At 54.4% G+C, this 55,521-nt stretch carries 60 protein-coding genes and 1 riboswitch (1 of these 61 only partly in view); of the genes, 33 read left to right on the top strand and 27 right to left on the bottom strand.

Annotation, left to right across the window (positions count from 1 at the left end):
- The 7 genes from B5G37_RS08240 to raiA form a co-directional block, all read left to right on the top strand.
- Window positions 1-774, top strand: partial view of an AI-2E family transporter gene (locus tag B5G37_RS08240; protein WP_242962827.1) — the 3' portion only. It extends 408 nt beyond the left edge of the window; 774 of the gene's 1,182 nt are visible here — the last part of the coding sequence; its start codon lies off the left edge, out of view; its stop codon occupies window positions 772-774.
- A gap of 4 nt (window positions 775-778) precedes the next feature.
- Complete coding sequence (locus B5G37_RS08235; protein WP_087256337.1) at window positions 779-1,060, top strand: YabP/YqfC family sporulation protein; 282 nt, start codon at window positions 779-781, stop codon at window positions 1,058-1,060.
- Window positions 1,061-1,535: 475 nt separating this feature from the next.
- Entirely contained in the window at window positions 1,536-1,814 is a 279-nt protein-coding gene (locus B5G37_RS15745; RefSeq protein WP_242962826.1) for a septum formation initiator family protein, read from the top strand.
- Between the two features lie 51 nt (window positions 1,815-1,865).
- Window positions 1,866-2,339, top strand: coding sequence for a S1 RNA-binding domain-containing protein (locus tag B5G37_RS08220; protein ID WP_087256333.1), 474 nt, complete (start codon window positions 1,866-1,868; stop codon window positions 2,337-2,339).
- Between the two features lie 198 nt (window positions 2,340-2,537).
- Window positions 2,538-3,671 carry an amidohydrolase gene (locus tag B5G37_RS08215; RefSeq protein WP_087256331.1) on the top strand — a complete coding sequence of 378 codons (1,134 nt, stop codon included), beginning with the start codon at window positions 2,538-2,540 and terminating at the stop codon, window positions 3,669-3,671.
- A gap of 4 nt (window positions 3,672-3,675) precedes the next feature.
- Entirely contained in the window at window positions 3,676-4,518 is an 843-nt protein-coding gene (locus tag B5G37_RS08210) for a fumarate hydratase (RefSeq protein ID WP_087256374.1), read from the top strand.
- 129 nt (window positions 4,519-4,647) lie between these two features.
- On the top strand, window positions 4,648-5,193 hold the full coding sequence (gene raiA, locus B5G37_RS08205; RefSeq protein ID WP_087256329.1) for a ribosome-associated translation inhibitor RaiA: 546 nt from the start codon (window positions 4,648-4,650) through the stop codon (window positions 5,191-5,193).
- A gap of 57 nt (window positions 5,194-5,250) precedes the next feature.
- On the opposite strand, the gene B5G37_RS08200 is transcribed toward raiA, so the two are convergent.
- Window positions 5,251-5,703: a low molecular weight protein-tyrosine-phosphatase gene (locus B5G37_RS08200; protein WP_087256327.1), complete on the bottom strand. Its 453-nt coding sequence runs from the start codon at window positions 5,701-5,703 to the stop codon at window positions 5,251-5,253.
- A gap of 57 nt (window positions 5,704-5,760) precedes the next feature.
- Window positions 5,761-7,194: a hypothetical protein gene (locus B5G37_RS08195; protein WP_087256325.1), complete on the bottom strand. Its 1,434-nt coding sequence runs from the start codon at window positions 7,192-7,194 to the stop codon at window positions 5,761-5,763.
- Window positions 7,195-7,447: 253 nt separating this feature from the next.
- On the opposite strand from B5G37_RS08195, the gene srtB reads away from it, so the two are divergent.
- A complete protein-coding gene (srtB, locus tag B5G37_RS08190; RefSeq protein ID WP_087256324.1) occupies window positions 7,448-8,209 on the top strand; it encodes a class B sortase in 762 nt (253 codons plus the stop codon).
- Between the two features lie 54 nt (window positions 8,210-8,263).
- Here the strand turns inward: srtB and B5G37_RS08185 are convergent, their stop codons facing one another.
- From B5G37_RS08185 to B5G37_RS08145, 9 genes are all read right to left on the bottom strand, one after another.
- On the bottom strand, window positions 8,264-9,892 hold the full coding sequence (locus tag B5G37_RS08185) for an amidohydrolase (RefSeq protein ID WP_087256322.1): 1,629 nt from the start codon (window positions 9,890-9,892) through the stop codon (window positions 8,264-8,266).
- Between the two features lie 68 nt (window positions 9,893-9,960).
- Complete coding sequence (locus B5G37_RS08180) at window positions 9,961-11,439, bottom strand: amino acid carrier protein (RefSeq protein ID WP_087256320.1); 1,479 nt, start codon at window positions 11,437-11,439, stop codon at window positions 9,961-9,963.
- Window positions 11,440-11,531: 92 nt separating this feature from the next.
- Window positions 11,532-11,711: riboswitch (Lysine riboswitch) on the bottom strand.
- Window positions 11,712-11,780: 69 nt separating this feature from the next.
- A complete protein-coding gene (locus B5G37_RS08175; protein ID WP_087256318.1) occupies window positions 11,781-12,953 on the bottom strand; it encodes an asparagine synthase C-terminal domain-containing protein in 1,173 nt (390 codons plus the stop codon).
- Entirely contained in the window at window positions 12,892-13,680 is a 789-nt protein-coding gene (locus B5G37_RS08170) for a transglutaminase domain-containing protein (RefSeq protein WP_087256316.1), read from the bottom strand. Before B5G37_RS08170 ends, B5G37_RS08175 begins: the two co-directional genes overlap by 62 nt.
- Before the next feature lie 188 nt (window positions 13,681-13,868).
- Window positions 13,869-15,215 (bottom strand): DUF1576 domain-containing protein, encoded by a 1,347-nt coding sequence (locus B5G37_RS08165; RefSeq protein ID WP_087256314.1) that lies wholly within the window; start codon window positions 15,213-15,215, stop codon window positions 13,869-13,871.
- A 35-nt stretch (window positions 15,216-15,250) separates the two neighbouring features.
- Entirely contained in the window at window positions 15,251-16,852 is a 1,602-nt protein-coding gene (locus tag B5G37_RS08160; protein WP_087256312.1) for an MBL fold metallo-hydrolase, read from the bottom strand.
- A 141-nt stretch (window positions 16,853-16,993) separates the two neighbouring features.
- Window positions 16,994-17,908: a translation elongation factor Ts gene (gene tsf, locus B5G37_RS08155; RefSeq protein WP_087256310.1), complete on the bottom strand. Its 915-nt coding sequence runs from the start codon at window positions 17,906-17,908 to the stop codon at window positions 16,994-16,996.
- Between the two features lie 74 nt (window positions 17,909-17,982).
- Window positions 17,983-18,711: a 30S ribosomal protein S2 gene (gene rpsB / locus B5G37_RS08150; RefSeq protein ID WP_087256308.1), complete on the bottom strand. Its 729-nt coding sequence runs from the start codon at window positions 18,709-18,711 to the stop codon at window positions 17,983-17,985.
- A 170-nt stretch (window positions 18,712-18,881) separates the two neighbouring features.
- Window positions 18,882-19,163 (bottom strand): YlmC/YmxH family sporulation protein, encoded by a 282-nt coding sequence (locus B5G37_RS08145; RefSeq protein WP_087256306.1) that lies wholly within the window; start codon window positions 19,161-19,163, stop codon window positions 18,882-18,884.
- Between the two features lie 163 nt (window positions 19,164-19,326).
- Between B5G37_RS08145 and pyrH the strand changes: the two genes are divergently transcribed.
- The 8 genes from pyrH (at window position 19,327) to B5G37_RS08105 (ending at window position 29,773) form a co-directional block, all read left to right on the top strand.
- Window positions 19,327-20,043, top strand: a complete 717-nt coding sequence (gene pyrH, locus B5G37_RS08140) for a UMP kinase (protein WP_087256304.1) — start codon at window positions 19,327-19,329, stop codon at window positions 20,041-20,043.
- Window positions 20,044-20,057: 14 nt separating this feature from the next.
- Window positions 20,058-20,612, top strand: coding sequence for a ribosome recycling factor (frr, locus tag B5G37_RS08135; RefSeq protein WP_087256302.1), 555 nt, complete (start codon window positions 20,058-20,060; stop codon window positions 20,610-20,612).
- Between the two features lie 106 nt (window positions 20,613-20,718).
- Window positions 20,719-21,462: an isoprenyl transferase gene (locus B5G37_RS08130; protein ID WP_087256300.1), complete on the top strand. Its 744-nt coding sequence runs from the start codon at window positions 20,719-20,721 to the stop codon at window positions 21,460-21,462.
- Between the two features lie 3 nt (window positions 21,463-21,465).
- On the top strand, window positions 21,466-22,290 hold the full coding sequence (locus B5G37_RS08125; protein ID WP_087256298.1) for a phosphatidate cytidylyltransferase: 825 nt from the start codon (window positions 21,466-21,468) through the stop codon (window positions 22,288-22,290).
- A 35-nt stretch (window positions 22,291-22,325) separates the two neighbouring features.
- On the top strand, window positions 22,326-23,474 hold the full coding sequence (locus tag B5G37_RS08120; protein ID WP_087256296.1) for a 1-deoxy-D-xylulose-5-phosphate reductoisomerase: 1,149 nt from the start codon (window positions 22,326-22,328) through the stop codon (window positions 23,472-23,474).
- Between the two features lie 11 nt (window positions 23,475-23,485).
- Entirely contained in the window at window positions 23,486-24,556 is a 1,071-nt protein-coding gene (locus B5G37_RS08115) for a M50 family metallopeptidase (protein WP_242962824.1), read from the top strand.
- A 24-nt stretch (window positions 24,557-24,580) separates the two neighbouring features.
- Window positions 24,581-25,618 carry a flavodoxin-dependent (E)-4-hydroxy-3-methylbut-2-enyl-diphosphate synthase gene (ispG, locus tag B5G37_RS08110; protein ID WP_087256295.1) on the top strand — a complete coding sequence of 346 codons (1,038 nt, stop codon included), beginning with the start codon at window positions 24,581-24,583 and terminating at the stop codon, window positions 25,616-25,618.
- Window positions 25,619-25,633: 15 nt separating this feature from the next.
- Entirely contained in the window at window positions 25,634-29,773 is a 4,140-nt protein-coding gene (locus tag B5G37_RS08105) for a PolC-type DNA polymerase III (protein ID WP_087256293.1), read from the top strand.
- Between the two features lie 73 nt (window positions 29,774-29,846).
- On the opposite strand, the gene B5G37_RS08100 is transcribed toward B5G37_RS08105, so the two are convergent.
- On the bottom strand, window positions 29,847-31,202 hold the full coding sequence (locus B5G37_RS08100; RefSeq protein ID WP_087256291.1) for an MATE family efflux transporter: 1,356 nt from the start codon (window positions 31,200-31,202) through the stop codon (window positions 29,847-29,849).
- Window positions 31,203-31,358: 156 nt separating this feature from the next.
- On the opposite strand from B5G37_RS08100, the gene hisZ reads away from it, so the two are divergent.
- Genes hisZ through B5G37_RS08050 form a run of 10 tightly spaced genes read left to right on the top strand, consistent with a single transcriptional unit; the run spans window position 31,359 to window position 38,573 of the window.
- Window positions 31,359-32,525, top strand: coding sequence for an ATP phosphoribosyltransferase regulatory subunit (hisZ, locus tag B5G37_RS08095; protein ID WP_087256289.1), 1,167 nt, complete (start codon window positions 31,359-31,361; stop codon window positions 32,523-32,525).
- Window positions 32,522-33,160 (top strand): ATP phosphoribosyltransferase, encoded by a 639-nt coding sequence (gene hisG, locus B5G37_RS08090; protein ID WP_087256287.1) that lies wholly within the window; start codon window positions 32,522-32,524, stop codon window positions 33,158-33,160. The genes hisZ and hisG overlap by 4 nt, the downstream gene beginning before the upstream one ends.
- A gap of 20 nt (window positions 33,161-33,180) precedes the next feature.
- Window positions 33,181-34,476, top strand: coding sequence for a histidinol dehydrogenase (hisD, locus tag B5G37_RS08085; RefSeq protein ID WP_087256285.1), 1,296 nt, complete (start codon window positions 33,181-33,183; stop codon window positions 34,474-34,476).
- Between the two features lie 2 nt (window positions 34,477-34,478).
- Entirely contained in the window at window positions 34,479-35,054 is a 576-nt protein-coding gene (gene hisB, locus B5G37_RS08080; RefSeq protein WP_087256283.1) for an imidazoleglycerol-phosphate dehydratase HisB, read from the top strand.
- Window positions 35,055-35,071: 17 nt separating this feature from the next.
- Window positions 35,072-35,680 carry an imidazole glycerol phosphate synthase subunit HisH gene (gene hisH / locus B5G37_RS08075; RefSeq protein ID WP_087256281.1) on the top strand — a complete coding sequence of 203 codons (609 nt, stop codon included), beginning with the start codon at window positions 35,072-35,074 and terminating at the stop codon, window positions 35,678-35,680.
- Complete coding sequence (hisA, locus tag B5G37_RS08070) at window positions 35,677-36,399, top strand: 1-(5-phosphoribosyl)-5-[(5-phosphoribosylamino)methylideneamino]imidazole-4-carboxamide isomerase (protein WP_087256279.1); 723 nt, start codon at window positions 35,677-35,679, stop codon at window positions 36,397-36,399. The genes hisH and hisA overlap by 4 nt, the downstream gene beginning before the upstream one ends.
- Window positions 36,393-37,169: an imidazole glycerol phosphate synthase subunit HisF gene (gene hisF, locus B5G37_RS08065; protein ID WP_087256277.1), complete on the top strand. Its 777-nt coding sequence runs from the start codon at window positions 36,393-36,395 to the stop codon at window positions 37,167-37,169. The genes hisA and hisF overlap by 7 nt, the downstream gene beginning before the upstream one ends.
- Window positions 37,162-37,482 (top strand): phosphoribosyl-AMP cyclohydrolase, encoded by a 321-nt coding sequence (gene hisI, locus B5G37_RS08060; RefSeq protein ID WP_087256275.1) that lies wholly within the window; start codon window positions 37,162-37,164, stop codon window positions 37,480-37,482. The genes hisF and hisI overlap by 8 nt, the downstream gene beginning before the upstream one ends.
- Before the next feature lie 40 nt (window positions 37,483-37,522).
- Window positions 37,523-37,849 (top strand): phosphoribosyl-ATP diphosphatase, encoded by a 327-nt coding sequence (gene hisE, locus B5G37_RS08055; RefSeq protein WP_087256273.1) that lies wholly within the window; start codon window positions 37,523-37,525, stop codon window positions 37,847-37,849.
- A 1-nt stretch (window position 37,850) separates the two neighbouring features.
- The gene (locus B5G37_RS08050) at window positions 37,851-38,573 is read left to right on the top strand and encodes a Bax inhibitor-1/YccA family protein (RefSeq protein WP_087256271.1); all 723 of its coding nucleotides are present in this window, start codon (window positions 37,851-37,853) and stop codon (window positions 38,571-38,573) included.
- A 36-nt stretch (window positions 38,574-38,609) separates the two neighbouring features.
- Here the strand turns inward: B5G37_RS08050 and B5G37_RS08045 are convergent, their stop codons facing one another.
- Genes B5G37_RS08045 through B5G37_RS08025 form a run of 5 tightly spaced genes read right to left on the bottom strand, consistent with a single transcriptional unit; the run spans window position 38,610 to window position 44,126 of the window.
- Window positions 38,610-39,578, bottom strand: a complete 969-nt coding sequence (locus tag B5G37_RS08045; protein ID WP_087256269.1) for a hypothetical protein — start codon at window positions 39,576-39,578, stop codon at window positions 38,610-38,612.
- An 18-nt stretch (window positions 39,579-39,596) separates the two neighbouring features.
- Entirely contained in the window at window positions 39,597-41,189 is a 1,593-nt protein-coding gene (locus tag B5G37_RS08040) for an MBOAT family O-acyltransferase (protein WP_087256267.1), read from the bottom strand.
- Between the two features lies 1 nt (window position 41,190).
- Window positions 41,191-41,421, bottom strand: a complete 231-nt coding sequence (locus B5G37_RS08035) for a phosphopantetheine-binding protein (protein ID WP_087256264.1) — start codon at window positions 41,419-41,421, stop codon at window positions 41,191-41,193.
- A 19-nt stretch (window positions 41,422-41,440) separates the two neighbouring features.
- Window positions 41,441-42,619, bottom strand: a complete 1,179-nt coding sequence (locus B5G37_RS08030) for an alanine racemase (RefSeq protein WP_158099374.1) — start codon at window positions 42,617-42,619, stop codon at window positions 41,441-41,443.
- Window positions 42,612-44,126, bottom strand: coding sequence for an amino acid adenylation domain-containing protein (locus tag B5G37_RS08025; protein ID WP_343229700.1), 1,515 nt, complete (start codon window positions 44,124-44,126; stop codon window positions 42,612-42,614). The genes B5G37_RS08030 and B5G37_RS08025 overlap by 8 nt, the downstream gene beginning before the upstream one ends.
- A 246-nt stretch (window positions 44,127-44,372) precedes the next feature.
- Between B5G37_RS08025 and trpS the strand changes: the two genes are divergently transcribed.
- On the top strand, window positions 44,373-45,386 hold the full coding sequence (trpS, locus tag B5G37_RS08020) for a tryptophan--tRNA ligase (protein ID WP_087256258.1): 1,014 nt from the start codon (window positions 44,373-44,375) through the stop codon (window positions 45,384-45,386).
- On the opposite strand, the gene B5G37_RS15740 is transcribed toward trpS, so the two are convergent.
- From B5G37_RS15740 to B5G37_RS08005, 3 genes are read right to left on the bottom strand one after another with little or no spacing between them, the layout of a single operon-like run.
- Window positions 45,383-45,706: a hypothetical protein gene (locus tag B5G37_RS15740; RefSeq protein WP_242962822.1), complete on the bottom strand. Its 324-nt coding sequence runs from the start codon at window positions 45,704-45,706 to the stop codon at window positions 45,383-45,385. The genes trpS and B5G37_RS15740 overlap by 4 nt on opposite strands.
- Window positions 45,699-46,103, bottom strand: a complete 405-nt coding sequence (locus B5G37_RS08010) for a hypothetical protein (RefSeq protein ID WP_087256256.1) — start codon at window positions 46,101-46,103, stop codon at window positions 45,699-45,701. Before B5G37_RS08010 ends, B5G37_RS15740 begins: the two co-directional genes overlap by 8 nt.
- A 24-nt stretch (window positions 46,104-46,127) precedes the next feature.
- Entirely contained in the window at window positions 46,128-46,391 is a 264-nt protein-coding gene (locus tag B5G37_RS08005; RefSeq protein WP_087256254.1) for a hypothetical protein, read from the bottom strand.
- 80 nt (window positions 46,392-46,471) lie between these two features.
- Here B5G37_RS08005 and B5G37_RS08000 point away from each other — a divergent pair, with 80 nt between their 5' ends.
- On the top strand, window positions 46,472-46,930 hold the full coding sequence (locus B5G37_RS08000; protein WP_087256253.1) for a YfcE family phosphodiesterase: 459 nt from the start codon (window positions 46,472-46,474) through the stop codon (window positions 46,928-46,930).
- A 38-nt stretch (window positions 46,931-46,968) separates the two neighbouring features.
- Here B5G37_RS08000 and B5G37_RS07995 read toward each other — a convergent pair whose 3' ends face one another.
- The 4 genes from B5G37_RS07995 to B5G37_RS07980 are packed head-to-tail and all read right to left on the bottom strand — an operon-like array spanning window position 46,969 to window position 49,424.
- Window positions 46,969-47,193: a DUF378 domain-containing protein gene (locus B5G37_RS07995; RefSeq protein ID WP_087256251.1), complete on the bottom strand. Its 225-nt coding sequence runs from the start codon at window positions 47,191-47,193 to the stop codon at window positions 46,969-46,971.
- 57 nt (window positions 47,194-47,250) lie between these two features.
- Window positions 47,251-47,655, bottom strand: a complete 405-nt coding sequence (cdd, locus tag B5G37_RS07990; protein ID WP_087256249.1) for a cytidine deaminase — start codon at window positions 47,653-47,655, stop codon at window positions 47,251-47,253.
- 18 nt (window positions 47,656-47,673) lie between these two features.
- Window positions 47,674-48,471: a ZIP family metal transporter gene (locus B5G37_RS07985; RefSeq protein WP_087256247.1), complete on the bottom strand. Its 798-nt coding sequence runs from the start codon at window positions 48,469-48,471 to the stop codon at window positions 47,674-47,676.
- A 44-nt stretch (window positions 48,472-48,515) separates the two neighbouring features.
- Window positions 48,516-49,424, bottom strand: coding sequence for a LysR family transcriptional regulator (locus B5G37_RS07980; RefSeq protein WP_087256244.1), 909 nt, complete (start codon window positions 49,422-49,424; stop codon window positions 48,516-48,518).
- Between the two features lie 152 nt (window positions 49,425-49,576).
- Between B5G37_RS07980 and B5G37_RS07975 the strand changes: the two genes are divergently transcribed.
- Window positions 49,577-50,608, top strand: a complete 1,032-nt coding sequence (locus tag B5G37_RS07975; RefSeq protein WP_087256240.1) for a YeiH family protein — start codon at window positions 49,577-49,579, stop codon at window positions 50,606-50,608.
- Window positions 50,609-50,626: 18 nt separating this feature from the next.
- Complete coding sequence (locus B5G37_RS07970) at window positions 50,627-51,526, top strand: NAD(P)/FAD-dependent oxidoreductase (protein WP_087256237.1); 900 nt, start codon at window positions 50,627-50,629, stop codon at window positions 51,524-51,526.
- A 47-nt stretch (window positions 51,527-51,573) separates the two neighbouring features.
- Here B5G37_RS07970 and B5G37_RS07965 read toward each other — a convergent pair whose 3' ends face one another.
- The 3 genes from B5G37_RS07965 to B5G37_RS07955 form a co-directional block, all read right to left on the bottom strand.
- Window positions 51,574-51,756 (bottom strand): DUF6440 family protein, encoded by a 183-nt coding sequence (locus tag B5G37_RS07965; protein ID WP_087256235.1) that lies wholly within the window; start codon window positions 51,754-51,756, stop codon window positions 51,574-51,576.
- Between the two features lie 23 nt (window positions 51,757-51,779).
- Window positions 51,780-53,027: a GHKL domain-containing protein gene (locus B5G37_RS07960; protein WP_158099373.1), complete on the bottom strand. Its 1,248-nt coding sequence runs from the start codon at window positions 53,025-53,027 to the stop codon at window positions 51,780-51,782.
- A 215-nt stretch (window positions 53,028-53,242) separates the two neighbouring features.
- A complete protein-coding gene (locus tag B5G37_RS07955; protein ID WP_158099372.1) occupies window positions 53,243-54,028 on the bottom strand; it encodes a sporulation initiation factor Spo0A C-terminal domain-containing protein in 786 nt (261 codons plus the stop codon).
- 206 nt (window positions 54,029-54,234) lie between these two features.
- Here B5G37_RS07955 and B5G37_RS15200 point away from each other — a divergent pair, with 206 nt between their 5' ends.
- The 3 genes from B5G37_RS15200 to B5G37_RS07940 all read left to right on the top strand — a co-directional run bounded on the left by B5G37_RS15200 (window position 54,235) and on the right by B5G37_RS07940 (window position 55,375).
- Complete coding sequence (locus B5G37_RS15200; RefSeq protein ID WP_158099371.1) at window positions 54,235-54,408, top strand: hypothetical protein; 174 nt, start codon at window positions 54,235-54,237, stop codon at window positions 54,406-54,408.
- A gap of 243 nt (window positions 54,409-54,651) precedes the next feature.
- Window positions 54,652-54,852 carry a hypothetical protein gene (locus B5G37_RS07945; protein WP_087256226.1) on the top strand — a complete coding sequence of 67 codons (201 nt, stop codon included), beginning with the start codon at window positions 54,652-54,654 and terminating at the stop codon, window positions 54,850-54,852.
- Between the two features lie 43 nt (window positions 54,853-54,895).
- Window positions 54,896-55,375: a hypothetical protein gene (locus tag B5G37_RS07940; protein ID WP_087256224.1), complete on the top strand. Its 480-nt coding sequence runs from the start codon at window positions 54,896-54,898 to the stop codon at window positions 55,373-55,375.
- Window positions 55,376-55,521 lie beyond the last annotated feature (146 nt).

Here is a 55,521-nt window from a genome sequence, read left to right as displayed (position 1 = left end):
CTGGAATCTCTGGCCACCTTGAATTTGTCCAATAAAATCAGCGAGATTTTGAGCAACGCTTTTGACCAAGTGTTGGCAACCCTTACCGGAACGATCCCGCACCTGATTTCTGCCACCAGCACCTTGGTGTCTGCGGTGGTCACAGGTGTAATTTCCTTTGTGTTTTCCGTGTATATGCTCTCTGGTGGGCCCAAGCTGGTGGCGCAGTGCCGTCGGTTGGTGATTGTCTACCTGCCGGAGAACATTGCTCGCCATGTGTTGGACGTGACAAGGCTGACGGCGGACACCTTCACCAAATATGTCTCTGGCCAGCTCACCGAGGCGTGCATTCTGGGGAGCTTGTGCTTTTTAGGTATGGTGGTGTTCCGCTTTGACTATGCGCCCTTGATTTCCGTTATCATCGGCGTTTCCGCCCTCATTCCTGTGGCGGGCGCCTACATTGGTGCGGTGCTGGCCGCTTTGCTGCTGGCTATGATCAGTCCCATCAAGGCATTCTGGTTCCTGGTATTCTTGGCCATCTTGCAACAGCTGGAGGGCAACCTGATCTACCCTCGTGTGGTGGGTACCTCTCTGGGCCTCCCCGGCATCTGGGTGCTGGCAGCAGTCACCGTGGGCAGCAGCCTGCTTGGTTTTGTGGGTCTGGTCATCAGCGTACCCATCACTGCTGTGGTGTACACCATTTTGAAGTATGATCTTCGCCGTCGTCTACCCCAAAAGGGGGAATATACCACGGACAAACCCCATATAGATGAATCATCTGACGAAGAGGGGTGATTCTATGGGATACGAGGTAACGGCCTCGACCATACATCATGTGTCCATGGAGGACCGGCGAAGTTTGATGGTATCCGGGGTAGAGGGTGTGGACGTGTTTGACGATACCCACATTGTGCTCACCACCATCCAGGGTGTCCTGACCATCACCGGGGAGGGACTGCGCATTGAAAAGCTGGCCTTGGACGGCGGAGACCTGAAGGTGGAGGGAAAGATTGATACCTTGTGCTACGAAGACAGTGTGGATCGCAGTGCACGGGGATTTCTCTCCCGACTGTTTGGCTAAAACATGGGAGTCAACGTGATGACTCAGGCTCAGGTTCTCGGGCAAGGTTTCTTGCTGGGCCTGGGCCTGGGTGTGTTTTACGACCTGATGCGGGGAGTACGCCGATGTTATACCATGCGTTGGGTGTGGTTTATCCTGGATGTAGTGTTCTGGTTCAGTGCAGCGGTGATGGTGTTTGCCCATGCGCTGGTGCTCAGCAGCGGCGTGGTGCGCGTGTATCACGCGGTGGCATTTTTGTTGGGCGGTGTGGCATATTTGACCACCATCAGTCGGATTCTGCTCCCTGTTTTTGTGAAATGTTTTGCTCTGGTGCGCCGAATTTTGCATATTTGCACGGCTCCAGCCCGGGGAGCAGCGGGGAAAACAAAAAAAGTTTTGAAAAATTCAAAAAAAGACTTTCAAAAATGGCTCAAATGGTATAGAATAAACGTCGTATATGATGTTGATGCACATGTGGAAAAGGAGGCTAGCCATAGTGAAGGTCAAACGCGCAGGCATTGGCACAAAGCTTTTGGTCCTGGTACTCCTGGTGGCCGGCGTCATCGCGTTGCTGTCCATGAGGACTCAGTTGACCGCAGCAGAGGCAAAGCGAGACGAGCTGGCCCAGCAGGTTCAGGAGCAGCAAGACGAAAACGACGCTCTGACCAGCGACATGCAGCACAGCAGTGACCCCAATTATCTGGCAGATATTGCCAGAGCGATGTTGGGGCTCATGGAACCGGACGAGATTCGCTTTGTGGATACGTCCAAATAAAACGGAGCGAAAAATGCTCTGAAAAAATTGGGAGAGGGAAAAGAGAAGTCTATGGGGTTTGAAGTTGGATCCATCCTGGAAGGAAAGGTGACTGGGATCACCAAGTTTGGCGCGTTTGTGTCTTTGCCGGAGAATCGTTCCGGTCTTGTCCACATTTCTGAGATTGCTTATACCTATGTCAACGACATTCATGAGCACATCAATGAGGGACAGACGGTGACGGTGAAGGTGATCGGCATTGATGACAACAACCGGATCAATTTGTCCATGAAGCAGGCGCTTCCGCCTCCGGCCCGTCCGGAGCGTCGGCCGGGTCCTCGTCCTGCTGGACATCGAGGGGAGAACGGCGGAGAGCGTCGTCCCAACCGCAGACCGGGCGTGAACAGCTTCCAGGCAGCACCGCCCCAGCCCAAGGGGCCTGTGAGCTTTGAGGATCAGCTCAAACAGTTTATGGCCAGTTCGGACAGCAAGCTCTCCGAGCTGCATATGAATGAGAAGCGCAGCAGCCGTCGCGGCCGCCGCTGATTCGGTGCTCTTAGGGGGCGGGCGAAAGCCCGCCCTATTTTTTTCGCATAAAAAGTGGCTTCCTCTGCGCAGAGGAAGCCCAGTGGTTTGTTGCGCGGGAGAATGGAATGACTGCACGGGGCTTCCCGTGCTGCGGATTCACCGCAGAAATCAGTATAGCAAGTCCAAGAGAAAAATACGGTCGAAAGGAGGGGGAACATGATTCTTCTCAACGGCGTGGTCCACACCATGGATGGAAAGACTATCGACAGTGGCTTTGTGCGGGTAGAGCAGGGAAAAATTCAGCAGGTGGGACATATGGCCGACTTGCCCTCTGGTGTGGAGCCAGAGGAGGCTATGGATGCCAGAGGGGGGCACATTTTGCCTGGCCTCATTGATGTGCACTGCCATTTGGGCCTGTGCGGATGTGATGGGGAGGACCTCAACGAGACCTCCCAGGTGTGTACTCCGTACATCCGTGTGCTAGATGGCATCAATCCCATGGACCCCTATGTGAAGGAGGCCCGGGAGGCGGGGGTGACCTGTGTAATGGTGCACCCCGGGTCCACCAATCCCATTGCGGGACAAGCCCTCTTGATGAAAACGGCGGGGAGCATTGTGGACCAGATGGTGGTGCGTGCTCCCGCAGCCATGAAATTCTCTCTGGGAGAGAACCCTAAGGGGCGCAGCGGATGGCCAGCCACCCGGATGGGAACAGCGGCGCTGATTCGGGAAATGCTCACCCGTGCCTCGGAGTATCAGGTGAAGTGGGAGACAGCCCGGGCGGATGCCCAGCTGGAGATGCCATCTTTTGATCCGGATATGGAAGCACTGCGTGGAGTGGTGGCAGGGGAGATTCCCGCCCATTTCCATGTGCACCGGGCCGATGATATTGCCACGGCCATTCGCATTGCCAAGGAGTTTGGCCTGGACTATGCCATTGTCCACGGCACCGAAGGGTATTTGGTGGGGGACTATTTGGCCCAAGAGGGGGTTCCGGTGATTACCGGGCCCATTCTCACGGACCGCTCCAAGGGAGAACTGCGGCAGATGTCTATGGGCAACACCGCAGCGCTGGCCAAGGCAGGGGTACAGGTGGCTATTTGCACCGATCACCCGGAGACCACGGCACCGCAGCTGTTGTTGTGCGCGGCCATGGCGGCCCGATGCGGCATGGATGAGGAAGAGGCCTTGGCGGCCATCACCATCAACGCCGCCTGCATCGCCGGGGTGGACCACCGCATGGGGTCCATCACCCAGGGTAAGGATGCGGATTTGGTGGTGCTGGATGGCCATCCCCTGGACTGGCGCAGCAGAGTGACCCATGTGTTTATTGACGGACAAGAGGTGTGAGATGATGAAAGAGATTAGAAGCGAGCAAGTGTCCAAGCTGGTTCGGGAACTGTGCATCCAGGCCAATACCGTGTTGCCTCAGGATTTGCGCCACGCCATTTGCCAGGCATGCCAGGTGGAGGCATCTCCAGTGGGACAGGCCATTTTGGGTGACCTGCAGGAGAATTTTGAGTTTGCCCAAGAGAAGGGGCTGCCCATCTGCCAGGACACCGGCATGGCGGTGGTATTTGTGGACTGGGGCCAGGACTGTCATCTGGTGGATGGCAGCCTGGAAGAGGCTATCAACCAAGGCGTGGCGGAGGGCTATGTTCAGGGGCATCTGCGTCTGTCTGTGGTGGGTGACCCCTTGCGCCGGGTGAACACCCAGAACAACACCCCCGCCATTGTCCATCTGCAAATGGTGCCTGGTGACACGGTTACTGTCACTGTGGCTCCCAAGGGCTTTGGCAGCGAGAATATGACTCGCATGAAGATGTTCAATCCTTCTGTGACCCAACAGCAGGTGGAGGACTTCATTGTGGAGGCGGTTTCTCTGGCTGGCTCCAATCCCTGTCCTCCCGTGGTGGTGGGGGTTGGCCTGGGCGGTACCTCAGAGAAGGCCGCCATTTTGGCCAAGCGGGCACTGCTGCGCCCCGCAGATGCATGGAATCAGGACCCCTTCTACCGGGAGATGGAGCAGCGGCTGCTGGAGCGCATCAACGCTCTGGGCATCGGCCCCCAGGGCATGGGGGGAACCACCACCGCCCTGACTGTGGCCATCGAGCCCTTCGGTACTCACATTGCAGGAATGCCTTGCGTGGTGAACTTGGGCTGCCACGTCACCCGCCATGCCTGTGGCACACTGTAACGAGAAAAAGAAATTGTGAATTTTTCATAAAGGTATAGCGTGTACAAAGGAAATGTGTTATACTCTTTAACAAGGAGAGAACCTCCCAATGATACGCCCTCCTGGTGGGGGGCGAAAGGAGCTGAGCACATGAAGTTTACCTTTACGGAAAAGAAGGTCCATCTGCCCAAGGCTCTGCACAACTACGCAGAGAAAAAGGTGGGAAAGCTGGAGCGTTACTTCAAGACGGACAGTGAGGCCAATCTGGTCTTCTCTGTGGAGAAGGACCGGAATAAGGTAGAGCTGACCATCCGCTCCGGGGCCACGATTTTGCGTGTGGCGGAGAGTACCTCTGATATGTTTGCATCGGTGGATGCCGCCGTCACGTCCATGGAGCGTCAGCTGCGCAAGCACAAGACTCGCTTGGAGAAGCGTCTGCGCCAGGATGCCTTTACCCGGGTAGTACCTCAGGAAGAGCAGTCCTCCTTTGTCCCTGAGGTGGTGGAGGAGAGCAAGTTTGAGGTGGTTCGCACCAAGAAATTCCCCATCAAGCCCATGACGGTGGACGAGGCCATCTTGCAGATGGATTTGTTGGGCCATACATTCTTTGCCTTTAAGAACGAAGACACTGGGGCATTTGCGGTGGTATATCAGCGCAACGACGGTGGATATGGCCTGATCGAGGATGAGGGCTAAACACCATAAGATGAAACAACCGGCTGCGGAGATTTCTCCGCAGCCGGTTTTAGGTTCTCACGGGTGAAGTTGTGCCAGAAGGCCATGGCAGCCGTCCCATACGTCCCGCCAAGTGGCCTCAAAGTTTCCTGTGTACCAGGGGTCTGCTACCTCTCCGGGACGGTCTGTGTAGTCCAGAAGCATATGGATTTTATCCTGGGGGTCTCCGCCACACATCCGGTGCATATTGCGGATGTTGGCCTCATCCATGCCGATGAGCAGGTCATAGGCGGCGTAATCGTCCTTGCGCAACTGGCGAGCGGCGTGTCCAGCGCAGGAAATTCCATGGTTGGCTAGGGTGCGTGCGGCAGGGGGATAGACGGGATTTCCAATCTCCTCGGTACTGGTGGCCGCCGATGCCACATGAATGACCTGCTTGAGTCCGGCTTCTTTGACCAGATGTTTCATGACAAATTCGGCCATGGGGCTGCGGCAGATGTTGCCGTGGCATACAAAGAGTAGTCGTATCATAATAATCATATCTCCTTCAAAATTTGGTATACAATTCTACTGGAACACACAGGTGAATTAGGAGGCGGGTGAGTTCTCATATAAACATTTTTGGGATAAAAATTCTTCCAGATCTTCCATTTGAATGGAAATTTGTTCGTCACGTTTATTATACTTATCGCGAAAAACAAATTCTATGTTACCTTTGGAGTTCAGGAGAACATCTATAAGGCCGTGCATGAGAGAATTTCTCATGCGCTCAACAATGTAGTTCTGGAGCAAACAATCTGACTGGGCGTTCTCTCTGTCGCGATATCGCGTCCAATTCTCCATTTGATATTTAAACTTAGATACATCAAGAGCTTGATAGTTCAGTTTTATATAGTCATCATCCTCGGTTCTTAATATGAAATTCATGGTATACAAATAAATAAATCCAAGTTTGAAAGAGAGCGTTGAATTATGATCCTCTTGTAATTCGTAAATGGCTTGCTCGAGCCATTTTTTGTATTCCTGACATTCGTGTGGATCGACATTCGTGCTGTCAGATTTGGTGCAATATTGGTAAAGAACGTCATTAAGTTGACCGATGTGCACCAAAAAATTCGATAATTCTCCTTGAAAATCAAGAAATGTTTTTAGGCCATAGATGTATTCAAGTTTTGTTGTCAAATGCATGTTCTTAGCCAGTTTTTTATAATGACGGATTTTGATAAGACTATTTAGTTTGGATTCTTTGATGGTGATTTTATCATGGTTTTCTTGTAAAAATCCCAATAACTTTCTGCCGTCCGGCCATATTTGAGCTAGTTCGCGTGTGACTGTGCAGGAGTAGCCATCATATGGCATTGCAGCAGATATTTTAGGGGTAATTTCGTAAAAATAGTAGCTCCAAAGACTTTTTCTTCCTGATTGAAAGGAATATTTTGAAAAAAAGGTGGTCTTAAACAAGAGCCCTGAGCTGTAATTATTAAAAAAACCGTAGACCAATTCGTGGAGGAGGGGCTCCAAAACAATTCCAAAATCCTTACTGATTCCATGATCTCTGTTGTATAGCATGAAGAAAACGATGGTTCCATTTTCTTGTGCCGAAAAATGACCATATTGCATATGTGCCAGTGCGTTTCGTATGGTCATAATTTGATCCCACGGTTTCTTTTTTTCATTCGCTAAAGAATAATATATGCATGTATCGGAAATATCACAGGTGAATGGATCCTGCTTGATAAACTCTAAATAATCTCTTAGACGTATGTCTTGAGAAGCTTTTATTAGAAACTCTTTGAAACTATATCCGTTTCTATAATAAGTATTTAGTTTTTCTCTATTTAATAACAATAAACAACTATCGATAAATACTCGAAATTTTCCATAATCAAGGCCATGGTGCGTAATGATTTCTTCTGTTCTAAATTTCTCAATGACTGAATCGATGTTTATTCCAGTCGAGTATAGCTTCTGATACTGGTCAATCAAGTCTAGATTGTTATTTAGATAATTCGACACAGGCATAGATTACCTCTTTCCAACGACATAACTTTGTTTTACATCTGAGAACTTCTCAAAATTCGCAAATTTGTTATGAATAATATGTGCCTGGTCATGTTTTTCATAAAAACATGACCAGATGGTGGACAGATTCATATGACTGAAGCAATTATAACACACAGAAGTGTATCTCGTATATATATAGTCGTTGAAATTCCGTAAGGATTATGCTAAGCTGGGAGCATTAGACTTCGCACAACAGGAAAGAAGGTAACACATGAAGTGGCTTTATCGAATTGTCTGTGCCATACTGGTGGTTGTAATGCTGGTGTCGGGTTATCAGATTTGGAACATCATGGCGGAATACAAGGCGGGAGAGGACGCCTATGAGGAGATGGAGCAGTTTATTGATATCCCTGCTCAAGTACCCACTACCGTCAATCCTGAGGGAGATAAAGAGTTAGAATCTCAATTCCCTGTGGTAGATTTTCAGTCCCTCAAGCAGATCAATGAAGATGTGGTGGCGTGGCTTTACATTCCAAACACCCACGTCAACTACCCGGTGGTACAGGGCAGTGACAACAGTTACTACCTCAATCGGCTGTTCACCAAGGAGTGGAACAGTGCAGGCTCCATTTTCGTAGACTATCGCAATGAAGCTGATTTTACCGATCTCCACACGATCATCTACGGGCATCAGATGAACAACCAAACCATGTTCAATGATTTGAAGCTGTACGAGGACCAGAGCTTCTACGACCAGCAGCCGGTGGGATATCTGTTGACTCCGGAAGGTACATATCTGATCGAATTTTTCTCTGGTTATGTCAGCAGCGTGGACACCAACGCCTGGGATTTGAATTTTACAGAGGACAGCTTTGTAACTTGGTTGCAGGACATCAAGAGCCGCTCTGCCTTCACCAGCCAGGTGGAGCCTCAGGCGGTGGACAAGGTTGTGACCCTGTCCACCTGTAGCTCGGCCTTTGCCAACGCCAGATTCGTGCTCCACGGTGTATTGCGTCCGGCGGAAATTGGATGATAAGATAAACGCCCCGTTGCTACTGCAACGGGGCGTTTTGCGTGGAAATGGAACTTAATGCTTGGTGTCCTCAAAGACCGTCTGTCCGCCCACATAGGTGGAATATACAGAGATGGAACTCAGTTGATCGGGAGCGACTTGGAAGGGGTTGGCGTTGAGTATCACGAAGTCGGCCAGCATACCCGGTTTCAGCTGGCCCTTGATGTGCTCTTCAAAGCTGGCATGGGCGCCCTGCTGGGTGTAGCTGTCCAGTGCCTCCTGCACCGTAAAGGCCTCGTGGGGAAGGTAGGGGCCTGCACTTCCGTCCAGGGTGGTGCGGGTGACGGCGCACTGGATGCCAGCCATTACCCGGGGCAGCTCCACGGGGCAGTCACTGCCGTTGGACACGCACACGCCTTTCTCCATGAGAGTTTTCCAGCTGTAGCTGGTCAGAGCCAGTTCATGCCCCACCCGCTGTTCTACCATGTGGTTGTCGTAGTCCAGGAAGATGCTCTGGCAATACACGTGCAGATTCATCTGGGCAATGCGCTTCAGCTGGTCGTTTCGGCTGATCTGGCAGTGTACTACGCCGTGGCGGTGATCGCTGCGGGGATGGGCAGACAAGGCTTTATCATAGGCGTTCAACACCCGATCCAGGCAGGCATCACCGATGGCATGGATGGCAACTTGCATTTGATGGGTGTGTGCATACTCCACCAGGGCATCCATATCCTCCTGAGAGAACACGGCCAGACCTTGTGTGCTGGGATCATCGGCGTAGGGGCGGCTAAGGAACGCGGTGCGCGCGCCCAATGCACCGTCACCTAAGAGCTTCAGAGGGCCGAGCTTAAAATAGGTGGAACCCACACCGGTGTGATTGCCTTGCTCCACAAATTCTTGCAGGTCTGGAACAGTGGTGAAGTTGCACTGTTCGTATACCCGCACCGATAACTCCCCGCTGGTCTCCAGTTCCTGATAAGCCTGGTTGACTACCTGCCAGGGGATTTGACGGAACAGGCAGTAGTCGTCGCTTTGGACGCTGGTGACACCCTGGGCATTGAGGGCTCGGCACGCAGAGCGAATCAGTTCTTTCAGGTGTTCTTTGTCCGGCACAGGGATGGCGTCATAGACCATATCCATGGCGTTGTCAAAAAACAGGCCGTTGGGCATCCCTTGCTGGTCTACACCGATCTGTCCGCCGTAGGGCTGCTGGGGATTTTTACCCACGCCAAGAACCTCCAGACCCTTGGAGTTGATTACCAGGCAGTGACCACAGGCCCGTACCGCGCAGATGGGAACTTGGGTGGAAACTTGGTCTAAATCTTCCCGGGTAGGCATGCGGGAGACATCGGTGAAGTAGTCGTGGTTCCAGCCGCGGCCAAATAGCCAACCGCCCGAGGCAATGGGATGGGTGCTCAAATGCTCACCCAGACAGTCCAGCATATCCGACAGACTGTGGGTGCGTGGAGCCAGCTGAGCGGCGTGGAGCATGTTGCCATAGCCCAGCAGGTGCATGTGGCTGTCATTGAAGCCTGCACAGACGAAGCGGCCCTGTAAATCCACTTCGGCATCCCGGGGGGAGAGCAGAGAACGGGCCTGGGCTTCACTACCCACATAACAGAGAGTGTCCCCATCCACCACGAATGCATCCACCAGAGGCAGACAGCCGGGATATACTTGACCGTTGAAGTATAAGGTTTTCATAGAAAAATCCTCCAGTTTACATAAAACGCACGCATTGGGGCCCGGCATAGCCGGACCCCAATGGGATGTCAGGTCTTGTCTTCGTAGAACAGCGGCATGTTGGGGTCTACCGTACCCTTGCCCAGGTATCGGGCTTTGTAGTCGGCTAATAGTTTGAGATAGGGCTTGGACAGCAGCAAAATGACCGCTACGTTGATAAAGGTGGGAATGGCGGAGGTGATGTCCACCACCACCCAGATAAAGCCCTGATTGTTGGTCTTAACCAGATAGATGGTCCATAGCAGACCGGGCAGAGCACGCACGGCGTAGAAAAGCTTCATGACGACCTTTTTTACCGGACCTTCCCGCTTGTACAGATGCTCCAGGATGGCCAGATAGTAGGTAAACCAGCCTCCGGAGGTGGTAACGGTAAAGATAACCATAATCACCGCCAGAAGCAGGCTTCCCGCGGTGCCAAAGCCGCTGGAGAAGGCGCTCAGGGCCAGGGTACCGCCGTCGGTGCCGTCCACCCAGTGGCCGCTGAGAATGACAGACAAAGCGGTGATGGTACACACCACAAAGGTGTCAAAAAATACCTCGAAGGAGCCCCACAGGCCCTGCTCCACCGGGTGTCGGGTCTTTGCAGATGCGTGGATCATGGGAGAGGTACCCCAACCAGCCTCGTTGGAGTACACAGCGCGGGCCACGCCCACCCGTACGATCTGGCTCACAGCAGCACCGGCAAAACCGCCCACAGCAGCGGTGCCGGTAAAGGCACTGGTGAAGATGGAGGCCAGAGCGGTAGGCACGCGGCCAGCGTTGACTACGATCATGGCAATGCCCATGAGAATGTACAGCACGCTCATGAAGGGGACCAGCTTGCTGAATACGGAACCGATGTGCTTGGTGCCACCGCTGGTGATCACGTAGGTGATGACGCACAGCACAAGACCCACCAGAATTTCACCTTCCACCACAAAGTTGCCAATGTGGATGGGGGAGAGGTGGAAGGCGCCGGACACCACCTGAGCGGCAGTGAGGTTGGAGGAGGTGACAAAGAAGGTGGTAAAAATACCTGCGCCAAAGATGATGGCGGGAATCAGCCACAGCTTACCCCAGCCACGCTCCTCACCCAGGCCCCGCTCCATGTAGTAAGTGGGGCCGCCGTAGGGATCGCCCTTTTCGTTGGTACGGCGATAGTAGCAGCCCAGAGTGACCTCCACCTGCTTCAAAATCATGCCCAGGCATGCGGTGAGCCACATCCAGAACACAGCGCCGGGACCACCGGCGGCCACGGCAGTGGCCACGCCGGCGATGTTGCCGAAACCCACGGTGCCGCCAATGGCGGTGGAGATGGCCTCAAAGGGGGTAACGATGCCCTTTTCGTGGGTGTCGTTCATCTTTTCCTTGTTGAACAGCTGCCCGCCGGTCTGTTTGAGAATGTACCCAAAATAACGGAACTGAAAGAAGTGGGAACGAATGGTGAAGTACAGCCCTGTGGCTACCATCAAGACAATGAGGGGGAGGCCCCACAGCATGCCGGATAGCCAGCTTAGAAAATCGATCATTGTTTTTTTGTCCTCTCTTTCTCTCCTGGAAGCGACAATAAAAGGAGCAACTGATGAGATCACCAGTTGCTCCACAAATTGCATTTCAATTATGAAACAATAGCGCCATCACCAAAGGTTCTTTGGTAAGAGTGTGCAACCTATTAGCCTGCACCCCAACCCATACCCTGCGGAAAGAGTATGGATTTCGGCGAATGTCCCTTTCTTCACCCGTCATAAGTCTCCGTGACCTCGAAGTGAATACTCCTGAAATTCGCGCCTCTATTGTCGAATCCATCTTTGATTGTCTGGAGTATATTACCCTGTCAGGAGGGATTTGTCAAGATGTTTGAGATATTTTGTTATATGGTGAGCCCATAGGCCTCACAAAGCATGGTAACCGTCAAAACGATGAGCAGATAGTCAATGTCATAGGCTCCCATGAGTTGGAATCCCTCTTGGGCATATAGCTCCTGGAGGTGATGGACAAAAGCCACGTCAAAGATTCCGTGTTTTTTCAGAAGGGCAGTGTCCAGAAAATCTCCACCCAGGTGAGGGCACTTCACCATGGCAGACATACCGGGTGCCTGGAAAGGAAACTTCTTGCGATTGAGAATTTCATCGGGGACAATGCCTTTTCCTGCTTGTTTCAGAATATATTTCTCGTCGGTGCCATTGAGCTTGTAGTGGTCCGGAATGGTGGTGACAAAGTTTATAAGCTCCATGTCCAGGAAGGGGTGACGGCCCTCCACGGAGTGGGCGGCGAACATCCGGTCTCCGTGCTCCCCCAGAAGGTGGTCGGACAGGCGCAGCTTGTAGTCGATGTAAGATCTCCGCCGGGCGTCGGTGAGGCCTTTGACCCGCTCCAGGTTAATAGGGCTCTGGGCCAGGGCGGAGAAGGTATTCCACTCTCTGCATACATCCGGGTGGTACAGCTGGGCATGGATGGTACGAATCTGAGGGTGGTTGCGCTCAAACCGAAAGTAGGGGTCCCCCCACAGTTGTTGGTTACACTGGCATTCCTCTGGGGTCATCTTGTCCTTCTGCATATGGCGGAATTGGTCCACCATATAGCCTACATACCCACAGAAGAATTCATCGGAACCCTGTCCGGTGAGCACCGCCTTGGCGGGGGAGCGACGCACCAAATCAGAGAGGAGGAAAGCGGCTACGTCATAGCTCTCCTTCACCGCTGACTCGGCCTGATAGACCACTTGATACAGGTGATCCCAGATTTCCACTTCGGTGACTTTGGTGACGTAGTGGGTGGAGCCCACGCACTTGCGCACCATAGCTTGGAACCGGTTCTCGTCCAGCTCTCCCGAGCCAATTTCCGCAGAGAAGGAGTAGGAACTGTCTAACATGTATTTACCGATGTAGCAGGCCACCATAGAGCTATCCAATCCGCCGGAGATGTAAAAGTCAATGGGAACATCGGCCAAGAGACGCCGGGAGATGGCCTGCTTCAGCAGCTCACGCAGGCGCTCCACATAGTATGCCTCGCCTTTGTCCTCCCACCCGATATAAATCCACATTGGCAATCCCAGCTCTGGTGAGGAGAATTTTCGAGGCGGCGAAGTAGTTGAAGCAGTCCCCCTTCCCCTGGGTGAGCCCTATATAGGCCGCTGAGATCCAGCTGGATTTATCCGAAGAATTCACGTAGCGCATGTGCGAACGGATGTAGTTGTAGATGGCCCGGGCTTTTTGCTGTTTGCTCATGCCTCCGTTGATGATTTGAGTGAGGATTTGGTCTGCCAAGGCATTGAGCTTTTCACTGGCGGAGGGGGCGTTGCTCCCGTTGGCATGGGCTCCAGGTTTCTTGGTTTGAGAGGGAGGCGGAGCAGAGGGAGAGACAGAAGGAGACGGATCAGACTGGGCTTCTTCTACTACTACTGTAACTGTGATGGTGACTTTGGCCACATTGCCGCTGTTGTCCACAGCGGAGTAGGTGAGGGGATAGCTTCCTGGGGTGGAAAGATCCACCTGGCTGCCGTCAATGGTCAGTTGAGGTGTTTCGCCGCTGTCGTCGGTGACGGTAATCCCATGACGGTAGGAGATAGTGCCGTTGACTACCACTTCCAGGTCTTTAGCCCCAAAAATTATGGGGGGTTCTTGGTCAAAAGTGGGGGTTGGAGCAGGAGCTTCCTCCGAAGAACAGCCAGTGAGCAAGGCCAGGAGAAGAAGGAGAAAGAAGCCTCCCATGAAGAGAACGTCTCTGCGTTTGGGACGGGAATGTTCTGGTTTTCGGGTGTGAATCTCCATGGTTGTCTGCCTCCTTTTTCGTGTGATATTGTCCTTTCACTTACAAGAATACCAAAGACCGTCGCATCCACAAGCAATAAGTTGTAAACAATGCCCACACGAAGATGTAAATTCTGTTGCAGGCATGGAAAATAGGTAGAAAAAAGCCTGGATCGCACAGGCAATCCAGGCAAAAAACGGGATGAGATTCAATGGAGCATTTGAATGTCGTCGTTGGCGTGGGCATCCAGCTGTTCCTCGGATTGTGGGGTGTCATCCTCGTAGATCTCGAACAGATCTTCATCTTGCAGCACGGGACGGCGATGCCGGTACAAAGAGGTGATGACAGGGTAGAGTACCAGGGCCACCAACCCGCCGGAAAAGCCGTTGTTGTACAGGTTCATGCCTTCCAGAGGCAATCCCGCTTGGAGCACCACAGCAGAGTGAATGAGCCCTGCTAAAATCCCGAAAGGCCAGCCAAAAAATCCGGCAAAAGGGGCTAGGGTGGTGCCAAATAGGGCGGCCAGTTGCAGCGCCTCATTGTTGGTGGCCACGTGGAGAAAGGTGCTGCCCAGCAGTACGCCCAGCATCACCGAGGTAATGTTGCGCAGGTGTTTGCCATAGGCGGAAAAGCCCATGATGGTGAAAATAGCGCCGATGGTGGGGCCATTGAGATCGCCGCCGGTGACCAAGATGTACCCTGTGGCTACCAGGCCGTTGATCCCCATGTTCACCAGCACCGGCCCGTGTCCAAACACACGCAAGTAATCGCTGGGGGCGCGGCCAGATGTGTGTAACAGTTTCCGGTATTGGTTCAGAACTTCGCGGGGGTGAGGGAACAGCCCGCATAAGATGCAGCCCAGGCATATCACGAGGAGCATCAAGCCAAGATCCAGATTGTTGCCAGTGGACCAGAGCAGACGACTGGCAGGGGAAAGCCCTAAGGCCTTGAACACTGGGACAAACATCATAGCTACCAGCCCGCAGGCAAAGCCCAGGCTGTACAAATTCATGCCATTTTGAATACGAAATGCGTATTCAGAGACGGGTGGAATGAGAAATCCAATGAGAATCCCTACCAGAAGACCCACCCAGGGGGATGTGGCGCTGGATAAGAAACTCACCATGGGGGCCAGAGAGGTGGCCAACATGGACACGTTGACGTATTTGGAAAGAGGCTCCCGTCTGGCTGTGGCATACAGAGCGGTGCCGGCCATGATGGGCCAGATGTTGAGGATGTTCTTTCCAAAGAGGGAGAAGCCAGCCATCAGCCCCAAGGTGACCAGGGTGGAACCGTTGGGGGTCTCTCCCACCAGGTAGAGAATGGCCACAGAGATGAGTGTGACCAGACCGGCATTGACAAAGGCTGAGCCAATGCCGGAAAGGTAAATGTAATCGGTGATGAGCACATCTTCATGAATGAGCAAGGTGTAAAGACCTTGAATCAAACCAGGAAAATCAGTGTGCACCAAACCGTAGAGAATCAGGAACAGCCCAAAGGCAGCGGCTGCAGGGAGCAGCGCGGCATTTCTTCGAGCCACGTGGTGTATGTGCATGGGAATGAGGTTCTCCTTCCGTGATGGACTGGGTGTTACCGGTCCCACTTGTCGATGAGGGCCCGGATTTGGTCGGCAAACTTACCCAAATCCTTGTTGGAACCGCCCTTGTTGTGGGCAATGACCTCCATCAGATGCTTGCCCACATTCTCCAAACGACGGTAGGCGGGGGAGGCGGGGGCAGGCAGAGCAGTGGGTGTCTTCCGCTCCAGAATGACGCCGGGGGCCAGCATACGGTTTTGCAGCAGGTCGTAGACCTCCTCGTAATTGGGAGAGTGGGCCTGGAAGCCCAAGTCCCGCAGGGTTTGGGCGTAGGCCTCGGTGACGCTGCGCTCGCCGTGAACCACAAAGACATGCTGGGGCTTGGGAGAGTAGGCCTGCATCCAGGCAATGAGTCCGTTTTTATCTGCGTGGGAGCTGAGGCCGGGGAAGTTGACGATGCGAGCCCGCACCGAGATCTCCTCCCCGAAGAGCTTGACATGGGTTACGCCATCCAGCAGCCGTCGGCCCAGGCTGCCCTCAGCCTGGAAGCCCACAAAGACCACGGCGCATTCCTCCCGCCACAGGTTGTGCTTGAGGTGGTGACGGATGCGTCCGGCATCGCACATACCCGAGGCAGAGATGATGACTTTGGGGTTGGGGTCAGAGTTCAGGGCCATGGACTCCTGGGTGGATTCGGTGATGTTCAGGCCGGGGAACTGGAACAGCGCTCCGCCTTTCAGCGCTTCAATGGCCTCCTCGTCCAGATAGCCATGGAGATCACCGGAGAAGATCCGGGTGGCGGCCCCTGCCAGGGGGGAGTCCACGTACACTTGAAAATCAGGGACGCTGCGCACCATACCTTGCTCTTTCATCTCGCGCATGAAGTACAGCAATTCTTGGGTGCGGCCTACGGCAAAGGAGGGGATGACTACGTTGCCGCCCTTGGAAAGGGTCTCGTCGATGAGAGCGGCCAAATCGCCGGTGTAGTCCGGGTCCACATCCATGTCGTGGAGGCGGTCGCCATAGGTACTCTCTGTGACCACATAGTCCGCTTCCGTGATGAATTGAGGGTCCCGGATGATGGGCTGTTCCCGGTTTCCGATGTCGCCCGAAAACACGATTTTCTTGGTTTCTCCGTTTTCCGTCAGCCACAACTCTGCACTGGCCGAGCCCAGCAGATGCCCGGCATCGGTAAAGCGCAGGCGGATGGAATCGCTGATCTGCAACTCCTGGCCATATTCACATACCACCAGGTGGCGCAATGTGCGCTCCACATCCGCCAGCGTATACAGAGGTTCCACCGGGGGACGCCCGGCCCGCTGGCCCTTTTGGTTTTCCCATTTGGCGTCGCTCTCCTGAATGTGGGCGGAGTCCCGCAGCATGATATCCAGCAGTTGAGCGGTCATACGGGTGCAATAGATGTTTCCGCCAAAACCCTGTTTGATGAGCAGGGGAATGCGGCCCGAGTGGTCGATGTGGGCGTGGGTGACAATGACGTCTTGGATGTAACCGGGCATAAAGTCCAGCTGGGTGTTGTCAATCTCATCCCGGCCTTGTTGCAAACCGCAGTCAATGAGCACCTTGTGTCCGTTGCATTCCACACAGTGGCAGCTTCCGGTAACGGCTTTGGCTGCGCCGAAAAATGTAAGCTTCATCCAGGGCACCTCCTATGCAAATCTTCTAAGCCCATTGTACTGTATGTGGCTGGATTTGTAAAGAAGCACCTAAAGGGCAGGGGTGGGGCGCAAAAAGAGGATGCAGGGTGAACCCTGCATCCTCTTAAAAAAGGGGCTGAATTACTTAGCCAGCTGCTTGGCGATCTCCTCAGCGAAGTTCTCCTGCTTCTTCTCGATGCCCTCGCCCTTCTCGAAACGAACAGCGTCACGGAAGGTGACGGTGCCGCCCAGAGCCTTGGCAGCGGAAGCGATATACTTCTCCACGGTCATGTCGCCGTCCTTGACGAACTCCTGCTGGAGCAGGCAGTTCTCGGAGTAGAACTTGTTGAGCTTGCCGTCCACGATCTTCTCCTTGACCTGGTCGGGCTTGTTGGCCATCTTGGGATCGTTGGCCATCTGCACCAGCATGATCTTCTTCTCCTCAGCCAGCACGTCCTCGGTGACCTGGCTCTTGTCCCAGAAGCGGGGGTTCAGAGCGGCGATCTGCATGGCAACGTCCTTGCCGATCTCGGTGGCGTCGATATCGCCCTCCACGTTCAGGGAGACCAGCACACCGATCTTGCCGCCAGCGTGGATGTAGGGCACACAGAAGCCCTCAGCAAAGCGAGCGAAGCGGCGGACCTTGATGTTCTCGCCGATGACCAGAACCATCTCCTGCTGCTGCTCCTGCACGGTCAGGTCGGTGCCGTCGTACTTGCAAGCCATCAGAGCGTCCAGGTCGGCAGGGTTGCAGGCGGCCACAGTGGCGGCCACGCCCTTGACGAAGTTGACGAACTTCTCGTTCTTGCCCACGAAGTCGGTCTCAGCGTTGACCTCGACCACAACACCCACGCCGTCGATGACAGCAGCGTAAGCCATACCCTCAGCGGCAATACGGCCAGCCTTCTTGGCGGAAGCAGCCAGGCCCTTCTCACGCAGGATCTCGATGGCCTTGTCCATATCGCCCTCAGCCTCGGTGAGAGCCTTCTTGCAGTCCATCATGCCTACGCCGGTCATTTCACGCAGCTTCTGTACGTCCTTAGCGGTAATAGCCATATTATATTCCCTCCAAAATTGTAAATAAAAGAATTGGCGCCCGCCCGACGGGACGGGCGCCAACAGATCACTGATTACTCAGCAGCGGGAGCCTCAACAGCCTCAGCGGGAGCAGCGTCCACGCCCTGGCGACCCTCCTGCACGGCGTTGGCCATGACAGAGGAGATGAGCTTGATGGCGCGGATAGCGTCATCGTTGCCGGGAATCACATAGTCGATCTCGTCGGGATCGCAGTTGGTGTCCACGATAGCCACGATGGGGATGTTCAGCTTGCGGGCCTCGTTGATGGCGTTGCGCTCCTTGCGGGGGTCAACCACGAACAGAGCACCGGGGAGCTTCTTCATCTCCACGACGCCGCCCAGGTACTTCTCCAGCTTCTCAATCTCGCCCAGCAGCTTCATAACTTCCTTCTTGGGGAGCATGTCGAAGGTGCCGTCTTCCTGCATCTTCTTGAGCTGATTCAGACGATCCACGCGGGTACGCATGGTCTTGAAGTTGGTCATCATACCGCCCAGCCAACGAGCGTTGACGTAGTACATACCGCAGCGGGAAGCCTCTTCCTTGATGGCCTCCTGAGCCTGCTTCTTGGTGCCCACGAAGAGCAGAGACTGGCCGTTGGCGGCGATGTCACGCACGAAGGAGTAAGCCTCCTCCAGCTTCTTCACGGTCTTCTGCAGGTCAATGATATAGATACCATTGCGCTCGGTGTAAATGTAGGTGGCCATCTTGGGGTTCCACCGACGGGTCTGGTGGCCGAAGTGAACGCCGGCCTCCAGCAGCTGCTTCATAGATACGACTGCCATTGATTTGTTCCTCCTAAATTTTAGTTACTACCTCCGAGAGCCTCATCTCTTGCGCCAACCTTCCGAGGAAAGCACACGACGAAAAATCCGCCCTCGTGCGGAATGCCCTGAAATTCTATCATAGAAACCGGGGATATGCAAGAGTTTTTTAAAAGAAATTCCTGCGAATTTCACGATTCTTGGGAGCCAGCGGCAGGGGAAAGGGGGGCGCGCCGCTGTTGGCCATCCACCAGAATTAGATCTTCACCAAAGCGGGTGATGGAGGTCCAGGGGAAAATGGTGTCCGGCTCCCGGCCCAGAAGGCCAAACCAGCGGGGTTTCCCCCGGATGACAATGCTTTCAATGGTGCCCGCCTGGGGATCCAGTTCCACATCCGCTATGTAACCATATCGGGTCCCATCGGTAATGTCAATGACTTCTTTGTACTGTAACTCGGAAATGCTGCAAACCATCACGTACCCTCCCAAAGTTTTGATTTATATAATGTATCCTGTTGTGGCGTCGGGTATACCGGAGAAAAACCGGGGGATTTGGGAAAAAATTAATTTTCCCACTAGGCAAGAAGCGGATTCTGTATTAGAATAGAACCGATCATAAAATTCGGAGGTATCACCCATGAGTGAATGGAAGTATAAGCGCGTGCTGCTGAAGGTCAGCGGCGAGGCTCTGGCCGGGGAAGCAGGCCGTGGCTTGGACTTTGAGGTCATTGATCAGGTGTGTGATGTGATTGCCCGCTGCAACAAGGAAGGTATCCAGGTGGGCATCGTGGTAGGCGGCGGCAACTTCTGGCGCGGCCTGAAGGATGGCAAGGGTATGCGGGAGCGCACCCGTGCCGACCACATGGGTATGCTGGCCACCACTATTAATTGTCTGGCCCTGGCTGATATCCTGGAGCAGAAGGGCGTGGACGTACGGGTGCAGACCGCCATTGAGATGCGGGCCATGGCTGAGCCCTACATCCGCTCCCGGGCCATCCGCCACCTGGAGAAGGGCCGCGTGGTGATTTTCGGCTGCGGCACTGGTAACCCCTTCTTCTCCACCGATACGGCAGCTGTGCTGCGGGCCGCTGAGATTGACGCCGATGTCATCCTGCTGGCCAAGAACGTGGACGGTGTGTATTCCGCCGATCCCCAGGTGGACCCCAACGCCGTGAAGTACGACACCATCACCTATGATGATATTTTGGCGCAGCACCTGCAGGTGATGGATTCCACTGCCACGTCCCTGTCTATGGACAACAAGATTCCTGTGATTCTCTTCGCTCTCAAGGACCCGGAGAACATTCTCCGCGTGGCCCGCGGTGAGAAGATCGGCACCATTGTGAAGGATTAAAGGAGGACTCTACCATGACTGAGTTGTGCAAGCCCTTTGACGGTAAGATGCTCAAGACCATCGAGGTGGTCAAGAGTGATTTCGCTGGCGTGCGTGCAGGCCGCGCCAATGCTGGTGTTCTGGATCGCATCCAGGTGGAATACTATGGTACTCCCACCCCCATTCAGCAGGTGGCCAGCATTTCCACCCCCGACCCCCGCACCCTGGCCATTCAGCCCTGGGACAGCTCCATTCTCAAGGAGATTGAGCGGGCCATCATGTGTTCCGATCTGGGTATCAACCCCCAGAACGACGGCCGTGTCATCCGTCTGGCTTTCCCCCAGCTCACCGAGGAGCGCCGTATGGAACTGACCAAGCAGGTGCGCAAGTACGGCGAGAGCGGCAAGGTTGCTATCCGCAACATCCGCCGGGACGCCATGGAGCACTTCAAGGATCTGAAGAAGAAGTCCGAGATCACCGAGGATCAGTACAAGGACTACGAAGAGGAGATCCAGACCATCACCGACAAGCGTTGCAAGGAGATCGACGCTCTGACGGCTGAGAAGGAAAAGGAACTCATGGCGGTGTAAGATTCACCACATGGATACACATGCGGGGCGGACCGTTTTCGCCCCGCTTGTGTTGTATTTTTGGGATGAAATGTCCATACTTTGAAATAGATTAGGATGCGTGCATATGGCGTTATTTAGTCGGAAAACGGCCCAGCCTCAGGTGGACATGAGCCGCTTGCCTCGGCATGTGGCCATTATCATGGATGGGAATGGCCGCTGGGCCAAGAAACGCGGCCTGCCTCGCAAGGCAGGACACGCCGCCGGAGCGGAGACGTTCCGCACCATTGCCACCTTCGCCAAGGAGTTGGGATTGGAGTACCTCACGGTATATGCCTTTTCCACCGAGAACTGGAAGCGGCCGGAGGACGAAGTGTCTTCCATCATGGGCCTTTTGGAGCGGTATTTGAAGGAAGCCATTGAGACCATGGCCAAGGACAAGGTGAAAATGGCCTTTTTTGGCGATCTGTCTCCCTTGAGCCCCAAGCTGAAAGAGTTGTGCCATCAGACGGAGGAAATCTCCAAAGGTTATGACGGGTGTCAGGTGAACATCTGCTTTAACTACGGAGGCCGGGCGGAGATTATCCGGGCGGCATCGGAGTTTGCCCGTCTGTGCCAGGAGGGACTGGCCAAGCCGGAGGACCTCACCGAGGATCGGTTGGGAGATCTGCTGTATTCCGCCGGCGTCCCTGACCCGGATTTGGTGATTCGTCCCAGCGGTGAGGTGCGCATTTCCAATTTCCTACTGTGGCAGTCCGCCTATTCCGAGTTCTATTTCACCGACGTACTGTGGCCGGACTTCACCAAAGAGGAACTGTTGCGGGCGTTGGCGGATTATCAGAATCGTTCTCGGCGATTTGGAGGGGTGTAAGGAATGTTGGTACGAATTGCGGTTGCAGTGGTGTTCGTCCCGCTGCTGTTGCTGGCTATGCTGCCCAGTTCACCCCTGATTTGGTCCATTGTGGTGGCAGTCATTGCCGCCGCTGCCTCCTTTGAGCTGCTGCGGGCGGCGGGGGAGAATAAAATTTCCCCCTGGATGACCGGATTTGCGGTGCTCTCCGCCGCTCTCATTCCTCTGGGATGCTGGATGGGGAAGGGAACCACCACGGTCAGCGTGTGTACCTTTGTGGTGATGGCGGTGTCCTTCTGGTGTGCCATTCGTGCTTATGATGAGGGTACAGCTCCCATTGGATTTTACCATGTGATGCTCACCCTGTTTTCTGGTGTGCTCATTCCTCTGGGACTATCCGCTTTGGTCTTGCTGAAAAAAATGACTCACGGGGAGTATTGGGTGCTCTTTGCGGTGCTTATGGCCTTCATCACCGATGCAGGCGCCTATTTTGTGGGCGTATTTTTGGGCAAACACCGGGGCATCACCAAGGTCAGCCCCAACAAGAGCCTGGAGGGCTACATTGGCGGTTTTGTCTTTGGTGTGCTCTACGCTTTGGCCTACGGCGGAATCATTCAGGCTATCAGCCAGCAGAGCGTGAACTTCCTGCCCCTGGTGCTCTCCGGTCTGGTGGGGGCTCTGGCTACCGAGCTGGGCGACCTGTCCTTTTCCTTCATCAAGCGGGAGTTTGGGGTTAAGGATTATGGCCATTTGCTCCCAGGACACGGGGGAATGCTGGATCGCTTTGACAGCATGATTTTCTGTGCGCCGGTGGTGCTTTTCATTCTCCAGGCCATGCCGGTGATGTAACCATTTTTGCCCAGATATAGAAATCGAGGGATCATATGAAACGAACCATTTCCATTTTAGGCTCCACAGGCTCCATCGGCCGCCAGACCCTGGACGTGGCTCAGGCCTGTGGCCACAAGGTGGCGGCGCTGACGGTAAACCGCAGTGTGGAGCTGGCCGAGGAGCAGGCTCGTCAGTTCCAGCCTGAGCTGGTGGTGGCGGTGGATGAAGCCGCTGCCCGGGATTTGAAGCAGCGCCTTGCCGATACCTCTATCCGTGTGGTGGGTGGTCGGGAAGGCCTGATGGAGGCGGCTACGCTGCCCCAGGCGGACACGGTGGTCACTGCTGTGGTGGGCATTGCCGGACTGGAGCCCACCTTGGCGGCCATAGATGCAGGCAAGCGCATTGCTCTGGCCAACAAAGAGACTTTGGTGTGCGCCGGTGATCTGGTGATGGCCAGGGCCGAGGAGAAGGGGGCGGAGATTGTCCCTGTGGATTCGGAGCACTCCGCCATCTTTCAGTGTCTCCAGGGCTGCAAGGACCGTGGGGAAGTCAAGCGCCTGATCATCACCGCTTCCGGTGGACCTTTCTTCGGCAAGACACGGGAGGAGCTGGAGTATGTGACCCGTGCCCAGGCGTTGCGCCACCCCAACTGGGCCATGGGCGCTAAAATTACCATTGACTCAGCAACCCTGATGAACAAGGGTCTGGAGTTTATCGAGGCCATGCGGCTTTACCGTATGCCGCCCCAGCAAATTCAGGTGGTGGTGCACCGAGAGAGCATCGTTCACTCCCTAGTGGAGTTCAACGATGGGGCCATTTTGGCCCAGCTGGGTACCGCTGATATGCGTGTGCCGATTCAGTATGCCCTGACCTGGCCGGAACGCACCCAGGGTCCGGCCACACCTTTGGATCTGCTCTCTTGCCCGCCTTTGACCTTCGCCAAGCCCGACCCGGACACCTTCCGCTGTCTGGGATTGGCATTGGAGTGCGCCCAGAAGGGTGGTACCTCCACCGCCATTTTGAATGGAGCCAATGAGGTGGCCGTGGAGCTGTTCCTTCAGGATAAAATTGGCTTCTTGGACATTGCCCGGTTGGTGGAAGGGGCGTTGGAGCGGGTGGCATCCAAGCCCGCCGATACCCTGGAAGATGTGCTGGAGGCGGACCGCGCGGCTCGACAGGCGGTCCATGACATGTTAATCTGAGGTGAACACATTTGGAGCGAATCTTTTTTATTCTCTTGGCAATTCTCATCTTTGGCGTGATGATTGCCATTCATGAGTTTGGCCACTTCATCACCGCAAAGCTGTTGGGAATCCGAGTGAATGAATTTGCCATCGGTATGGGCCCGGCTCTGTGGACCCGTACCCGTGGAGAGACCCAGTACTCCCTGCGGGCCTTCCCCATCGGCGGCTACTGCGCCATGGAAGGCGAGGATGAGGATACCGGGGATGTGCGAGCTTTCAGCATCCAGCCCGCCTGGAAGAAGATTATCGTGCTGTGTGCCGGTTCCTTCATGAACTTTCTCATGGGCCTGGTCATTGTCCTGGTGCTCTATACCGGTGTGACCCAGGTGCGCGTGCCGGTGATCACCCAGTTGGCCGATGGCTTCCAGCTGGAAGGGGAGTCCGGCCTCATGGTGGGAGATGAAATTCTCTCTGTGGATGGACACGGCATTTGGGTCTATGAAGATGTGCTCACCTTCCTTTCCCGCAACGACGGCCAGGGCATGGATCTGGTGGTGCGGCGAGACGGGGAGAAGGTGGTGCTCAAAGACCTGCCCATGGAGCGCTTCGAGTACCGGTATGAGGGTCAGGATGCCTATGGGTTTGGCCTGATCTTCGGGCAAGTGGAGTCCCTGTCCTTGTGGGGGCGTGTGAAGCTGGCTACGACCCAGACCTTTGACTTTGTACGCACCGTGTGGATGAGCCTGGGCAATCTGGTTACTGGCCGCGTGGGCGTGGACCAGATGTCCGGCGTCATCGGTGTAGTGGACGTGGTGTCTGAGGTGGGTACCCAGTCCGATTCCATCCTGGTGGGCATTCAGAATGTGTTTTATATCATGGCTCTCATTGCCGTAAACCTGGCGGTGATGAACATGCTGCCTATCCCCGCTCTGGACGGCGGGCGGGTGCTGTTTGTGGTGCTTAACGCCATTTCGTATCTGTTCTTCCGGCGGCATATTCCCCAGCGGCTGGAAGGATACATCCATGCGGTGGCCCTGGTGCTGCTACTGGTGGTGATGCTGCTCATTGCCTTCCAGGATGTGTGGAGAATTGTGGTGTAAATACTGTAAAGGAAGTGACCTTGCATGACTCGTCAAATTCATGTGGGGAACGTCGCTATCGGAGGCGGCGCCCCCGTCTCTATTCAGTCCATGACCAACACCTCCACCCATGACGTGGAGGCCACCTTGGCTCAGATTCGGGCCCTGGCGGCTGCGGGGTGTGAAATTGTCCGGGTGGCAGTGCCCGATGAGCGGGCCGCCCAGGCCATCGCTGCATTGAAGGCGGGCAGCCCCTTGCCCCTGGTGGCGGACATTCATTTTGATTACCGTCTGGCTCTCGCTGCCGTGGAGGGTGGCATTGACAAGATCCGCATCAATCCCGGCAACATCGGTTCGGAGGACCGGGTGGAAGCGGTGGCCAAGGCTTGCAAAGAGCGGGGCATCCCCATCCGCATCGGGGTCAACGGCGGCTCTTTGGAGAAGCCGCTGTTGGAGAAGTACGGCGGCCCCACCCCCGAGGCTCTGGTGGAGAGTGCCCTGGGCCATGTGGCCCTGTTGGAGAAGTATGGCTTTGAGGACATCTGCATTTCCATGAAGTCCTCGTCGGTACCCACCACCATGAGGGCCTATCAACTCATGTCCCAAAAGTATGACTTCCCTCTGCACTTGGGAGTTACTGAGGCAGGCACGGCAGACATCGGTTCCATCAAGTCTGCCGCTGGCATTGGCGGCTTGCTGGGTCTCGGCATCGGCGATACCTTCCGGGTCACCCTCACTGCCGACCCGGTGGAGGAGATTGTCCTGGCCAAGAAGATTCTCAAAGCGGTGGGCCTGCGCAAAGACGGCCCTGAGCTCATTGCCTGTCCCACCTGTGGTCGCACCCAGATTGACCTCATTCCTATGGCTCACCGGGTGGAGGAGCTTTTGAAGGGGGTGGACAAGCCCATCACCGTGGCGGTAATGGGGTGCGTGGTCAACGGCCCTGGCGAGGCGCGCCATGCAGACGTGGGAATTGCCGGCGGCAAGGGAGAGGGCGTGCTCTTCCTCCACGGAGAAATCGTGGACAAGGTCCCGGAGGACCAGCTGATTCCTCGCCTGATGGCGCTCATTGATACCCTGTGACAAGGAGTACATCGCATGTCAGACAAGCAAGTGACATTTCAACAGACCTTTGGCAAATACCCCTTTCCGGAAGGGGTATTGGCTTGTTTTGCCCAATATCCCACCCAGGTGAAGGTCAGCCGTCAGACGCGGACCATGACCCTGGATTTGGAGGGGCAGCCGGTGGGAGAGCCTATGGTGGAGCAGATGCGGCAGAGTTTGGCCCAGCTGTTTTCCCTCCATCAGGTGGCGGTGAACATCCACCCGGCAGCCGCTGCACCGGTGGCCCCGCCTGTGCCCTGCGCCCCAGTGGCAGAAGCTCCGGCTCCGGCGCAAGCCGCACCCCAGCCCGCCGCTGGAGGGGATCTGTTTGCCCAGATGGAGGCCATGCGCCGCAAGGTGCTCAGCCAGAGCACCCCAGGTGGCGGCCATGGCAAGCCCAAGGTGAAGCAGATTTATGGCAAGATCAACGGCAAGAAAAAGCCGGTGCCTCTGGGCGAGTTGCAGTTGGATATGGGCAGCGTGTTGGTGGAAGGCACCGTGTTCAACGTGGAGCACCGGGAACTTCCTCGGCGCAAGGCGTGGGTGATCTGCTTTGATATCACCGACAATACCGGCTCCATCCGGGTCAATCAGTTCTTGGAAGGGGAGGTAGCTGCCCCCATCGTCAAGTCTATCAAAAAGGGCCAACGGGTGCAGGTGCAGGGGCGGCTGAACGTCAGCCGCTTTGAAAGCGACATGATTTTGGAGCCTTATGGCATCAACGAGGTGCCCATGCCGGAGGGACGCAAAGATACCGCACAGGAGAAGCGCATTGAGCTGCATCTACATACCCGTATGTCTATGATGGATGCTCTATGTGACGGTAAAGCCATCATCAAGCGAGCCATTGAGTGGGGCCACCCGGCCATTGCCATCACCGACCACGGCGTGGTGCAGTCCTTCCCCGATGCCTATAACGCTTCGGGCCGCGGCGAGAAAATCAAGGTACTCTACGGCGTGGAGGCCTACTACCAAAACGACGTGGACGAGCGGGTGTCGGTGCACGGCCCTGGAGACATGCCTCTGGATGGGGAGTTTATTGCCTTTGACTTGGAGACCACCGGCCTGGATCCCAAAACCGATGCCATCATCGAGATTGGCGCGGTGCGCATGCGGGGCAGTGAAGTGCTGGAGCACTTCTCCACCTTTGCAGACCCCGGTCATCCTCTGAGCCCCAAGACGGTGTCTTTGACCAGTATTACCGACGAGATGGTGCGGGGCGCACCCAAGCCCCACGAGGCAGTGGCCAATTTCCTGGCTTGGGCGGGGGACACCCCTCTGGTGGCCCACAATGCGGAGTTCGACACCGGCTTTGTCCGGGAGTATTGCCGCAGGGCCAAGCGGGTGTTTGATCCTCTGTATTTTGATACCCTCATTCTGGCCCAGTATCTGTGCCCTCAGCTGAACAACCACAAGCTGGACACTGTGTCCACCCATTTGGGACTGCCGCCCTTCCATCATCATCGGGCGGACGACGATGCCGCCATCTGTGGCCAGATTTTCGCAGCCATGATTCCCATGCTGCGAGAGCTGGGTGTGGAGCGGGTGTCTCAGATCAACGGGGCCTTGGCAGGGAAGAAGCGGGGAGGCCGGGTGCGCCGCGGTGCCAACCATTTGATCCTGTTGGCCAAGAACCAGATCGGCCTGCGTAACCTGTACAAACTGGTGTCTCTGGCTCATTTGGAGCACTTCAACCGTTTCCCCATCATGCCCAAGTCCATCATCAACGAAAATCGGGAGGGCTTGATTGTCGGCTCTGCCTGTGAGGCAGGCGAGCTGTTCCGGGCTGTGGTGGACGGCAAGGACGACCGGGAATTGGAGCGCATTGCTTCCTGGTATGATTATCTGGAGATTCAGCCCCTGTCCAATAACGCCTACATGCTCCGCCCCGACAAGGAAGGGCGGCGCATCGCCCAGAGTATGGAGGACCTGCGCAACTTCAACCGGAAAATCGTAGAGTTGGGCCACAAGCTGGGCAAGCCGGTGTGTGCCACCGGTGATGTCCACTTTACCGACCCCGAGGAGGAGATTTACCGTCACATTCTCTTGGCGGCCAAGGAGTTTGACGATGCCGACAGTGAAAATCCCCTGTACTTCCGCACCACCGATGAGATGTTAAAGGAATTTGCCTATCTGGGGGAGGAGACCGCCCACGAGGTGGTCATTGATAGCCCCTCCCTGGTGGCCTCCTGGTGCGACAATGTGCGCCCCTTGCCCGACGGCCTGTTCACCCCCAAGCTGGAGAATTCCGAGGGCGAGTTGAAAGACCTGGTGTGGGGCAAGGCCCACGCCCTGTATGGCGAAAACCCGCCCCAGATCGTGGTGGACCGTATCAACGCCGAGCTGAAAGACATCATCGGCTGTCACTACGATGTCATTTACATGTCCGCCCAGAAGCTGGTGCAGAACTCTCTGGAGCACGGCTACCTGGTGGGCTCCCGTGGTTCGGTGGGCTCTTCGCTGGTGGCCTTCATGTCGGGCATCACTGAGGTAAACTCGCTGCCTGCCCACTACCGCTGCCCCAACTGCAAGCACTCCGACTTTGACTACGCCGTGGAGCACGGTTACGGCTGCGGCGCGGACATGCCGGACATGAAGTGCCCGGTGTGTGGAGCGGACTACGCCAAGGACGGCTTTAACATCCCCTTCGAGACCTTTTTGGGCTTTGGCGGTGACAAGGTCCCCGATATCGACCTAAATTTCTCGGGTGAGTACCAGGCCAACGCCCACCGCTATACCTTTGAGCTGTTCGGCAGCAACCACGTGTTCCGAGCGGGCACCATTGGCACGGTGGCGGAAAAAACCGCCATTGGATACGTGCGCAAGTATCTGGAGCAGGTGGGGCGCAGCAACGTGCCCTTTGCCGAGGTCTTGCGCCTGGCCCGTGGCTGCATGGGAGTGAAACGTACCACTGGTCAGCACCCTGGCGGCATGGTGGTTATCCCCCAGGACAAGGAGATTTACGACTTCTGTCCGGTGCAGCACCCGGCGGACGATAAGGACTCGGACATCATCACCACCCATTTCGAATATCACTCCATGGAGTCCAACCTTTTGAAGCTGGACATGCTGGGCCACGATGACCCGTCCATGATCCGAATGCTTCAAGATATTACCGGGGTGGACCCCCAGAAGATTCCTCTGGACGACCCGGATACCATGAGCTTGTTTACCACCTCGGAGAAGCTGGGCTTCACCGACGACCCCATATTGGGCCCCACGGGAGCTGTGGCCATCCCCGAGTTCGGCACCTCCTTCGTGCGCGGCATGTTGGAGGACACCACCCCCAACCAGTTTGATATTCTGGTGCGACTTTCCGGCTTCTCCCATGGCACCGACGTGTGGTTGGGTAACGCCAAGGACCTCATCACGTCCGGCACGGCTCAGGTTAACGAGGCCATCGGTTGTCGTGACGATATCATGATCTTCCTCATTTCCAAGGGCTTCAAGGACACGCGAGCCTTTAAGATCATGGAGTCGGTGCGAAAAGGCAGAGGATTGCCGGAGGGTGCCGAGGACGAGATGAAGGAGCACGGAGTGCCCCAGTGGTACATTGACTCTTGTAAGAAGATCGCCTATCTGTTCCCCAAGGCCCACGCTGTGGCCTACGTGATGATGGCCTTCCGCATCGCCTGGTACAAGGTGCACCGCCCCTTGGCCTTCTACGCGGCCTACTTCTCCATTCGAGCCAAGGCTTTTGATGAGAAGTATATGTGCCGAGGCATTGAGGTGGTCAAGCAGAAGATGAAGGAGATCCAGGCCAAGAAAAACGCCAAGGACAAGGCAGACCGCCCCTCGGCGGTGGAAGAGGATATGCTGGTGACCTTGGAAGTGTGCTACGAGTTCTACCTGCGCGGCCTCACGTTTACCCGCATGGATATCTCTCGTTCCCATGCCATCAACTTCTTGGTGGATGAGGAGCAAAACGCCCTTATCCCGCCCTTTACCTCGGTGGCTGGTCTGGGTGAAACCGTGGGCTGGGATATCATGGAGAAGCGGAAGGGAAAAACCTTCATCTCCATTGAGGAGTTCTCCCTGGCCTGTACCAAGGTGTCCAATACCCACCTACAGCAGCTGAAAGATGCAGGCGCCTTTGGTGACCTGCCGGACAGCAGCCAATTCTCGTTCTTCTAAACGCAACCAAACAGTATAGCACCCCATGCCCGTCTATCCGGGCATGGGGTGCTTTTTGTATGTACCGCTGGGGTTATGTTTGTGGTAAAATGGGAGAAGCAGCAGAGGCCACCAGATGCCGGTGGCAGTGGAAATAGGCTGCAATAAGAAAGATATCCGCCAAAATCCAGGCTGCCGGAGAGGCAAAACAAGCCGCTGTGAAGCCAAAATAGGGAACCAGGAAACTGGTCGCTCCGCGAGCCACCATTTCCAGAATCCCGGCAAAGGTGGCCAGAGGAGAAAAGCCCATGCCCTGAATGAGAAAGCGGATGATGTTTACCAGGGACAGAGGGAAGTAGAACAGGGCCCCAGTGAGCAGATACTGGCGGGCCAGAGGCAGAAGGGAGGCGCTGGCCTCATCCAAAAAGAGCATGTTCAAGGGATCTGCCAGGAAATAAAGCACCAGCAGACACACCGCTGAGTAGATAGCACCCAGCAGCACACAGGCACGCAGTCCCTGGTGGAGCCGGTTCCACTCCTGTGCCCCCACGTTCTGCCCGCCGTAGGTGGCCATGGTGGCCCCCATGGCGTCAAAGGGACAGGCAGAAAAGACAAAGACCTTGCTGGCGGCGGCTACAGCGGTGACATAGGCGGTGCCCAGACCGTTGACAGCGGACTGGATCATAATACTGCCAATGGCGGTGATGGAGTATTGCAGGCCCATGGGTAACCCCATGGTGCACATCTCAGCGGCCCGCCCCCAATTCCACCGCCAGTCACCAGGTTCCATGCGTAAGATGGGAAACCCGCGGCACATGTGAACCAGACATCCCAGTCCGGCAAACAGCTGTGCCAGGACCGTGGCAAAGGCGGCCCCAAACACATCCCAGTGAAAGGCCAGAATAAAGACTACATCCAGTACGATGTTGATCAGGGAGGCAGCTATGAGGAATATCACCGGGGTGCGGCTGTCCCCCATGGCCCGCAGCACACCTGCGCAGTAGTTATAGAGAAAATAGGCGGGCAGTCCGGCGAAAATGGTGAGGATATACTGATGAGAGCGGACGATGATGTCGCTGGGTGTGTGCATCAGCTCCAGAATATCCCAACAGAAAATGGTGGTGCCTGCGGTGAGCAACGCCCCGAATATCAGACACAGCCATGTGCCGCAAGTGACAAAACGGCGCAGCTGGGCATATTTCTTGGCGCCAAAGGTCCGGGCCACCGGAATGGCAAAACCGCTGCATATCCCGGTGCAGAATCCCACTACCAGGAAGTTGATGGAACTTGTGGCTCCCACCGATGCCAGGGCAGATCCTCCCAGGGTCTTGCCCACGATGGCGGTGTCCACCACATTATACAGCTGTTGGAACAGGTATCCAAACAGCAACGGGACCCCGAAACTGAGGATCAGGCCCATGGGCTTTCCCTTGGTCAAATCTTTGGTCATGTTGGATGCTCCTTTTTGCGTGGAAGTGAACGTTACGATTATAGTCCATGGCTGAAAAATGTCAACGGTGAATTCTAGAACATCCCCCCATTGACAAGTGGGGCGGGCTATGGTATATTTACTACACTAGCGAGCTAAAGAAAGGGTGGGAACACCATGAACATACACTTCAATACTCCGGAAGGGACCAGGGATCGGCTCTTTGCCGAGTGCCTGGAACGGCGGCAGGTGCAAAGTGCCCTGGTGGATCTGTTTCGACGCCGGGGCTATGCGGAGGTCATCACCCCTGAGGTGGAGTTTTACGACCTATTCGTCCACTCGGGAAGTCCTTTGCCCCAGGAGACCATGCTGAAGATCATTGACCGCTCCGGCAAGATCATGGTTATGCGTCCGGACACCACCACACCCATTGCCCGTCTGGCTGCCACCAAGCTGAAAACTCTGCCTCTGCCTCAGCGGCTGTACTACGATCAGACGGTGTTCCGCTCTGGAAACGCCCATGAGGGTGGCAGCAGTGAAATTGCCCAGTGTGGCGTGGAGATGCTGGGTGCCACGGGGAAGAAGGCAGACTTGGAGATCATCGCCCTGGCGGTAGATGCCCTGCGGGCCTGCGGTCTGGAAGAATTTCATATCGAGGTAGGCCACGTGGGCTTTTATCAGGACTTGGCCAGCCGCATGAACATGTCCCTGGAGGAGCAGGAGCGGATGCGCCTGCTCATTGAGGGCAAAAACTATGCGGTGCTCAATGACTTTTTGCAGCCTTATTCCAACCAACCGGATTGTGCCGCGTTATGTCGTTTGCCTTACCTGTTCGGAGGGGCAGAGGTGCTGGAAGAAGCCCGCACCTTGGCCGGTGCCTGTCCCAGTCTGGATTATTTGGAGCTGTTGTATGGGGAGCTGTGTCAGGCTGGGTACAGAGACTATGTGCGCTTTGACCTGGGGCTGGTGCATCAGATCGACTACTACACCGGTGTGGTGTTCCGGGGCTATGCCACGGGAGCGGGGGCTCCGGTGCTGTCCGGCGGCCGGTACGACAATCTGGTGGAGCTGTTCGGTAGGCGAGCGGAGGCCACTGGCTTCGCCGTGGATGTGGATGCCGTGGGGGCCTGCTTGGACGTGGATGTTCCCCGATTGCTCACCGTCATTCACTATGAAAGCGGCTGCTTGGGCCGCGCCTTGGAGGTCATGGACCGCTTGCCGGCGGGCAGTTGTGAGCTGTCTCCCTGCCGGACCTTGGCCAGCACCATGAACCTGGCCCAAGAAAAAGGGGCTCTCCAGGTGCTGTGCCTGGACGATTCCGGAGAGAGGTGGTTGGAGGTATGAGCCAGAGGTTGAGAATTGCCCTGACCAAGGGCCGTTTACAAGACAAATCCGTGGAGCTGTTTGAAACCATGGGCCTGGACTGCACCCCCATCCGGCATCCGGGGCGGCGGCTCATTCATGCCGTGCCCAACTATCCTCTGGATGCGGTGTTGGCCAAGGCGCCTGACGTCATCACTTACGTGGAGCACGGGGTGTGCGATTTGGGCATTGTGGGCAAGGACACCATCCTGGAAAAGGGGGGCGCCTTTTATGAGGTGCTGGACCTGGGCTTCGGCCGGTGCCGATTTGCCCTGGCCGTGAAAGAGGGCAGCGATTTTTATGCCACCTATAAAACCCGCCGGGTGGCCTCCAAATATCCTAACGTCACCCGGGCCTTTTTTGAGGGGAAGGGGATGGACGTGGACATCATCAAAATTGAGGGCAGCGTGGAGCTGGCTCCCATTTTGGGGCTGGCTGACGGCATCGTGGACATCGTGGAGACGGGGGCGACCCTGAAAGAGAATGGCCTTACCCCCATTGAGGACGTGGCCCAGGTGTCCGCCCGACTCATTGTGAATACCGCCAGCATGAAGCTGCACAAACAGGAAATTTTGGACTTCATCCAGCAGTGCCAGACCAACCTGTCCGGCACTTGAGGGAAAAGGGGAGAGGACATATGTTGGAACTCGTGGTGGCCGGAGAGGGCCGTGAACAAGAAAAACTGACCAGTATGCGGGCTCGAGCGGCGGAGACTGGAGCGGAGATTCAGCGCAGCGTGGCTGCCATCCTGGCCAACGTGCGGGCGCGTGGATACGAAGCGGTGGAGGAGTACTCCGTGAAGTTTGACGGCAATCCTCCCCGGGAGGTGTCCATGGAGGAGTTGGAGCAGGCAGCGAAGCGCATCGATGGACAACTGCTTGCAGCGCTCCAGCGCAGCGCTCAGCACATCCGAGTCTATCAGCAGGAACTTTTGAGTGAGGTGCAGATGGGCCTTCGCATGTGGGATAGTCCCAGCGGGGGCCAAGTGGGGCGCATTGTCCGCCCCTTGCAGCGGGTGGGTGTGTATGTCCCCGGTGGTCGGGCGGCCTATCCCAGTTCGGTACTTATGAACGTGATTCCCGCCAAGGTGGCTGGGGTGGAAGAAGTGGTGATGGTCACCCCGCCCACGGAGAACCTCAGTGATGTGGTGCTGGCGGCTGCTTGGGTAGCCGGTGTGGACCGATGCATCGCCGTGGGCGGCGCTCAGGCGGTGGCCGCTCTCACCTACGGGGCGGACTTTATCCCTCGGGTGGACAAGCTGGTGGGCCCGGGCAACGCCTTCGTGGCGGAAGCCAAGCGCATGGCCTATGGAAACCTGGACATTGACATGGTGGCGGGCCCCTCTGAGGTGCTGGTGATTGCCGATGCCACCGCAAACCCCTGCCATGTGGCAGCAGACTTGCTCAGTCAGGCCGAGCACGATCCCTTGGCCTCGGCGGTGCTGCTCACCGACAGCATGGAGCTGGCCCAGGAGGTCCAGAAGGAGATCACCCGTCAGCTGGGGTATCTCAGCCGGAGTGAGATCATGGAGCAATCCCTGCGGGACTTTGGCTGTGCCATCGTCTGCCCTGATATGGAGACCTGTGCCAAACTGGCCGACCAGGTGGCCCCGGAGCACATGGAGATCGTCACGCAAAATCCCCGTCAGGTCATGGAACTGGTGCACAACGCCGGGGCCATCTTCCTGGGCGGCAATACCCCCGAACCTTTGGGAGACTATATGGCAGGGCCGGACCACGTGCTGCCCACCAGTGGCACCGCACGATTCTTCTCCCCTTTGTCGGTGGATGCGTTTTTAAAAAAGACCAGCGTACTGGAGTATGGTCGGGAGGACCTGGAGCGGGTGAAGGATGAAATCATCACCTTGGCCCAATCCGAGCACCTCACCGCTCACGCCAACTCCATTCAAGTGCGCTTTGAGAAGGGGGACTGACCATGAGAAGCGCAGAAATCAGCCGAAAGACCAAGGAGACGGATATCTCCCTTTCTCTCTGCCTGGATGGGGGAGAGGTGTCCGTGTCCACAGGCATCGGCTTTTTTGACCACATGCTCACTGCTCTGGCTTTCTACGCCGGGTGGGGGCTGAACCTCCGGGTGGAAGGGGATCTATACGTGGATGGCCACCACACCGTGGAGGACACCGGCATTGTGTTGGGGCAGGCGTTCCGTCAGGCCCTAGGTGATAAAGTGGGCATCCGCCGCTTTGGCACTTCCTTTGTCCCTATGGATGAGGCGTTGTGCCGTACGGTGCTGGACTGCTCCAACCGTCCCTATCTGGTGTTCCAGGCAGACATGCCCCAACCTATGATCGGAGTGTATGACAGCTGCCTGACAAAGGAATTTATGCAGGCTTTCGCCGTCCACGCTGGAATCACCCTCCATCAAAAGTGTGAGTACGGGGAGAACGCCCATCACATCACCGAGGCGCTGTATAAATCCCTGGGAATGGCTTTGAAAGAAGCCGCCCAGGTGGTGGGTAGCGGCGTGACCTCCACCAAAGGGGTACTTTAGAGAAACGAGGAAGAGCTATGAGTTATACCGCCATTGTAGACTATGGGGTGGGGAATCTGAAAAGTGTCTCTAACGCCCTGACCTACATGGGTCTTGATAATCGCATCACCGGGGACCCGAAGGAGCTGGAGCGGGCAAACTCCATCTTGCTCCCCGGGGTAGGTGCATTCCCAGACGCCGCCCGTAAGCTGCGCCAGACTGGACTGGACCAGGCCATTCTCCGCCTGGGACAGGATAGACCAGTGCTGGGCATCTGCCTGGGCATGCAGCTGCTCTTCGCCCAAGGGGAAGAAGGAGAGACGTGTTCCGGTTTGGGTGTGATTCCAGGTACGGTCAAGCGCATGGAGACAGAGTATAAGTTGCCCCACATCGGCTGGAACCGCCTGTCCTTCCCCAATCCATCGCCCCTGTTCCGTGGGCTGGGAGAGGGAGCCTGGGTGTACTTTGTCCACTCCTTTTCCGGGCGGGCCGCGGATGCCAGTCAGGTGATTGCTACCACCGACTATGGTATGGATGTGGTGGCCGCCGTGCAAAAGGGCAACTTCTTCGGCACCCAGTTCCACCCGGAGAAAAGTGGAGAGGTGGGCCTGGAAATTCTAAAGAATTTTGGAGCGATGAACCCATGATTATCTTACCAGCCATTGATTTGAAGGATGGAGCCGTGGTGCGGCTCTACAAAGGCAGCTTTGATACGGTGCATCAGGTGGCCTCCGAACCGGTTTCCGTGGCCCAGGCTTTCCAAGAGGCTGGGGCCACCTGGATCCATATGGTGGACCTGGACGGGGCTCGGGACGGGGTGCGTCGCAACGGGGAACTGGTGCGCTCTGTGGCGGATTTGGGGCTCCAAGTGGAGCTGGGCGGCGGCATCCGCTCCATGGAGGATTTGGAGGCGGTGTTTGCCTTGGGGGTGACCCGGGCGGTCATCGGCTCTGCTGCCGTATCCAATCCGGAACTGGTGGCCCAGGCTATTGCTACCTATGGCGCAGATCGCATTGCTGTGGGCATTGACGCCCGGGATGGCAAGGTGAAAACCGCTGGTTGGGAAGTGGACTCCGGCCTGGACTACCTAGAGCTTGCCCGGGATATGGAGCAGACTGGAGTAAAGGTAATTATCTTTACAGATATTGAGACAGACGGGATGTTGTCCGGCCCATCCTTTGACCGACTGCAACAGCTGCAAGGTGCTGTTTCCTGTAAGCTCATTGCCTCTGGCGGCGTGTCCTGCAACCAGGATATTGTGGAGCTGGACCGCATGGGGGTATACGGGGCCATCATTGGAAAGGCCTACTATGCGGGGGCCATTGACCTGGCTCAAGCGGTAAAGGACGGTGGAACGCAATGCTAGCCAAACGCATCATTCCCTGCCTGGACGTGCGGGACGGACGGGTAGTGAAGGGAGTCAACTTCGTCAACATCCGGGATGCCGGAGACCCAGTGGAGTTGGCTCGGTACTACTCCGACCAAGGGGCGGATGAGATCGTCTTTTTGGATATTACCGCCACCAGCGATGCCCGGGACACCGTGGAGGACGTGGTGGAGCGCACCGCCAGTCAGGTATTTGTCCCCCTTACAGTGGGGGGCGGCATCCGCACGGTGGATGACTTCCGCCGCCTGCTGCGGGTAGGAGCGGACAAGATTTCCGTCAACTCTGCGGCGGTGAAGAACCCCCAGCTCATTGCCGATGCGGCTCAGTTCTTTGGTTCTCAGTGTGTGGTGCTGGCCATTGATGCCAAGCGCCGGGAAGAGGGCTGGTTTGAAGTGGTGGTGGCCGGAGGACGGATTGCCACCGGCCTGGATGCCGTGGAGTGGGCCAAGCGGGGCCAAGAACTGGGGGCAGGGGAAATTCTCCTCACCTCCATGGATGCCGATGGCACCAAGGCGGGCTTTGACTTGGAACTCACCCGGGCGGTAACCCAGGCGGTGACCATCCCTGTGATTGCTTCCGGAGGCTGCGGAGAGCTGTCCCACTTTGCCCAGGTCTTTGAAGAGACCGGATGCGATGCCGCTCTGGCTGCCAGTTTGTTTCACTTTGGGGAGCTCACCGTGCCTCAGGTGAAGGAATACCTGCGGGAGCAAAACATCCCGGTGCGGGAGAGGGGGAACGGTCATGTTTGATCTGGATTTGCTCTTTCAAAAATCAGACCTCATTCCGGTGATCATCCAGGATTCCAACACTCGCCAGGTGCTGATGCTGGGCTTTACCGACCGGGAGGCGGTGGAGAAAACCCTGGAGACCAAAACGGCCTGGTTCTGGAGCCGCAGCCGCCAAAAGCTGTGGAACAAGGGGGAGAGCAGTGGACACTTCCTCTGTGTCAACGAGATTTTTACCGACTGTGACACGGATACCCTGCTCTACCTTTGCACGCCCAAAGGACCCACTTGTCACACCGGAGCAACCAGTTGTTTTTTCCGGGAGATCACGGTATAATGAATACGAGCCAAGATATGCTTGGAAGGAGAGGATTCCCATGAACGACACGATGCAAAAGCTGTACTCGGTGGTCCTGGATCGTAAGGAACATCCTCAGGAGGGTTCTTACACCTGCTACCTGTTTGACAAGGGTCTGGATAAGATTCTCAAGAAGGTGGGCGAGGAATGTTCCGAGACCATCATTGCCGCAAAAAACGGGGTGAAGGAGGAGACGGTGGGGGAGATTTCCGACCTGATCTATCACCTGATGGTGATGATGGCCCAACAGGGGATTCCCCTGGAGGATGTGATGGCGGAGCTGGATCGCCGCAGTTTGAAGATTGGCAATTTGAAAACCATGAAACAAGTGGATCGGGAGACTTGATATGCAACAGTATAATTCTTTTAACCCCGGTGAATTTGACAGCAGCTATGCTGCCGGGGGGTTGTCACTGAATCGTTATATCTCGCGCACTTTTGGCTGGATGTTTTTGGGACTCTTGGTGACCTTTGCCCTGGGCTGGTATATGGCCGCCAGCGGTATGGTGTTCCAGCTGTTTGCCATTCCTTATGTGACCATTCTGCTGTTAGTGGCAGAGGTTGCGGTGGTGCTGGTGCTCTCTGCCCGTATACACAAGCAGTCGGTGAACACCAGTCGGGTTCTCTTTTTGGCTTACGCGATTTTGAATGGGTTGGTGTTTTCCGCCTATTTCGTCATTTATGACGTGGCTGGGGTCATCCTGGTGTTTGGTATCACCGCTCTGTTCTTTGGTGGCTTTGCCCTGTATGGCCGGTTCACCCAAACAGACCTGTCCCGCCTGCGCCCCTTTTTAATTGGCGGCTTGATTTTCCTTCTGGTGGGCGGCTTGTTGCTGATGCTCTTTGATCTCAGCGCTCTGGAACGGCTGCTTTGCATGGCTGGTATTGTGATCTTCCTGTGCTTTACAGCTTACGACACACAGAAAATCAAAAAGAATTACCAGTATTTCAGCCACGACACTGCGTTGTTGGAGCGTGCTTCCATTTATTCTGCGCTTCAGCTGTATCTGGACTTCATCAACCTGTTTTTGTACTTGTTGCGGTTTATGGGCTCGCGCAGCCGCAATTAAATCATAAAAAAGGGATGCCATCAGGCATCCCTTTTTTTATCGTTGATCGCCCTTACCAGAGGAGACATCGGTCTCATAATTTTGGAGCAACGTGTTCCAGTTGGCGTATTGGCTGTCGTTGCGTCGGTCGGAGAAGAGCTTGGTGCCCTCCAAATAATTGGAGAGAAACTGAGAGACCTTCACACATCCGGAGTGATTCAAATGATCGCCCCGGTCGTAGGTATCGGTGGACCAGTCGATGCCCACCTGATCGGGAATGGTGTTGAGGTCGATGTACTCGATGCCCAGCTCCTGAGCCAGTGCGCTCACACCGTTGTGGCGTTGGTAGTTCCAGTTGACGGTGCTGGGCGTGCTTAGTAGCAGAAGCTTAGCGCCATGCTCCTGGCACATTTCCTGAATTTGTTCCACCAGAATCCGGTTATAAACGGGAATCTCCGCAATGTTTGAGGTCTCCTTCATATAATTGGAAGGTTCCACGCCGCTGACTTTGCTGTTGAGTCGATGGCCCTTGTAGGGAGAGGTGTAGACCTCGCCGCCCGAAGTGCTCCATCCATGCTGGGCAATGTATTTCCAGCGGTCATGGTAGCGGAGAATGGGGAGATAGCGGGAAACTTCGTCCATGACGATGGTTTTGGAGGGAATGGGGCGATAAATGCACAGGGTTTCCAAAATCACCAGCTTAGGCGATTGATTTTCAAAGGCACGCTCCAGCAAGGTTTTGCTGTATGACAGGTACTGTCTGCCGCTGCCACACACATAGCTGGTATACCCGGTGTCCTTCCAAATCAAAAGGGGGGAGATGGAGGCATAGGATTCGCTGTCGCCCACCACCACTACGTCGATGGAATTGGCGGGTTCTCCTTGAATCCCGTTGGCGATGATCTCCTCCATGCCGGCGGCTTGGGTGTTGGTTCTGGGAACAAACAGATAGGACAGGCCAGCAAGAATGATAAGAAGTCCCAGAGCAAAGGCGGTGAACCCCAGGATAGGCTTTATAATTTTCACGATAGGGACACCTCCTTATTAGAATCCAGCATAGATGGGGTCGACGGGGATATAGCCAATGCCATATGCCCCAAAGATAACCAAAAAACAGATGGCCGCATAGTACACGGCGATACGAATCGGCCAGGGCTTGGCCATGATACGTTCACCCAATCGGACCCCACGCTCCTGAGCCAGTCCTACGAAGAATAGTACCACCAAGAACACAGCTACCAGAATCAAATCCGGGCCATCCATGCCGTGGGCGAATACATTACCTGTGGTGATGGGGGCAAAGGACCAGTCGGTGACCATACGCCAGGCCATTTTCAGACCGTTGCGCAGACCTTCTGCCCGGAAAAACAGCTCACCGATGCACACCAGAATGGTGGTTTTCATCGTCTGTAGGATGCGGTAGGCCAGGTGGTTGCGGTCAATGTGGAGACGCTCTGTCACCTGGATCACAATGGGCTGTATCAGGTTACCGGTGAAAATCAAAGCAAAATGGTACAGGCCGAAGAAGATGTAGTTCCAGGCGGAGCCGTGCCACAGGCCGTTGCATAGCCACACGCACAACAGCGCTACGCTGCTGGTGAGGATGGGGCCATACCGAGGCCCAAAGCGTTTGCGGGCCTTGGAGGTGAGGTTTTTCATGGGCTTGGACATGCTCACCAGATAGAAAATGTAGTCCTTGAACCAAGTACCCAGGGTGATGTGCCAGCGCTGCCAGAATTCCGAAATGGTGCGGGAGAAGAAGGGACGCTGGAAGTTCTCCGGCAGGGCGACGCCAAAGAGCTGAGCGCTGCCCAAGGCTACGTCAATGGTGCCGGAAAAGTCCATGTACAGCTGGATGGTGTAACACACGGCGGCCAGGGCAATGACCGAGCCATTGTATTGGTCGTAACCAGAGAACACGTTGAGAATGAACATGTTCAGTCGGTCTGCCACCACCATTTTTTTGATGATACCCCAAAGAATCCGCTGTCCACCCAGGAAGAAATTGTTCCAAGTCATCTTGGGTGCCTCCCAAAGCCGCTGGGCAGTTTGCTCATAGCGACAGATGGGACCCTCCATCATCTGAGGGAAGAAGCCCAAAAACAGGGCCAGACGGAACAGATTTTTGTCGGCTTGGATCTTTCCTCGATACACGTCGATCAGATAGGAAACGGACTGGAGCGTGTAGAAGGAAATGCCGATGGGGAGCAGATAGGTGGGAACGGGGAGAATGGCAGGCAGGTGGAGAAAACGAAGCAGGGAATTGCCATTCGTGAGAAAGAAATGGCTGTATTTCAAGGTTAGAAGCAGGCCTATGTGAATGACCACGGCCAGGAGAATGATACCCCGCTGCTGTTTCTTGGCCTTTGCCTTCAGCGCTTTCTTTTGGTCCGGTTCTGCCTGCGCCAGTTCCCTCTTACTGTTTTGCTGGAGCATGTCCAACCAAAGTCCCAAGTGATGAATGGAGAGGGTGGAGAAGAGCAAAAAGACAATCAGGGACCCACTTACCGCCCAGAAAAACAGGTAACTGGCCAGCAACAGGATGACCCGTCGCGCCTTCTGGGGAGTAATGGCGTACAGGCATACCGAAGCAGGTAGCAACAGAGCCAGGTACTGGGGGGAAAAGTAGGAGCTCATGTTATCCCTCCTCTTGGAGCCGTACAATGAGATCCCAGAGATTGCGGGCGGAATTGAAGTTATGAGGAATGACTTCCACGGTGGGAATGGTGACGTCAAAGGCGTCCTCCACCTCAGCCACAATGGAGATGATGTCCAAGGAGTTCAGGTGATGCCCGTCAATGAGATTTTCGCAGTTCTCAAAGTCCAGGTCAGGGCGAATTTCTTCCAGCAGTTCCAACAAACGTTCCATGTTACATTACCTCGTTTCTTTATTTTTTGTGGCAGGGTGCGTTGAGCGGATGGGTTTCCAGATGGGGACGAAGTTCCTCCACCGTACCATCCGGGTGACGGTATAAAACGGCGGGGAGATCCCGGCTGAGGAAGAGGGATATGCCCTCGGTCATGCAGTAAGCACCAGCCCGCTCAAAGGCCAGCACGTCACCGACATGCAGGGAGGGAAGGGGCAGCTGTTTGACCAGAATATCGTTGATGGTACACAGCGAGCCGCAGATATTCCAAGACTCCTCATTTCCTGGGGAATGGCTTGTGATGTGGCGGATGGGGGGGAGCTTCATGGCCATGGACTGGCCGTAGTATACCAGCTGGTGCATGCCGCCGTCCACAATGGCGTAGTTTTGCTTGTGGTTGCGTTTGGCGTCTACCACTTTGGTGAAGTAGGTGCCGCAGTGGGCCACCAGACTTCGACCCAATTCCAGAGTAATGGTGCCAGAGAAGGTCATGTTTTGCAGAATTTGAGAAAATCCATCCAAAAATTCATCTTCTTGGAAGGTATCGTCCACATAATAGCCCACAGGGAAGCCGGGGCCAAACTCCAGCTCCTCCATGGGGTGCCCCAAGAGGGTTTCCAGTGTCTGCATGAATTCATCTACGGTGTTCAGCTCCCGCTGGAGCCGCTTCAACGAAGTTTTCTGGGTACCGGAAAAATACTGGATGCCTTTGAAGTGAAGGTGAGGATCGTCCTTATGCTCAGAGAGAATCTGGAGAATTTCATCCCCCTCCAAGCCAAACTGATTGCCGCTGGTCAGACGCAGCAGTAGGGATACCGGGGAGCCGCTGTCGTGAGCAGTGCGGTGGAGCAGTTGGAACTGCTCCATGGACTCCACAGTAAAAATGGCGGGGGAGAAGGGGAGTATCTCCTGGATAAACTCCGGGGTTTTGTATACGCCGGAGACTACAAATTGAGACTGGGACAGGTTTTGCTCCTGGCAGATGCGATACTCACCGGGAGAGCACAACTCCAGCCGCTCCACCAGGGGAGCTAAATAGCCGGCCAAAAAGGGGTTTGCCTTGATGGCGTAGCATAGGCCCACACCCTGAGGCAGCTTGGAGCGCAGATAGGACACCCGCTGTTGCAAGGCCTCTCCATCAAACAGATACATAGGGGTGGCGTGCTGGGCCAACAGCTGGGATGCAAAGGTTTCATCCATGATTTCCATCTCCTTTCAAAAGAGCGGTTCGGTCGATCTTACCGTTTTTGTTTAAGGGGAACTGATCCACTTGTCGGAACACATTGGGGATCATGTACGGAGGCAGAGTGGGGAGCAGCTGCAAACGAAGCTCCTTGGAGGTCATCTGCCCCTGGTAGAAGGCGTATAAGCGGTGCTTTTCGCTGTGGAAGACACAGCAGCAGCGGTGTACTCCAGGAAGATTGGAAATGGCCCGCTCAATTTCCTCCAGCTCGATGCGATGTCCCATGTGTTTGATTTGAAAATCCTTGCGCCCGCAGAAGTGCAGCTCACCCAGGGGCGAGTACCGGGCCAGGTCACCGGTACGATAAATGCGCTCGGGATAGCAGGGATTGAGAGGATTGTTGGGGAAGGCCTTGGCGGTCTGTTCCGGGTTGCGATAGTACCCCAGGGCCAGAGCAGAGCCTCGCACACATACCTCGCCTACCACATTGGCGGTGGTGATCTCCTGATCCTCCCCATCCAAGAGGAACACATGCTCGTTGGGGAAGGCCTGTCCCATGGGGATGCCGTCGGGATAAGAGCGAGTGCGGTCAATGATGTGATAGGTACAGTTGCAGGTGATTTCCGTGGGGCCGTACAGGTTGACAAACTGGGCTTGGGGCAGGTGTTCCATCCAGGTTTTCAAGTGCTTGGCAGGCATGACCTCGCCGCTGAATAACACCTTATTTACTGTCTCTGGGGTGCGATAGTCCAGACCGTGAACGGTGGTAATCAGGCACAGAGCGGATACTGCCCAGATGAGAGTGGTGGCCCGGTGTTCACACAGGAAGTCCAGCAGCTGCTGAGGCTGGGAAAAGAGGGGGCGAGGCACCAGCACCAGAGTGGCTCCCGTAGCCAGGGCAGAATAGATGTCCTTCACCGACACGTCAAAATCAAAGGGGGCTTGGTTGGCGATGACATCTTCCTGGGTGATGGAAAAGGTGGGACAGAAGTGCTGGATGAAGTCCAGGGTGGAGCGATGCCCCACCACCACGGCCTTGGGTACTCCGGTGGAGCCGGAGGTAAAGTTGGCGTAGAGGGGATCGGTATCCACGTGGCGCTGGCGGATTTGAGATAGCAGCGCGTGATCTACCACTCCGCGCACCAGATCTCCATAGAGAAGAATGCGGTGGGGAGGAAATACCCCTTCCAGATCAGCGCGATGCTCCTCATCGGTGATGACGAAGGGAGCTTGGAGTACCGACTGCATCTGTGTGAGCCGCGAGGTGGGCAGTTGGGTATTGAAGGACACATAAAACCCACCGGCGTACAAAATGCCCCAGAAGGCACAGAGATTTTCCACGCTCTTTTCCATATATACGGCCACAGGCTGTCCCTTGGCTAAAGAGATGGCCAGAGAAGAACCGATCCGTTGGCTGGTCTCCAGGGCCTGCGCAAAGGTCATGGCCTGGTGCTCATCCACCAGGGCAGCCTTGTTGGGAAGCTGCTGGGCACGTTGTTCCAAATGCTCTAAGATATGAATCATAATGTGGGATAGCTCCTTTTGTGGAGTCCTGAAGGGATGTCCTCCAGGTAAGAACCATTATGAAGGGTAAATTTTAACACCGCCCTGTGGGCTTTCTTAAGAATTCTTAAGGATATGGAAACAATCTGTAGCTTTTGCCATGTGCGGTTGCAGGGGCATCTGTGATGTGGTATAATAGCCGCAAAACAGCCCCTTTTGTCCCACGTGGACCGCTGATCGGGAATCCATTTAAAGGTTGTGACAAGTATGCAGCAGCAAACAGAAAAGAAAGTCATGCTCTCCGGCATTAAGCCCAGTGGCGATTTGACCCTGGGTTCTTACTTGGGCGCCATTAAAAACTGGGCAGCCCGGGCCGATGAGTTTGACTGTTACTATTTTATGGCGGATCTGCACTCCATCACTGTGCGGCAGAACCCTGCGGATCTGCGTCGGCGCACTCTGGAGCAGCTGGCCCAGTACATTGCCTGTGGTTTGGACCCGGAGAAGAACACCTTGTTCATCCAGTCCCATGTGCACCAGCATGCCGAGCTGGGCTGGGTGCTCAACTGCTACGCCATGTTTGGTGAGCTGTCCCGTATGACCCAATTTAAGGATAAGTCTGCCAAGAATGCGGATAATATCAACGGAGGCCTATTTACCTATCCCTCCCTCATGGCCGCGGATATCCTGCTCTACCAGCCCGACTATGTGCCGGTGGGAGAGGATCAGAAGCAGCATGTGGAGTTGACCCGCAACATCGTCCAGCGGTTTAACGGGATTTACGGAGAGGTATTTAAGATGCCTGAGCCCTATATTCCAAAGGTGGGGGCCCGCATCATGTCTCTGACCAATCCGGAGTCCAAAATGTCCAAGTCGGAGAACGAAGACACCGGGCGTGTGTGCCTGATGGACGATCCGACTGTGATTATGAAGCAGTTCAAGCGGGCCATTACCGACAGTGACCGGGAGAATTGTGTGCGCTACGATCCCGAGCACAAGCCCGGCGTGGCCAACTTGATGACCATTTATTCCGCCGTGACCGGAAAGTCCTACCAGGAGATCGAGCAGGAGTTTGCCGGGCAAGGCTACGGCGTGTTCAAGCCCGCCGTGGGTGAAGCTGTGGTGGAGTGCCTGCGTCCCATCCGAGAAGAGGCCACCCGCATTATGAAGGACAAGGCCTATCTGGAGAGTGTGTACCGCCAGGGCGCAGAAAAAGCCTCCCGCGTGGCCCAGAAGACCCTGCGGAAGGTGTACAAGAAGGTTGGATTTGTGGCTGGTTAAGGTGAGTCTTTCTCCTCATCGCCCCCCAGCCCCAGCAGAAGCATAAGGCCCAGGGTGATGACCAGTTCCAAGTTATCACCCTCTAAAAAGAGAAACAACAGAATCAGCACCAGGAGAATATCACCGGTGTCGATGTGTTCCAGGGAAAAGTGCTTGGTGACGCCCTCCAGCAGTTGAGAGAGTCCGCCGGACAATTCCTGGAAGACAGCGCTGCTGGTGTGAGGTGTTTGCGAATGGAGCCGTTCCTGCGGGGGCGGCTCCTGCGCAACTTCATCATCCAGAACCATCCAATCCTCGTCCGGTAAGTAGTGACTATACATGGGGATCCTCCTTTGTTCGGAACAGTTCCAGGCCTGTGCGGATGAGTACAGATAGCCTGGCTATTTGGATGGCTTTGTCCAGCTTGGCGTATCGTTCCGGCTTGACAAAGGGGCGCAGAGCTTGGAGCAGAGCGGTGCGTCGGTCGTCCTGTTTCCCCATCTGAGACATGAGCTTGGCGGCTATGGACAGCAGCTTCGGGTCCAACTGTCCCACGTTGCCCATGAGCTGGGACAGATCCAGCGAGGGAGCCGAGTTGGAAGGGGGAGGGGCCGGAGAGGCGGAGGATGGTGCAGGTGAACGGTCCCCACCCTCCAGGGATTTGGCCAGAGACATGATCTGTTCCATGGCCTGAGGATTGGAGAGGATTCCCTCCAGTTTTTCTTCCCATTCCGCCATTGGCTCGCCCTCCCATTCCAGTTGCTACTTGAGGTGTTGTTTCATTTTCTCCATGAGTTTGGCTCCTTCCGGGTCACGCATCAGCTTTTGTATGGCGGAGATCAAGGGGGCTGTGTTCCCTTGGGTAGCCCGATTGGCCGCCTGCTCCAAATCCCCACCTGTGTTTTCCCGGAGCATGGAAAACAACTGCTGTGTTTCCGGGGCTTGGCGCAGCTGCTCCAGTTTACTTTGGTTGGAGAGCAGATGTGCCGCCTGCTGGTTGTGGAGCAGATCGTCGAAGTTGGACATGGCAATTCCTCCTCTCTCAGGAGAGCGCATTGAGCTCGCCTGATTCTAGTATATGAGTAAAGAAAGAAAAGGTGACTACCATGAAAATTTTAGTATTTTCCGACTCCCACGGCTCCATGGGCAAGATGGTGGAGGCCATGGAACAGGAGCGACCCCACCACGTTTTCTTCCTGGGGGACCACTATAAGGACGGGCTGGAGCTGGCCACCCTTTACCCCGATGTGCCCATGGACGTGGTGCGAGGAAATTGCGACTGGGGCAAGGGGCCGGATCTGCGGGTGGTGGAGTTGGAGGGGGTTCGTTTCCTTCTTACCCATGGCCACTTGCAGTATGTCAAGAGCGGCTTGAACGAATTGCTGGAGGAAGGGCTGAACCGCCAGGTAAACGTGATTTGTTTTGGGCATACCCATCAGGCCAAGGTGGTGTATCGTCAGGGCATTTATATGTTCAATCCAGGCAGTGTGGGTGGATGTCATGCCCGGGAGAGCTACGGGATCATCCATGCACTGGATGGCAGCGTCAATTTGGAACTAAAATAAAAACTCCCCGGCGCTAAGCCGGGGAATTTTTATTGCGATTACCCGTGATAGGGTTGGCTGTGGTCGGCGTGATCCAAAGGCCGGAACAACAGGGTGATACACCAGATGGCAGCAATGCCCACCAAAGCGTAGATGGTGCGGGCCAGCCAGGTGCCGGAGCCTCCACTGATCAGGGCTACCAGGTCAAAGTTGAACAGACCGATGGCACCCCAGTTCAGACCACCGATGATGGCCAGGGACAAGGCTAATTTGTCTAAAAACACGTGAAAAACCTCCTTTTCTCTGCCAATGGTAGTATGGGCCGAGAAAAGGAGGTTTATTCATTGAAAATCAGAGAGGTGTTGGAGTCCAAATCCGTGAGGCATGAGCTGATCCAGGGTAATCTCCTGATAGCTCTGGTTGGCCTGAGCCACCAGAAGACGCAGGGTGGGGTGAAATTCATAGAGCATTTGGCGGCACGCGCCACAGGGCCAGCAGAAGTCGTCGCCTCGGGAAATGATGGCTAAGGTGTCCCAGTCATGGACGTGCCCCTCGCTGACTGCTTTGACTAAAGCAGTGCGCTCCGCACACAGACTATGTCCATAGGCGGCATTTTCTACATTGCAGCCAGTAAAGACGCTGCCATCCTGACACAACAGAGCTGCACCCACCGGGAAGTGGGAGTATGGGGCGTATGCCCGCTCCAACATGGAGTACGCCAGGGCTACCAAAGCTTGATCGGTCATAGAGCTATCATCTCTCCTTTAGTGGGGATGTACGTGGACGTGCAAGTGACTGGAAATCAGCAGCAAACCCAGAGCAAACCCCAAAATGGTGGCCAGAATGGCCCATTTGGATCGCCATTGCTGATAGGCCTCAGGGAGCAGCTCAAAAAAAACCACATACAGCATAGCGCCACCGGCAATGCTCATGGCCACAGAGAGCGCCACCGGAGTCTGATTGCCGATGAAGTAGCCCAGCAAGGCTCCCAACACGGTGGGAACGCCGCTGAGGGCGGCCACGCCAATGGCAGAAAAGGGCTTTGCGCCATCGTGGAGCAAGGGAATGGAGATGCTCATACCCTCAGGAATGTTATGAAACGCAATGGTGACTGCCGTGAGCAAACTGGCATAACAGATGCCCTGAACTGCCACTGTAGTACCCACCGCCATACCTACCGGCATGTTATGGAGGGCCACTGCAGCGGCCAGCACAAACCCGGCAGTTTTCAAATCGTGGTGACCACAGGCGCAGTGATGGGGGTGATGGTGATCTTCGTGGTGCATGCTCTTATCAATCCAGGCGTTGAGAGCCAGAGTGATGAGAAAACCCAACACCAGGCAGACCGGGGGGAGGTAGAGCTGCTCCACCTGCTCCATGGCTTCGGGAATCATGTCGAAGCAGACGATACACAGCATCAGTCCGGCGGTGAAGCTCAGAAGCAAGCTGGTACCCTTGGGAGACTCTCGTTTCAGTAGCAGGGCCAGCAGTCCACCCAGGGCAAGACCGCCCACACCGGTGACAGCGGAGAGAAGAATGAGATAAATCAAATTGGGGTGCATGGTTTAGCTCCTTTATTGATGAAATGGCTCAACACAGTATGATATCACTGAGGGGAGAAGGCGTCAAGTTTTGCTCGACTGTGTAATTGACGGCAGATTTCTTGGTATTCTGGAGCGAAGCAACTGTTCTTATCCCAAAGGAAGGTAAATTCATGGTGCATTTGAAAATCTGAAATGGGAATGACCTCCACCAATCCTTGTTCCAATAATTCGTGTACCGCGGCTTCATATAAAAATGTAATACCGCAGTCCCGTTGCAGTAGGCCCACAATGCTGTGTATGCTCTCCACTTCCGCATAGTGGGAGAAATCATCTATGCTGAGGTTGAAGAGGGATAGATATTTTTCCAGAATGTCGCGGGTCCCGGACCCTGGTTCCCGGATGAGCAGTCGCTCTCCCAACAGATCCCGTAAGGTAGACACCGGTTTTTGAAACACATGGCCTTTGGCGCATACAGGAAGATACGGCTCCACACGGTCTACTAAGGTGCCCAAATCCTCGCTAGGCACATACCCCTCTACCAGGGCAAAGTCGATTTCCCCTTGGTGGAGCAAATCCACTAAGGTGTGGGTGTTGCCATAGCGGACGTAAATATTGGTGTCTGGGTGGGACTTGAGATAAGAGGCCAGAGCAGGGAGAATGGCGTACTCGCCAATGGTGAGGGTTACCCCAAAGGTCAACGTCTTTTGTTCACTGCCAGCCTCTTGCATGCGGCGCATCAAAGTCTTGTGATCGTTTTGAAGTGAGTTCATGGTGTCTAATAAGACCTGACCAGCTGGGGTGAGAGAGATACGCTTGCCATCCCGGAGAAACAGCGGGCAACCATAGTGTTTTTCCAAAAAACGAATGTGCTGAGACACGGCGGGCTGAGTGATGTGCAGCTCCTCTGAGGCTGCGGTAAAACTCATATGCTGGCACACACTTAAAAAGGTCTCCATACGAAAATCCAACAAATCTATCATTCCTTTGCGCAACTGTGAATCTATGTCTTATATCATAATATATATTTATCTATATATCAAGATAAATAATTTTATTTTTTGAATGCACGGAGTTATAATGCACTCAAAGAACAAAACAGAGCAAAGTGAAAGGTGGAATAACGTTGCAGTTTGTGAAGAAAAATGGGTATGGAATCCTGTTGTGTTTGGCCATTGCCATACCCTCTTGGTTTGCAGGTAAGGCTTTTCCCATTGTGGGTGGAGCAGTCATCGCCATCCTGGCGGGCATGGTAGTCACCCTGGTGTGGAAATGGAGAGAACCGGTGGACAGCGGCATTAAGTTTGTCTCCAAGAAGGTTCTCCAATGGGCGGTCATCCTCTTGGGATTTGGCATGGACTTACATGTGGTCGTTCAGACTGGACAGCAGTCCTTGCCCATCATTGTGTGTACCATCACTGTATCTTTGGTGGTGGCATATTTCCTCAGCCGATGGATGCACATTCCCGGAAAAGTGTCTACTTTGGTGGGAGTTGGCTCCTCTATTTGCGGTGGGTCTGCCATTGCGGCCACGGCTCCGGTGATTGATGCGGATGAGGACGAGGTGGCCCAAGCTATTTCGGTGATCTTCTTTTTCAATGTTCTGGCTGCACTGCTGTTCCCTATGCTGGGACAGCTGGTGGGGTTTGATACCACGTCTGGCGATGCCTTCGGTATTTTTGCCGGCACGGCGGTGAACGATACCTCATCGGTGACGGCAACCGCTGCCACCTGGGACAGCATGTGGAATCTGGGTAGCCAGACCTTGGATAAGGCGGTGACGGTGAAACTCACCCGCACCTTGGCTATCATCCCCATCACCTTAGTTCTGGCTTTCATGCGCACGCGGAAGGAGCGGGGAAATGGGGAGGCCAAAGTTCAGATGACTAAAATCTTCCCCTTCTTTATCCTGTTTTTCATTGCTGCGTCAGTGATTACCACCATAGCTGTAGGGAATGGCATCCCTGCTTCGGTGTTTGATCCGCTGAAAGAGTTGAGTAAGTTTATGATTGTGTTGGCCATGGCCGCCATTGGCTTGAATACCAATATTGTCAAACTGGTGAAAAGTGGTGGAAAGCCCATTTTCATGGGGGCTTGCTGCTGGGTTGCCATTACCGTTGTGAGTTTGGTCCTGCAAGGGGCCTTGGGCCTGATGTAAAGAGAGGAGTCAAAGCGTATGTATGACATTATTATTGTGGGAGCCGGTCCTGCCGGAATCAGTGCTGGTATTTACGGCGTCAGCCGTGGAAAACGGGTTTTGCTGCTGGAGAAGGGCGAGATAGGTGGTCTCATTGGGAAGGTATCCACCGTGACCCACTATGCGGGCATTGTCCCGGGAGAGACCGGAGATAGCTTTGCCCAGCGCATGAAGCAGCAGGCCCTGGACGCTGGAGTGGAGATCCGCAGTGAAACGGTGGAGCGGGTGCAGATGCAGGGAGATGTGAAGACCGTGGTCACTGATCAGGGCCAGTACCAGTGCGCAAAGCTCATCCTGGCCAACGGAACCACCGGCCGTAAGCTGGGCATTCCCGGAGAGCAGGAACTGGCCGGGAAGGGCATGGGTATGAATGCCGCCAAGCATGGCAGTAGCTATGCAGGCAAACATGTATATGTGGTGGGCGGTGCAGATGGCGCGGTCAAGGAGGCCTTGTATTTGGCCGGACTGGCGGAGCAGGTGACCATCATTCACTTTGAGCCCCAGCTGGGTTGCATTGCTGAGTTTCGAGACAAGGTGAAAAAGGCCCACAACATCCACCTGATGCTCAATACTCGACTCCATGCCGTACACGGAGAGGACCAGGTGGAACAGCTGGAACTTCGCAGCGAGCTGGACGGCTCCATCACCACGGTGGAGGATCCCGGCTGTGGGATCTTTGTGTATGCGGGCACGGTGCCCAATACCCAGCTGTATACGAAGCTGGAACTGCAAGATGGTTACATTCCCGTCAATGACTGGATGGAGACCCAGATTCCCGGGGTGTATGCCGTGGGTGATATTCGGGTCAAGCAGGTGCGCCAGGTGGCCACTGCGGTGGCAGATGGCGCCACCGCCGCCGTACACGCCTGCATTGGCTAAAGAGAAAGAGAAAAGAGGAGCAAGCATATGCTTGCTCCTCTTTTTGTTTATTTGTTGAGAATGGGGGAGATTACGGGGGTGCCATCCCGATTCAAAAGAGGGGTGAGACCGCCTGCACTTCCGGACGCGCAGAACAAGTAGTTGATACCGGTCTCCTTGTCCACCCAGATTTCCACGCATTTCACCACACCTTGGGAATAAATTACTTCAAACCGATCATTTTTAGCCATGTGAGTTCTCTCCTTTGCTGTGATTATGTATAGACCCGAAATACACCCAGTCCATCAAATTGAACGGAAACAGATTTGAGGTAGTCTGGTGTGTTTTGCGTTTGCTTGATTTCAAAACTGGCGTTGTATTTCTGGCATAGCTGGTAAACGGTTATTAAGCCAATGCCGCTACCACCGGTATCGGCATGTGTGGTCACCTGTTCAGAACCCCATTGATCCAGAACTTCCTGGGGAAAAGGGTCTCCGCTGTCATAGACGCTCATATAAAATATGCCTGCGTTGAGGCCGAGTTTGACTTGAACAGTTTTTTCGTGATTACAATGGTTTGCAGCAATCAACGCGTTTTCTATGAGATCAGCTAAAAGTGTGGATGCATCGTGTTCAGAGATATTCTGGATTAGAATTTGCCCTATGTTGTTATCTAATGTGAGATAAAATGTAGTACCATCCATCTTAGCCTTCTGATTCATAAAATGAAACAGTGCATCCAAACCACTGAGACCAGTGCGAGGAAGTTTTGGAATGGAATTTTGGTAGCTTTTGATGATACCGGCACGCTCTTCTGAGAGTGTCTTGAGTTGTTTTAATATTTTTTGTGACTGGTCTATTCTGCTTTGCCGGTTGTCATCCTGAGCAACAGAATATAGAAGTTGGGTTACGGCCAATTCCATGGCAGGAATAATCTTGTTATCTTTGTGAATGGTTTTTGAAAGAGTTTCATTTTCTATTCGAAGCAGTTTGTTTTCATTGCGTGCTTTGTCAAGCGCATCTTCTAATTTTTCCTGTTCCCTCTTCTGCATTTGATCGAGATATTCTCTGGAAAAATAGTTCTTACACCAATACCATAAGAGAACAGTTAGGCCGAGAATGGAACAACACAAAATCACTGTGGTGTGATGTTGACCTGCTTTGATTCCAAACATGGCAGCAACGATCCATAGCGCGATGCTAATACACACGCCTACGCCTGAATGACGTGAGTTCCGGAGAAAGGGCAACCCGTGACTAAGGCGCTTTGTTCGAAAGAGTAAGATGGAGAGGAGGACTTGTACTACGCCGATTGCTGCACAAGCAAACAAAGAAACATGGACGGAATGATCTCCAATCAAAAACTTGGATACAACTAGGACTAAGACCCCTCCAGCATAAAGAATATAGGTGATTCCATAGCTAATCACAGTGGCCGAAATAGCGGTGGTCAAGTCCAATTTTAGGAATGCTCTTTCGATGAATACAGAGGAAAAAATCATGACAAGGATGCTGACAGACATGGAATAGTGTCGTGTACATACAACACAGAAAACCTGGAGTGCCAGGAAAAAAGCCCGTATTGCACACCGTGAAAAAGAAACTTCCTGACGGCTATTGGTCAGGCAAGTGGTGACATATACGCTGCAAAATAGTATAAACCCATACTTTATCACCAGTAACATCACAACAATCAACTCCTGGACGAGAAAGTTTGACTGGTTTGAAATTGTTTTCTTCAACCACCGTTTTTAATTTTATGTGCATAGTAATAAATAAACTCGGTAACGGTTGGAACACCTTTCCCGGAACTGATTTTTGCGGTATAAAATGTTAGAAGATCATCAATGGGTGTGGTTTGCCACGCTCGTGCGATGGCATTTTGCATGGCTCGTTCCACACTTGAATCCGTTTTTCCATATTTCTCACCAATCACTTGACACAGATTTGGCGTATGGGTTTTAGCAGCAAGGAGAATGGCATCCGTCAAATACTGATACCCTTTGGCCTTCGTACTAATCCCCACCCGATCCAATTCTAAGCATATTCTACGTGTATCTCTCCGGTCTTTCTGGGCAGGGCTCTCGGGTTCATTAGAGGTTGGAGTTCTTTTTCCATAGTGTTTCTGGATGACATGCCGTAACGCTCTCAAGAAATCCACTACACTTTGTGCTGAGTAGTCATTTTGGTGTTTCGATAGAATGAAGTCTGCACCTAATTGCCGAGCCGCTTCGTATGTAATTGCACTGGAATTATTCGTGGTAATCAAAATGTAGGGCATTTTTGCAGGAGGGGCGTCGTGCAGTGCTTTCAGTAGGGATAACCCATTTCCGCCACCTTCGTGTAATTCTAAGTCCAGTATGATGGTATCCGGCAACATGTCCCGGATCATCAGTTCAGCTTTTGAGGAATTATTCGTGATGCCTACCAGTGCAACGTCATCCAAGGTTGCTATGTAGGTCGCGATTTCTTCACATGCCTGTGGGTCATCCTCCACAATTAAAATTGATAATACCTGGTCCATTCCAGCGTCCTCCTTACAGTCTAAGTAAATTATAATGGGGAGTGCAATGAAAAGCAACATTTCCCAACAAATTTGTAGTCCAAAAAGAAATGGATATTCCAATGGTATTGTGTAAAATAGAGGTAATCCATAAAAGTGGCAAATAAATACTTGCGATACTTGCGATTTAGGGCTGGAGATACGAATTACGGAAGGATTGACGCGCAATGACCAAGTTTTACTGTATTCTTGCTATGGCGATTGTTGGTGTAATGCTAATCATATTATCAACAAGCATTTTGGAGCAGATCTTACCAAAACCGTATTCCTTGATGATATTGATAATTGGCTTTGTGTTAGCCATTGTCGCATTAATTTTAATGAAATATCATAAAAAATGAGGTCGATTACAATGAACAAAAGGAAACAGACACTGAAACAAACGCTGATTAAAACGCTGATTATGATGGTACTCTTTGTTTTGATGACACTTGTGATGTTTCTTGTGAATCACTATTGCTTTCATGAAGAGCCGTTACTCGTACAATCCGTTGCAAGCGGGATTGTGGCACTTACATTTCTGTCCGTATTTATGCGTGTAATAAATGGAAAGTGAGCCAGGGCAGAAGCGGAGGGAAAAGCGAATGATTCAGAAAATAGGTAAACATTTGATGAAGGGAATTGCCGTGTTGGGTGTTTTGCTCATGGGCCTGGGATTCTATGTTGGCGCAGGCCCTGATGCTGGCCTGTGGTGTTTTTTGGGTGGACTGCTTCTCATTGTCATTTGCGCCATTTCCAGTCGGGAGCTGCGGAAGTTTGTCCGTTCGCTGCTGGATGCTCTTTGATGCAGAAGCAATGGGAGAGTGAACAAGGGAGTGAGGGGAACAAATGATAAAAGAGTATAGCTGGAGTGTCACCGTGGATGGAGGGCCACACGAAATCCTTTGTCAAGTGATGAATAACAAGTATGTCTTGTGGGTAGATGATAAGTTCGAGAAAACCATTTATCGAAAGAGCTTTCAACTTGCACGAGGAGGTTTGGATGAAACCTTGGAGCTGTGGGGGAAGACCTGTCACTTTGTGGTTTGGCCCAGTGAAAAGGTGGAGTTCTTTGTGGATGGCAGATCTTTGAATGTGCAGGAAGATGATGAGAATGCGTTAGATACGTCCTACGAGGCAACTGTATATCGCTTCAGACAGAAGATGCGCCGCTGTTCATGGGGAATGGCAGTGCTTATGACTCTGATTTGTATCTGTTTTGGGGTTATAGCGTGGCGTGGAGTGGATATATTACGCTGGAAAGAATACATCGCAGTTGTGCTGTTTGTTTTGGGATTCAGTGTAATAGGTATTTTTCGGTGGAGGTAAAAGGATGAAGCTGGGGATCTGGTGGGATGTATAGTGGCTCAGTTGTCAAGACAAAAATCTAAGATTTTTATAATGAACTGATACGGTGGATAAGTTACAGGGATGAGGTATAGGACGGTGGAATACTCCCATTCCCATATATGCTA

It is taken from the genome of Pseudoflavonifractor sp. An85 (genome assembly GCF_002161235.1).
GTDB lineage: Bacteria > Bacillota > Clostridia > Oscillospirales > Oscillospiraceae > Enterenecus.
Note: the sequence above shows the minus strand (reverse complement) of the source record. Positions and strands in the feature narration are given on the sequence as shown.

What these genes read in the sequence shown, in the direction of transcription:
- B5G37_RS08170 (WP_087256316.1), bottom strand. Translation starts at nt 13,680, where the DNA reads ATGGAGATTCACACCCGAAAACCAGAACATTCCCGTCCCAAACGCAGA.
- B5G37_RS08175 (WP_087256318.1), bottom strand. Translation starts at nt 12,953, where the DNA reads ATGTGGATTTATATCGGGTGGGAGGACAAAGGCGAGGCATACTATGTG.
- B5G37_RS08000 (WP_087256253.1), top strand. Translation starts at nt 46,472, where the DNA reads ATGAAAATTTTAGTATTTTCCGACTCCCACGGCTCCATGGGCAAGATG.
- B5G37_RS08035 (WP_087256264.1), bottom strand. Translation starts at nt 41,421, where the DNA reads ATGGAACGTTTGTTGGAACTGCTGGAAGAAATTCGCCCTGACCTGGAC.
- B5G37_RS08030 (WP_158099374.1), bottom strand. Translation starts at nt 42,619, where the DNA reads ATGGATGAAACCTTTGCATCCCAGCTGTTGGCCCAGCACGCCACCCCT.
- B5G37_RS07955 (WP_158099372.1), bottom strand. Translation starts at nt 54,028, where the DNA reads ATGGACCAGGTATTATCAATTTTAATTGTGGAGGATGACCCACAGGCA.
- B5G37_RS08160 (WP_087256312.1), bottom strand. Translation starts at nt 16,852, where the DNA reads ATGAAGCTTACATTTTTCGGCGCAGCCAAAGCCGTTACCGGAAGCTGC.
- B5G37_RS08130 (WP_087256300.1), top strand. Translation starts at nt 20,719, where the DNA reads ATGGCGTTATTTAGTCGGAAAACGGCCCAGCCTCAGGTGGACATGAGC.
- hisA (WP_087256279.1), top strand. Translation starts at nt 35,677, where the DNA reads ATGATTATCTTACCAGCCATTGATTTGAAGGATGGAGCCGTGGTGCGG.
- B5G37_RS07940 (WP_087256224.1), top strand. Translation starts at nt 54,896, where the DNA reads ATGATAAAAGAGTATAGCTGGAGTGTCACCGTGGATGGAGGGCCACAC.
- B5G37_RS08005 (WP_087256254.1), bottom strand. Translation starts at nt 46,391, where the DNA reads ATGTCCAACTTCGACGATCTGCTCCACAACCAGCAGGCGGCACATCTG.
- B5G37_RS07960 (WP_158099373.1), bottom strand. Translation starts at nt 53,027, where the DNA reads ATGTCTGTCAGCATCCTTGTCATGATTTTTTCCTCTGTATTCATCGAA.
- B5G37_RS08210 (WP_087256374.1), top strand. Translation starts at nt 3,676, where the DNA reads ATGAAAGAGATTAGAAGCGAGCAAGTGTCCAAGCTGGTTCGGGAACTG.
- hisH (WP_087256281.1), top strand. Translation starts at nt 35,072, where the DNA reads ATGAGTTATACCGCCATTGTAGACTATGGGGTGGGGAATCTGAAAAGT.
- raiA (WP_087256329.1), top strand. Translation starts at nt 4,648, where the DNA reads ATGAAGTTTACCTTTACGGAAAAGAAGGTCCATCTGCCCAAGGCTCTG.
- ispG (WP_087256295.1), top strand. Translation starts at nt 24,581, where the DNA reads ATGACTCGTCAAATTCATGTGGGGAACGTCGCTATCGGAGGCGGCGCC.
- cdd (WP_087256249.1), bottom strand. Translation starts at nt 47,655, where the DNA reads ATGACCGATCAAGCTTTGGTAGCCCTGGCGTACTCCATGTTGGAGCGG.
- trpS (WP_087256258.1), top strand. Translation starts at nt 44,373, where the DNA reads ATGCAGCAGCAAACAGAAAAGAAAGTCATGCTCTCCGGCATTAAGCCC.
- B5G37_RS08180 (WP_087256320.1), bottom strand. Translation starts at nt 11,439, where the DNA reads ATGATCGATTTTCTAAGCTGGCTATCCGGCATGCTGTGGGGCCTCCCC.
- hisE (WP_087256273.1), top strand. Translation starts at nt 37,523, where the DNA reads ATGAACGACACGATGCAAAAGCTGTACTCGGTGGTCCTGGATCGTAAG.
- B5G37_RS08200 (WP_087256327.1), bottom strand. Translation starts at nt 5,703, where the DNA reads ATGATACGACTACTCTTTGTATGCCACGGCAACATCTGCCGCAGCCCC.
- frr (WP_087256302.1), top strand. Translation starts at nt 20,058, where the DNA reads ATGACTGAGTTGTGCAAGCCCTTTGACGGTAAGATGCTCAAGACCATC.
- B5G37_RS07985 (WP_087256247.1), bottom strand. Translation starts at nt 48,471, where the DNA reads ATGCACCCCAATTTGATTTATCTCATTCTTCTCTCCGCTGTCACCGGT.
- B5G37_RS08220 (WP_087256333.1), top strand. Translation starts at nt 1,866, where the DNA reads ATGGGGTTTGAAGTTGGATCCATCCTGGAAGGAAAGGTGACTGGGATC.
- B5G37_RS08100 (WP_087256291.1), bottom strand. Translation starts at nt 31,202, where the DNA reads ATGACCAAAGATTTGACCAAGGGAAAGCCCATGGGCCTGATCCTCAGT.
- srtB (WP_087256324.1), top strand. Translation starts at nt 7,448, where the DNA reads ATGAAGTGGCTTTATCGAATTGTCTGTGCCATACTGGTGGTTGTAATG.
- B5G37_RS08025 (WP_343229700.1), bottom strand. Translation starts at nt 44,126, where the DNA reads ATGATTCATATCTTAGAGCATTTGGAACAACGTGCCCAGCAGCTTCCC.
- B5G37_RS08195 (WP_087256325.1), bottom strand. Translation starts at nt 7,194, where the DNA reads ATGCCTGTGTCGAATTATCTAAATAACAATCTAGACTTGATTGACCAG.
- B5G37_RS07970 (WP_087256237.1), top strand. Translation starts at nt 50,627, where the DNA reads ATGTATGACATTATTATTGTGGGAGCCGGTCCTGCCGGAATCAGTGCT.
- hisB (WP_087256283.1), top strand. Translation starts at nt 34,479, where the DNA reads ATGAGAAGCGCAGAAATCAGCCGAAAGACCAAGGAGACGGATATCTCC.
- B5G37_RS08050 (WP_087256271.1), top strand. Translation starts at nt 37,851, where the DNA reads ATGCAACAGTATAATTCTTTTAACCCCGGTGAATTTGACAGCAGCTAT.
- hisG (WP_087256287.1), top strand. Translation starts at nt 32,522, where the DNA reads ATGAGCCAGAGGTTGAGAATTGCCCTGACCAAGGGCCGTTTACAAGAC.
- B5G37_RS08185 (WP_087256322.1), bottom strand. Translation starts at nt 9,892, where the DNA reads ATGAAAACCTTATACTTCAACGGTCAAGTATATCCCGGCTGTCTGCCT.
- hisZ (WP_087256289.1), top strand. Translation starts at nt 31,359, where the DNA reads ATGAACATACACTTCAATACTCCGGAAGGGACCAGGGATCGGCTCTTT.
- B5G37_RS08040 (WP_087256267.1), bottom strand. Translation starts at nt 41,189, where the DNA reads ATGAGCTCCTACTTTTCCCCCCAGTACCTGGCTCTGTTGCTACCTGCT.
- B5G37_RS08215 (WP_087256331.1), top strand. Translation starts at nt 2,538, where the DNA reads ATGATTCTTCTCAACGGCGTGGTCCACACCATGGATGGAAAGACTATC.
- tsf (WP_087256310.1), bottom strand. Translation starts at nt 17,908, where the DNA reads ATGGCTATTACCGCTAAGGACGTACAGAAGCTGCGTGAAATGACCGGC.
- B5G37_RS08120 (WP_087256296.1), top strand. Translation starts at nt 22,326, where the DNA reads ATGAAACGAACCATTTCCATTTTAGGCTCCACAGGCTCCATCGGCCGC.
- hisI (WP_087256275.1), top strand. Translation starts at nt 37,162, where the DNA reads ATGTTTGATCTGGATTTGCTCTTTCAAAAATCAGACCTCATTCCGGTG.
- B5G37_RS15740 (WP_242962822.1), bottom strand. Translation starts at nt 45,706, where the DNA reads ATGTATAGTCACTACTTACCGGACGAGGATTGGATGGTTCTGGATGAT.
- B5G37_RS07945 (WP_087256226.1), top strand. Translation starts at nt 54,652, where the DNA reads ATGATTCAGAAAATAGGTAAACATTTGATGAAGGGAATTGCCGTGTTG.
- B5G37_RS08010 (WP_087256256.1), bottom strand. Translation starts at nt 46,103, where the DNA reads ATGGCGGAATGGGAAGAAAAACTGGAGGGAATCCTCTCCAATCCTCAG.
- B5G37_RS08235 (WP_087256337.1), top strand. Translation starts at nt 779, where the DNA reads ATGGGATACGAGGTAACGGCCTCGACCATACATCATGTGTCCATGGAG.
- B5G37_RS15200 (WP_158099371.1), top strand. Translation starts at nt 54,235, where the DNA reads ATGACCAAGTTTTACTGTATTCTTGCTATGGCGATTGTTGGTGTAATG.
- B5G37_RS08145 (WP_087256306.1), bottom strand. Translation starts at nt 19,163, where the DNA reads ATGGTTTGCAGCATTTCCGAGTTACAGTACAAAGAAGTCATTGACATT.
- B5G37_RS08125 (WP_087256298.1), top strand. Translation starts at nt 21,466, where the DNA reads ATGTTGGTACGAATTGCGGTTGCAGTGGTGTTCGTCCCGCTGCTGTTG.
- pyrH (WP_087256304.1), top strand. Translation starts at nt 19,327, where the DNA reads ATGAGTGAATGGAAGTATAAGCGCGTGCTGCTGAAGGTCAGCGGCGAG.
- rpsB (WP_087256308.1), bottom strand. Translation starts at nt 18,711, where the DNA reads ATGGCAGTCGTATCTATGAAGCAGCTGCTGGAGGCCGGCGTTCACTTC.
- hisF (WP_087256277.1), top strand. Translation starts at nt 36,393, where the DNA reads ATGCTAGCCAAACGCATCATTCCCTGCCTGGACGTGCGGGACGGACGG.
- B5G37_RS08165 (WP_087256314.1), bottom strand. Translation starts at nt 15,215, where the DNA reads ATGCACATACACCACGTGGCTCGAAGAAATGCCGCGCTGCTCCCTGCA.
- hisD (WP_087256285.1), top strand. Translation starts at nt 33,181, where the DNA reads ATGTTGGAACTCGTGGTGGCCGGAGAGGGCCGTGAACAAGAAAAACTG.
- B5G37_RS08105 (WP_087256293.1), top strand. Translation starts at nt 25,634, where the DNA reads ATGTCAGACAAGCAAGTGACATTTCAACAGACCTTTGGCAAATACCCC.
- B5G37_RS07965 (WP_087256235.1), bottom strand. Translation starts at nt 51,756, where the DNA reads ATGGCTAAAAATGATCGGTTTGAAGTAATTTATTCCCAAGGTGTGGTG.